Source organism: Sphingobacterium sp. UBA2480, assembly GCF_002341965.1.
Taxonomy (GTDB): Bacteria; Bacteroidota; Bacteroidia; order Sphingobacteriales; family Sphingobacteriaceae; genus Sphingobacterium; species Sphingobacterium multivorum.
The window spans coordinates 92023-149693 of sequence record NZ_DDPA01000002.1 but is presented as its reverse complement, the minus strand read 5'-3'; the positions used below and the strand labels follow the sequence as shown (position 1 = coordinate 149693).

At 41.9% G+C, this 57671-nt stretch carries 37 protein-coding genes (2 of these 37 only partly in view); 13 read left to right on the top strand and 24 right to left on the bottom strand.

Annotated features, from left to right (window positions below; all coding sequences use genetic code 11):
* The 8 genes from B3600_RS04945 to B3600_RS04910 all read right to left on the bottom strand — a co-directional run.
* Positions 1 to 1579, bottom strand: partial view of a glycoside hydrolase family 3 N-terminal domain-containing protein gene (locus B3600_RS04945; protein ID WP_286752297.1) — the 5' portion only. The gene continues 785 nt to the left of window position 1, outside the view; the window shows 1579 of its 2364 coding nt (coding positions 1–1579); it begins with the start codon at positions 1577 to 1579; the stop codon falls past the left edge of the window.
* Between the two features lie 407 nt (positions 1580 to 1986).
* Positions 1987 to 2481 carry a hypothetical protein gene (locus B3600_RS04940; RefSeq protein ID WP_286752296.1) on the bottom strand — a complete coding sequence of 165 codons (495 nt, stop codon included), beginning with the start codon at positions 2479 to 2481 and terminating at the stop codon, positions 1987 to 1989.
* 92 nt (positions 2482 to 2573) lie between these two features.
* Positions 2574 to 3422 carry a glycerophosphodiester phosphodiesterase family protein gene (locus B3600_RS04935; RefSeq protein WP_286752295.1) on the bottom strand — a complete coding sequence of 283 codons (849 nt, stop codon included), beginning with the start codon at positions 3420 to 3422 and terminating at the stop codon, positions 2574 to 2576.
* A 159-nt stretch (positions 3423 to 3581) separates the two neighbouring features.
* Positions 3582 to 4775 (bottom strand): purple acid phosphatase family protein, encoded by a 1194-nt coding sequence (locus tag B3600_RS04930; protein ID WP_286752294.1) that lies wholly within the window; start codon positions 4773 to 4775, stop codon positions 3582 to 3584.
* 65 nt (positions 4776 to 4840) lie between these two features.
* Positions 4841 to 6493 carry a SusD/RagB family nutrient-binding outer membrane lipoprotein gene (locus B3600_RS04925; RefSeq protein ID WP_286752293.1) on the bottom strand — a complete coding sequence of 551 codons (1653 nt, stop codon included), beginning with the start codon at positions 6491 to 6493 and terminating at the stop codon, positions 4841 to 4843.
* Positions 6494 to 6506: 13 nt separating this feature from the next.
* Entirely contained in the window at positions 6507 to 10160 is a 3654-nt protein-coding gene (locus B3600_RS04920; protein WP_286752292.1) for a SusC/RagA family TonB-linked outer membrane protein, read from the bottom strand.
* A gap of 116 nt (positions 10161 to 10276) precedes the next feature.
* On the bottom strand, positions 10277 to 11266 hold the full coding sequence (locus B3600_RS04915; protein ID WP_286752291.1) for a FecR family protein: 990 nt from the start codon (positions 11264 to 11266) through the stop codon (positions 10277 to 10279).
* A gap of 63 nt (positions 11267 to 11329) precedes the next feature.
* Positions 11330 to 11950, bottom strand: coding sequence for an RNA polymerase sigma factor (locus B3600_RS04910; protein WP_286752290.1), 621 nt, complete (start codon positions 11948 to 11950; stop codon positions 11330 to 11332).
* 451 nt (positions 11951 to 12401) lie between these two features.
* Here B3600_RS04910 and B3600_RS04905 point away from each other — a divergent pair, with 451 nt between their 5' ends.
* Positions 12402 to 14792 carry a TonB-dependent receptor gene (locus B3600_RS04905; protein ID WP_286752289.1) on the top strand — a complete coding sequence of 797 codons (2391 nt, stop codon included), beginning with the start codon at positions 12402 to 12404 and terminating at the stop codon, positions 14790 to 14792.
* A gap of 144 nt (positions 14793 to 14936) precedes the next feature.
* Here B3600_RS04905 and B3600_RS04900 read toward each other — a convergent pair whose 3' ends face one another.
* Positions 14937 to 15629 carry an outer membrane beta-barrel protein gene (locus B3600_RS04900; RefSeq protein ID WP_286752288.1) on the bottom strand — a complete coding sequence of 231 codons (693 nt, stop codon included), beginning with the start codon at positions 15627 to 15629 and terminating at the stop codon, positions 14937 to 14939.
* A gap of 256 nt (positions 15630 to 15885) precedes the next feature.
* Between B3600_RS04900 and B3600_RS04895 the strand changes: the two genes are divergently transcribed.
* From B3600_RS04895 to B3600_RS04880, 4 genes are all read left to right on the top strand, one after another.
* Entirely contained in the window at positions 15886 to 19086 is a 3201-nt protein-coding gene (locus B3600_RS04895) for a SusC/RagA family TonB-linked outer membrane protein (protein ID WP_286752287.1), read from the top strand.
* 92 nt (positions 19087 to 19178) lie between these two features.
* A complete protein-coding gene (locus tag B3600_RS04890; protein WP_286752286.1) occupies positions 19179 to 20882 on the top strand; it encodes a RagB/SusD family nutrient uptake outer membrane protein in 1704 nt (567 codons plus the stop codon).
* Between the two features lie 2 nt (positions 20883 to 20884).
* Positions 20885 to 22813: a heparinase II/III domain-containing protein gene (locus B3600_RS04885; RefSeq protein ID WP_286752285.1), complete on the top strand. Its 1929-nt coding sequence runs from the start codon at positions 20885 to 20887 to the stop codon at positions 22811 to 22813.
* Positions 22814 to 22858: 45 nt separating this feature from the next.
* Entirely contained in the window at positions 22859 to 24115 is a 1257-nt protein-coding gene (locus B3600_RS04880) for a glycoside hydrolase family 88 protein (protein WP_286752284.1), read from the top strand.
* 68 nt (positions 24116 to 24183) lie between these two features.
* On the opposite strand, the gene B3600_RS04875 is transcribed toward B3600_RS04880, so the two are convergent.
* Entirely contained in the window at positions 24184 to 26286 is a 2103-nt protein-coding gene (locus B3600_RS04875) for a polysaccharide lyase 8 family protein (RefSeq protein WP_286752283.1), read from the bottom strand.
* 20 nt (positions 26287 to 26306) lie between these two features.
* On the bottom strand, positions 26307 to 27677 hold the full coding sequence (locus B3600_RS04870; RefSeq protein ID WP_286752282.1) for a sulfatase-like hydrolase/transferase: 1371 nt from the start codon (positions 27675 to 27677) through the stop codon (positions 26307 to 26309).
* Between the two features lie 149 nt (positions 27678 to 27826).
* On the opposite strand from B3600_RS04870, the gene B3600_RS04865 reads away from it, so the two are divergent.
* Both B3600_RS04865 and B3600_RS04860 read left to right on the top strand, forming a co-directional pair.
* Positions 27827 to 28474: a hypothetical protein gene (locus B3600_RS04865; RefSeq protein ID WP_286752281.1), complete on the top strand. Its 648-nt coding sequence runs from the start codon at positions 27827 to 27829 to the stop codon at positions 28472 to 28474.
* 16 nt (positions 28475 to 28490) lie between these two features.
* Positions 28491 to 29573 (top strand): Gfo/Idh/MocA family protein, encoded by a 1083-nt coding sequence (locus B3600_RS04860; RefSeq protein ID WP_286752280.1) that lies wholly within the window; start codon positions 28491 to 28493, stop codon positions 29571 to 29573.
* A gap of 110 nt (positions 29574 to 29683) precedes the next feature.
* Here B3600_RS04860 and B3600_RS04855 read toward each other — a convergent pair whose 3' ends face one another.
* The 8 genes from B3600_RS04855 to B3600_RS04820 form a co-directional block, all read right to left on the bottom strand.
* Entirely contained in the window at positions 29684 to 30934 is a 1251-nt protein-coding gene (locus B3600_RS04855) for a YdcF family protein (protein WP_286752279.1), read from the bottom strand.
* An 11-nt stretch (positions 30935 to 30945) separates the two neighbouring features.
* Complete coding sequence (locus tag B3600_RS04850; RefSeq protein ID WP_286752278.1) at positions 30946 to 32466, bottom strand: RagB/SusD family nutrient uptake outer membrane protein; 1521 nt, start codon at positions 32464 to 32466, stop codon at positions 30946 to 30948.
* 135 nt (positions 32467 to 32601) lie between these two features.
* On the bottom strand, positions 32602 to 35853 hold the full coding sequence (locus B3600_RS04845) for a SusC/RagA family TonB-linked outer membrane protein (protein ID WP_286752277.1): 3252 nt from the start codon (positions 35851 to 35853) through the stop codon (positions 32602 to 32604).
* A gap of 205 nt (positions 35854 to 36058) precedes the next feature.
* Positions 36059 to 37024 carry a DUF1735 domain-containing protein gene (locus B3600_RS04840; RefSeq protein WP_286752276.1) on the bottom strand — a complete coding sequence of 322 codons (966 nt, stop codon included), beginning with the start codon at positions 37022 to 37024 and terminating at the stop codon, positions 36059 to 36061.
* 30 nt (positions 37025 to 37054) lie between these two features.
* The gene (locus B3600_RS04835; RefSeq protein ID WP_286752275.1) at positions 37055 to 38629 is read right to left on the bottom strand and encodes a SusD/RagB family nutrient-binding outer membrane lipoprotein; all 1575 of its coding nucleotides are present in this window, start codon (positions 38627 to 38629) and stop codon (positions 37055 to 37057) included.
* Positions 38630 to 38657: 28 nt separating this feature from the next.
* The gene (locus tag B3600_RS04830) at positions 38658 to 41738 is read right to left on the bottom strand and encodes a SusC/RagA family TonB-linked outer membrane protein (RefSeq protein ID WP_286752274.1); all 3081 of its coding nucleotides are present in this window, start codon (positions 41736 to 41738) and stop codon (positions 38658 to 38660) included.
* Between the two features lie 156 nt (positions 41739 to 41894).
* Positions 41895 to 42053, bottom strand: coding sequence for a hypothetical protein (locus tag B3600_RS04825; RefSeq protein WP_286752273.1), 159 nt, complete (start codon positions 42051 to 42053; stop codon positions 41895 to 41897).
* Between the two features lie 20 nt (positions 42054 to 42073).
* The gene (locus B3600_RS04820) at positions 42074 to 43204 is read right to left on the bottom strand and encodes a TlpA disulfide reductase family protein (RefSeq protein ID WP_286752272.1); all 1131 of its coding nucleotides are present in this window, start codon (positions 43202 to 43204) and stop codon (positions 42074 to 42076) included.
* 276 nt (positions 43205 to 43480) lie between these two features.
* On the opposite strand from B3600_RS04820, the gene B3600_RS04815 reads away from it, so the two are divergent.
* Positions 43481 to 43831: a helix-turn-helix domain-containing protein gene (locus B3600_RS04815; protein ID WP_286752271.1), complete on the top strand. Its 351-nt coding sequence runs from the start codon at positions 43481 to 43483 to the stop codon at positions 43829 to 43831.
* Between the two features lie 60 nt (positions 43832 to 43891).
* Here B3600_RS04815 and B3600_RS04810 read toward each other — a convergent pair whose 3' ends face one another.
* The 4 genes from B3600_RS04810 to B3600_RS04795 all read right to left on the bottom strand — a co-directional run bounded on the left by B3600_RS04810 (position 43892) and on the right by B3600_RS04795 (position 50309).
* Positions 43892 to 44203 carry a hypothetical protein gene (locus tag B3600_RS04810; protein ID WP_286752270.1) on the bottom strand — a complete coding sequence of 104 codons (312 nt, stop codon included), beginning with the start codon at positions 44201 to 44203 and terminating at the stop codon, positions 43892 to 43894.
* Between the two features lie 159 nt (positions 44204 to 44362).
* Positions 44363 to 45055, bottom strand: coding sequence for a hypothetical protein (locus tag B3600_RS04805; protein WP_046674172.1), 693 nt, complete (start codon positions 45053 to 45055; stop codon positions 44363 to 44365).
* Positions 45056 to 45073: 18 nt separating this feature from the next.
* Complete coding sequence (locus B3600_RS04800) at positions 45074 to 48571, bottom strand: DEAD/DEAH box helicase (RefSeq protein WP_286752269.1); 3498 nt, start codon at positions 48569 to 48571, stop codon at positions 45074 to 45076.
* Between the two features lie 10 nt (positions 48572 to 48581).
* The gene (locus B3600_RS04795) at positions 48582 to 50309 is read right to left on the bottom strand and encodes a hypothetical protein (protein WP_286752268.1); all 1728 of its coding nucleotides are present in this window, start codon (positions 50307 to 50309) and stop codon (positions 48582 to 48584) included.
* Between the two features lie 545 nt (positions 50310 to 50854).
* On the opposite strand from B3600_RS04795, the gene B3600_RS04790 reads away from it, so the two are divergent.
* Positions 50855 to 51946 carry a DKNYY domain-containing protein gene (locus B3600_RS04790; RefSeq protein ID WP_286752267.1) on the top strand — a complete coding sequence of 364 codons (1092 nt, stop codon included), beginning with the start codon at positions 50855 to 50857 and terminating at the stop codon, positions 51944 to 51946.
* A 29-nt stretch (positions 51947 to 51975) separates the two neighbouring features.
* Here B3600_RS04790 and B3600_RS04785 read toward each other — a convergent pair whose 3' ends face one another.
* Positions 51976 to 53076 carry a Fic family protein gene (locus B3600_RS04785; protein ID WP_286752266.1) on the bottom strand — a complete coding sequence of 367 codons (1101 nt, stop codon included), beginning with the start codon at positions 53074 to 53076 and terminating at the stop codon, positions 51976 to 51978.
* Positions 53077 to 53410: 334 nt separating this feature from the next.
* On the opposite strand from B3600_RS04785, the gene B3600_RS04780 reads away from it, so the two are divergent.
* The 4 genes from B3600_RS04780 to B3600_RS04765 form a co-directional block, all read left to right on the top strand.
* Positions 53411 to 54874, top strand: coding sequence for a hypothetical protein (locus B3600_RS04780; protein ID WP_286752265.1), 1464 nt, complete (start codon positions 53411 to 53413; stop codon positions 54872 to 54874).
* A 127-nt stretch (positions 54875 to 55001) separates the two neighbouring features.
* Entirely contained in the window at positions 55002 to 55529 is a 528-nt protein-coding gene (locus B3600_RS04775) for an RNA polymerase sigma-70 factor (protein ID WP_156167646.1), read from the top strand.
* Between the two features lie 97 nt (positions 55530 to 55626).
* Positions 55627 to 56574: a FecR family protein gene (locus B3600_RS04770; protein WP_286752264.1), complete on the top strand. Its 948-nt coding sequence runs from the start codon at positions 55627 to 55629 to the stop codon at positions 56572 to 56574.
* 67 nt (positions 56575 to 56641) lie between these two features.
* On the top strand, positions 56642 to 57671 hold the 5' end (the start) of the coding sequence (locus B3600_RS04765; protein WP_286752263.1) for a SusC/RagA family TonB-linked outer membrane protein. It continues 2315 nt past the right edge of the window; the window shows 1030 of its 3345 coding nt (coding positions 1–1030); its start codon is at positions 56642 to 56644; the stop codon falls past the right edge of the window.

Here is a 57671-nt window from a genome sequence, read left to right as displayed (position 1 = left end):
ACGACGTTTTAAAATCACGTGCACTCGAACCACCCAGGACTAAAACCACCGCATCGGCCTGCTTTGCAGCTGCGACGGCGGCAGCAATATCGGAATTGCTTGTATCACGGATTGCACAACCTTTCACATAATCAACCTTCGTACTGTTACCAACTGCCGCCCTTATTCCTGTCAAGAGGGTCTGAACTTTCCCTTCAGCCTGTGGAGCAGTATAATCGCCCAGCTGATTATAGGCATTGTCGGCATTCGGTCCTATAACGGCTATTCGTTTCAACGATTTACTTAAGGGTAAAATATGCTGATCGTTTTTAAGCAAAACAATCGACTCGCGTGCCACTTGTCTTGCCACCGTTTTATTTTGCGTCGTAGCGACTTTTTGCGCTACCATTTTTTCATCCACATAAGGATGATCAAAAAGACCAAGATTGAATTTCATACGAAGTACCCGGGCCACTGCTGTATCGAGAACGGCAGGTTCAACCAGCCCCTGTTGAACAGCCTTAAGCAGATTTGAACCATAACCAGTCCCGCTTAGATCGACATCCAATCCGGCATGTATACTTTGCGAAGCCGCTTCCTCGGCAGTCGCTGCTGTTGCATGTCCGCCATTGAGCCCCGATATACTCAATAGATCCGATACGACAAATCCCTTAAATCCCCAGTCTTTCCGTAGGATGTCATTCAACAGCCAGGAATTGGCAGAACAAGGAATACCATCAATACTATTATAAGCGGTCATCACTGAACCAGCTCCAGATTTTACAGCACGCTCAAAAGGCGGGAGAAAATACTGTTTCAGGCTTCGCTCGCCAAACGACACGGACTCACCGTTGTGACCGCCATCCGGAGCCGCATAGGCAACAAAATGCTTTAGAGTACCTATTATTTTATCCCGCTCACCGATCTTTTCCCCTTGAAAACCACGGATCATTGCGCTTCCCATTTGTCCAATAAGATAGGGATCCTCCCCATAGGTCTCTTCAGTACGCGACCAACGTGGATCTCGTGCTAAATCTAATACAGGACCGTAACCGTTTTTACCACCCACGGCATAAGTCTCCATGGCGATTGTTGAAGCCATGTCCTGAATCAACTGCGGGTTCCATGTACTCGCCTGCCCAATTGCGGTAGGAAATACCGTTGCACCAATAGCCATATGTCCATGTGGCGCCTCTTCAGACAATAACAATGGAATTCCAAGGCGCGTGCTATCCACCATATAACGTTGGATCGCATTGGTAGCGCGCGCAGCTTCTACAGGGCTCAAACCATTCAGCAAGGTTTTTTGTGTCCAGGGATCGGCACGTAAGGTTGCCCATAATAATCCGATATGCTGTTCTTTTACCGCCTTTCGCAATTTATTGCTGATTGTAACCTGCTTTCCGTTCTTGCTATACATGTCCCAACCCAGCAATTTGCTCAATTGCCCGACTTTCTCTTCCACAGTCATTCTTCCCAATAGATCACTTACCCGTTTTTCAATTGGTAATGTACTATTCTTATAGGGCAATTGCTGGGCTTGAAGTTGTGGGCAGAGCAATGTCGTCATTGCCGCCATCAGTAATATACGGACTTTCATAAGTGGATTATTATTTATCTAGTTTTCTTCATTAATTGGATCCGGTTTTATTAGTTCACGCCATCTATGCAACCGGTTTCCAAACCACTAAATTAACGATTTAGCCTAAATAATCAAGTTAAATTTTGATTCCTAATTCTTTTAACCATCTATATTTCGCAGCATCGGTTTAAATTACATGTACGTAAAACAGTAAGATCAACGGTCTGATTTAGATTAACTACTCAACTGAAGGAAAACAAATTGCAAAAAACACAAGGTTCGCTCTAGCACATTGCGAGATCGGCATGACATCAGGGAGCAGGGAAAATTGATCCAATCAGTAGAATGGGATTTTATCCATATATAACTAAAAAAAGAAAGACAGCAAGCCGTCTTTCTTTTGAGTGTTAAAGGAAATATACTACTTATTTTTTTGCAGCCACCTGCTTACCTTGAAAATAGTATTCAATTGGAGCTGCGTATGCTAGCGGATTATCATTGCGCGAAATTAATATGAGCTGATCAGCATCAATCTGTACCTCATAACTTTGGTAAGGGCTACTGTCGGCAAACTTGATACTTTTCTTCTCTTTATCATAGCTAAATGCGCGATGCTGTTGTTCAGCAAAAATCAAACTTTCAAATGTTAGCTTATCATCCCCGCATAGTTCCTTACCACGATTGACAGTGAATTTATTCGCTGATTCAGCAAATGTGAACGTATACACATTATCCTTTTCACAATCTTTCAGTTTATACTTATGCTGCTCATTTGTCGTACCTTTCGCAGACACGATAGGGCTCCATTCAAAACTTTCCAGCTGTTTTTGAACATCCATAGGTACAGTCACTTCATTTTCCTTACTGCAGCTCGTCAGTAAAAAGAGGATAGCAAAACTTCCCGTAAATAATTTATTCATTGCGGTTTCCATTAGTTATAGCTGTATGACGATCATCCTACCAATATCGCTACAATAAATTAATTATTTTTAACTAAACAGATAAAAATAGACTAAGAGCCGGAAAGCACCTCGCGCCACAAGCTCGGATGATCTGTTTGAATAAGACGTACAAAAGGATATTTCTCCAAAAAAGATCGATAAGCTTCCTTTCCTTCCTGTTCTGCTTTGTCGTCATATTCCCCCAAACTATTCATCCAAAAATAAATACCCTGTTTGCGCAATGCATTAAGTTTTTCGGTATCAGTAAATGATTCATCAAGATGGACAATTGAGGTTAATTTCATCTTTAGTATGGCCTCTAGATCCTTCATACTACGTGCCCTCGGAAAAAGTGTTATCGTTGGATTGAATTTGTAAATCTTGGGCATGTCTTTGTAATCGTAAAGAAAAAACAGCACTTGGTCTTCCATTCCCTCCTGTTCAACAAGTTCATAGGTTTTCTTAATAAACTCTTTGCGATCTTCTTTAAAATCGAGGTCAACAATAATTTTTCCCTTTGCAACGCGCAAAGCTTCCGATAGGGTTGGTATAACATGATCCGAGGCTTCACCATTTGCCTTTTTGCGTAAGTGGAGCTGTTGAAGCTCGGCATAAGTCTGTTTGGCGAGCTCTCCTTGCCCGGTTGTCGTGCGATTGACTGTTTTATCGTGCATCAGCACAAGTACACCATCTTTGGTTGCCCTTACATCCACCTCTACCACGGAAGCCCCCTGCCGAATAGCCTCTTCGATAGCGGCAATCGAGTTTTCCGGTTGCTCCAGATGAGCTCCCCGGTGGGCAGCTATGTGTAAACTCTGTTGATCTAACTTGGTTATTAAATCTTTCGACTGAGCATATAAATGGCTTGTAGAACTTACTATCATACTCAACAAGATAGTAGAAAATATAATATTTTTCATTGTTGTATAGCTATTATTTTAAGCAATCTCTTTTTGTTATGCGTTAGAAACCGGCGATCTCGCAGCAGTTACATCTTAATCGCGTCATGGATTGAATCCTGCACCTATATTGACGGAAAGTAATCCGGTTTGAATGGATCACCTTCCGTCTATGTCGTTCTACTTTTTCGACAACTCGAATGAATCAAACAACTGCCCATTCAACTTGTAGCTTGAAAAATACAGTTTATCAGCGGTCAGTTTGATCACCTGATACAATTGCGTCTGTGAGGTTGCAACTTCCATCCAGCGCTCAGAATCTGATTCATACATCTTAGGCCCCGCTACAGACAGAAGATAGACAGGTCGCTTTTTACCCAGCCCGCCACGAGCGTAGGTATGATCGTGGCCCTGAAGGACCAAATCGACACCATATTTCTCGAAAATAGGTTTGAAACGTTCTCTCAAGATGGTATTGTCACGATTTTTTGCCGTAGAGTATACGGGATGGTGCATGACAACAATATTCCATTTTTTTGGTGATGAAGACAACACTTTCTCCAACCACTTTTCCTGTATCGTTGCTGCAGTAGAGTCGAGCATAATCAATTGAGAATTTAGGGAGATCATACGTAGATCCTGGTAATCGAGGTAGTAAACAGCATCTTGTATACCCTCAGGGCCATTCCTTGGCAAGTTGAATTGTGCTTTCCAATGCGGGTCAAGTACAAGCTTCCCAAGCGAGTCGCGACGGTACTCGTGATTCCCGGGTGTTGGAACAGCAGGGATCATCTGATGAATAAATCCTGCGGCCTCATGCCATTCTGCCCATTCCTCATCCGCATTTGAACGATTGATCAGATCGCCCGCGTGAACAATAAAACGAGCATTTGCTTCCTGCTGGAAAGCACGACGAATGGCACGTGCCCAACGTGAACGTAGGTCGTTCTGCGCATCACCCAAATAGATAAATGAAAACGCGCCTGAACGCTCCGCAGTTCTGAATTGGTTCCAGGCACTCCAATTGCTGCCATCTCCAACGCGATAGGCATAAACTGTACCGGGTTTCAGGTCACGGAAGGTTACCTGTCCATAAGCATCCTCTTGCTGTCCTCGCTCGAGAGATAGCGCTGTTCCATTTATTGTAGTTGCATTTTTCTCAAGTTCCGGATTGCTCTGTTCTTCGGCAATCTGACCAATGATTTTAGTCCTATCCGCATTGATCCGCCAAGAAACAGACTGTGTATTGCTGGGATTATCGGACCAGGTCAACGTAATCCGATCAGGTTGTTTGGCGTTATTATCCGTCTGGCTTTTCCCTTCCAATAAAGTGCAGCATAGTACTACAGCTAGAAGAATATGTTTGATTTTCATGGTGATATTGTTTTATGAATCGATTTGATTGTTATGTTTAATAACTTTTAATTGATGATTACGAATTACCAGGGCTTGTTTGTCCCTTGCAATAACCAAGGTTTTGACCAAGCACTATTTTCATTATCCGCTTGTGAATAAGCGGTCTTTTCAATACGTTTCAAGGCCTCTTCAGCATTTTTCTGATTCACACTCATTTCGGTTTGCATATAAGGTACGCGAACAGGAAGCTGTGTTCGAATGGCTGCGGGGCCGGCCTTTAAAGCGGGGTACCCTGTGCGACGGTAATCAAACCAGGACTGTGCGGCAGTTGTCCAACTGGCGATCCATTTTTGTTCGATAATCTGCACTTGGGTATTTTCAAACGTCACACCTTTCTGACGGATATAATTGGAATAGTCTGCAGCCTTTCCCCAGCTTGCCAGCGACTCCTGTATAGCACGCTCATAATAGGTCTTCGCTGACTCAGGCATCCCCCATCCTTTCCAAGCCGCTTCAGCCAAAATAAAATTAACTTCGGCAGCAGAAAGCAATCGTGCTTTTAATAAACTTCCCTTCGCCGAACGATAGCTATCATTCAGGTAAGAAACATGCGGGTTGATTGAGGTCTGCCCTGGTGTTGGGTTGAGATTGTAGGCTGAAGGATTTTTAGAAACACTTGGCGGCAGTCCAACATACTCCTTATCGGTATCCACCGGAATACCTTTGACAACATCCGGTGATACAATCCGGACACCATTGACGATCTTATCTGTACCTGCAGGTTCAGTATTACGGATTTCAATAGGGATCTCTATCTTTTTCGCCCAAACCGCTAGACGAGGGTCGCCCAGTTCTTGCAGCCGTTCAACTAATGTTGCACACATTTTCATGCGTCTAAAATTACTTCCACTGGCATCATAAACGGTATTTGACGGCCAGGAGTCATTTGCATTATTACCAACAAAATCCATCAACACATCATCGTTTGCACTTGTAATAAGTGGAAATTTATCGGGGTTGGCAACAATACTTTCAATCCCCTGTTTGGCAAAGTCTGCAGACTTTGCTGAAATTCGCATATAATACCGTAATGCCAACGAATTAGCAAAACGGCGCCATTTTGAAGCTTTTCCGCCAAAATAAACATCCGCATTAGCCAGTACCTCATAGGAACCATCGGGACGGGATAGAAGGTCGTTAGCTTGTTTCAACTCGTCGATAATTCCCTTATAGATTATTTCCTGGCTATCGTATTTCGGAAAATTATATACAGCATCTCCCAGTTCCGCTTTTAAGGCATCTGTATAAGGTGCGTCCCCCCAGAGATCAGTCACCAAACCAAATAAGTAAGCGCGCATCACCAGCGAAACTCCTTTATGGAAATCTAGCCCCAATTTCTCCGCGCGTTTACGCATAAGTTCATTGTCACGTAAAAAGCCATAATAAGCATCCCAGCTCAAAATTCCTCCAGTCCACTCGTAATCATTATGTGAATTGAACCAAGCATCAAACTGCGTGTGCTGCATGACTCCGCCAAGATCTGAGAAACTCAACTCATTGTATTTTTTTGCTGCTCCTGTCAATATTGTCGGTAACAACAGATTGGGATTGGCATCTTCCTCACTTACACCGTTTGGATTGATATTAAGTTCAGTCAGATCTTTACAAGCTGAAATATTCCATACTATACCAAGACCTACTACAGCCATGGTGAATCTCTTCAACTGATTTTTCATTTATGTTGTATATTTAAAATGTCACATTTACTTTAAATCCAATAGGCATTGACCAAGGGGTAACGTTATAGCGCTCAATCCCCTGTTTAAATCCAACACCAGTTTCTGGCTGGAAGGCCATTTCCGGATCTATACCTACTTTTGCTTTGGTCCATAAGATCAGGTTACGGGTATAAACACCCACGCTACCATTTTCTATCCCAAGACGCTTCAGCCATTTTCCTGTTAAATCATAGCTAAAGGAAAGTTCCCGAAGCTTGATAAAAGATGCATCAAATGTCGCTGCATTCATAAAATCCCAGGGGTAATTGTCTGAATAAGCGATATATTTTGTTCCTTCACCACCCAGATTCTCCGTATAACCTGTGATATTACCTTTATCATCATATTGTGCGATAACACCAGGATTAAACACGCCAAAATTGCCAACAAGACCACCCACACTGATCGGATAACCACCATACTCTTCGCCTGGTCCTCCAACAATGGGATAACGATTGCCCTGTACACGAACAAGATTGTTATCGACCAAATAATTGCGCAGCGTTTCACCTGTCATCCCATTGGGATTGATCATTTGGTCAAGAAAACGTTGCGTGGTTAGGTTCGATTCGAAATAGCGATAAGTCTGCGACATAAATTTCCCGCCAAAACGCATATCTGCGGCAATATTCATCGTCCATTTTTTATAGCGAAGGCTTGACTGTAGGCCCATCGTGAAATCGGGATTAAAATTTCCGATTTTGTTGCGACTATTATTGATCCGTACAGCCTGCCAAGAACCATTTTTATTGAGAATGGGAAAACCATAATACGGCGACGACTGATCCTCCACGGTCACTAACTTGGAATCGTACAGATCCCCGATCTCTTCCCCGACATAGGTACGTGCCCCACCCCGACCGTCGGTCCAAAAGGTATAGAATTCTACACCATCAGAAAGCTCATCGATACGTGTACGATTGCGATGCCAATTGACACCAACGTCCCAGGACCAATTTTCCCTGGCAATAGGTCGCCCGGAAATAGCAAGTTCAATACCTCGGCTGCTTAGCAGTCCGGCATTGATATTTTTCGAATTGAAACCGCTTGATCCCGGTAAGGTTGTTGAAATAATTTGATTTTTGTTCTCCAGCTTATAGTATGTTCCTTCAAACTTCAATCGATTATTCCACATACCCAGATCCAAGCCAAATTCGTAAGATGTGGCAATTTCGGGCTTCAGGTTAGGAACCAAGAGTGATCCTGAACGTGTTAGCCGCAATACATCACCCCAGCTACCTGGATTACTCAGTACATTGGAAAGATTATAAGGATAAGTATCATTTCCCACGCGCGCAATACCCGCTCTCAGCTTAGCCAAATTGATCGTTTTAGGCAAAGAAAATACCTGGTTGGCCAACACACTTAGAGATGCCGAAGGATAAAAATAGGATCGATTGTTTACAGGTAAGGTGCTGGACCAGTCATTACGACCAGTCACATCCAAATAAACCATATCCCGGTAACTTAGATTGATCAGTCCGTAAACACTGTTTATCGCTCTTTCAGAAATTGTGCTGTAGAAATCCAGGTTCAGTGGACTGATATTGGCCAATGTATAGAGCCCCGGTGTGATGAGTCCAGCGCCATTCTTTGTGGTATTTTGCACGGTTTTACCACGATTATACCGCAAATTCCCACCCAATGATCCTGTGATCTGAAAGTCGGTGATCTTCTTTGTATATGCCGTCAGAAAGTCGATATTCTGTTCCATGTTCATCAGATTAACAATTCCATAAGCACCTCTAGGTTCGTTCGTATAACTATAAGGGATTTTTGTTTCCCTGTTTTCCCAATAGATATCCGTTGCGTACCGAATCATGGCCGTCCAATCTTTTTTGATGGTCCAATCTAACCGTAGATTTCCAAAGACACGGTCTCTTGTAAAAGCATTGTTCACCCCATAGGCAAGGAAGTACGGGTTATTGTGGTTGCCAATAGACTGTGAACGCTGTTGAATCTGCTCCTGCCCCGGCAGCCAATAATCCTGCAAATCCAGAATATTGATGTGAGGCGCAACTTCATAGGCCGCTTGCATCGGATTGGTTCCGCGATTTCCAGCAGGTCTATTGTTGGAGTTATTTCTACTGGCATCTAATGAGAGGCCCAATGTCAGGCTATTGCGCAGGCGCATGGTCGAATTGATATTCAAGGTGTTTCTAAACAGATCCGAATTGGGGATAATACCTTTATTGGCCATATTGGAATAAGAGAAACGATAGTCCAGTTTTTCGCTTCTGTTGCTCAGGGAAATCCCATTGGTGCTTGTCACTCCAGTCTGAACAAAGTTTTTGATATTATTGGGGTACGCTTTTAGTTCCGTAGGAATGGGTTTACCGTTCTCGTCAAGTGGACTATTCCATTGGACAGCTTTATAGCCCTTATCTAGCGCAGGGCCTACCATAACACTCGACTCTTCCTCAATAACTAAATTGCCGGGTAGGTCGCCTGGCCGCCATGGCAAGGTGCCACTGGCAAATTTGTTATGCAACTCAATAAATTTATAAGGAATATCAAATACTGTATTACTAGTCACAGCAATAGTCATCTTCTCCGCATTCTTACCACTTTTGGTTGTGATCAGCACCACACCATTACCAGCACGTGAGCCGTAAAGCGCCGCTGCACTTGGTCCCTTCAAGATGGAAATATTGTCAATATCTTCGGGGTTGATATTGGCAATTGCATTACCATAATCCACTTTGTTGTCGTCACCGATCTGACCAACATTATTTAAACTATTCATCAAGGGCACTCCATCCACGACAAATAGCGGCTGGTTGTCTGTACTTAACGATGATGCCCCACGAATCACCATATTCACGCTGGAACCAGTGGGTCCAGTAGAACTAATCGAAACCCCGGGTACTCTTCCGGCCATACCAACCAGAAAATTATCATTGTTGACCCGATTGATATCCTCACCCTTAATTTTACCGACAGCATAACCCAGTGAACGGTCTTGGCGTTTGATACCCAATGCGGTTACCACCACTTCATCCAATTCGTTCGCATCTTCATTTAAAATCACCTGACGTATACCTGTCGTGTTGGCATCGAGCTTGAGATCCTTCAACTCTTTTTTTTCATAGCCAACATGGCTTATCAGTACATCGTATACGCCGGCAGCTAATCGAATAGTCACTTCACCTTTGGCATTCGACAAGGCACTCTGTCCAGTCAATGGAATATGCACAGAAGCTCCCCCAATAGGTTGTTTTGTGTGATCGACAAGCTGCAATTTCAAATCATAAGATTCTTGTCTACCCGTATTTTTCACAAGAACAATACCGCCTGAGACTCTTTTTGACTTGATGTTGGTTCCGTTCAGAATATAGGCAAGGACTTCCTCGAAGCTCGCATTCTGGAATTTTTTTTCGGCAATTAACACCCGATCTAATTGGAGCATACTCCGATCGTAGCCGATGGCTTGACCTGTTTGTTTTGACAACTGCAGTACCGCCTGCGCGGCGTTGCCACCAGACAAATGAATATTGATATTATCCCAATAAGCGCGATTGATCTTTTCCAATCCTCCAGCATGGCTATTGGTTACAGCACAAGAGACCATGGAGCAGAGCGCAAGCTTTGTCGCAAGGCCGGTAAGCTTAATTATTTTATACATATATTTGTATGAATGTTTTAAACATGAATATTCGGGTGCTCACTGGTCGATTTAGCGGTTTGCCAGATGAGCACTTTTCTTGAGTAGATAAATTATGCTGTTCTACCCCTACAGCTTTATTTGTATAAGATTATTCCATTTTTCTCCCTCCTAAATTTGATTTGATGAATATTGCAAACGATATTCAGCACCTGATCCAATGATTGTACATGCGGTATCATCAGCGAATAATTAAATGTATCAGTATTCAGATTGTCGGTATGCAGCATAACGCCGAAGCGGTTATAGATTACTTCTTTTAGTTCCTTGAAGCCGATGTTATTCAATTGCAAACCGCCTTGTGTCCAAAGATTGATATAAGCTGGATCCCTATCGAAAGTTTCAAAGTCATTATGAGCTACGCTATACCGTACGGCCTTACCTGCTGTAAGCATATGGTTCGCTCCATTTTTTGCATTTGCAACACGCACACGCCCCGTTTTAACTTCGACCGTCACCTGTTTAGTAGACATCGAATTGTTAACGTTGAAGGATGTTCCTAGGACTGCGACAGAAACGCTGCCTGTTTCTATCTTAAATGGATGTAAGGTATCCCGTTTGACCCGAAAGAATGCCTCCCCTCGATCTAAAAAGAATCTTCTATTTGACGCAAAATTTTTGCGATCGTAGCGAATACGCGTATTTCCATTTAAAAAAATGGATGTCCCATCAGGCAACTGAATTTCTTTCAGTTCGCCCGCATCCGTGACCGTTTCTGTCAATAATGCGATCGTTTCTGTCTGCTTTTGGGAAAGCGACATCGGGTTATGCTGAAAAAATAGCAGACTGATACCTCCTATAACCAGAATAGCCGCTGCTGCAACTAGCCAGGAGAATTTTCTGACCGCTATGGCTTGCATCTTCTTTTCCTTGACAGGTGCTTCAGCTATTCCTACACGAATAAATAATTCTTGTTTGATTTTTTCCCGATGATTTGCATCGATAAAGGGATTAATATCATCGTTTGAAATCGACTCGTACCAATTGTCAACATGACCTCTTTCCTCCTCGGTCGATTTTCCTCCGAGATAATCTGTTATGATAAGTTTAAAACGTTCTAAATTCACCTGCATTAATTTTTATACTAATACAGGTCAAAGCGGGCAAAGTACTTTAATTAAATATGTTCTTTATATTAAATAATCATAAAGGAGAGCGCTGCCCGCAAGCAATAGAAATATAGAATCATGGTCGGCAAATCGTCTTGTCAATTCGTACCGCATGATCTTTTTGGCCTCTGACAGGTAGTTTTTAACGGTCTGTTCCGCCAGATTGAGTTCCTTGGCAATTTGTGTGATCGAATAATTGTCGGAACGCATGAGGTAGACTGCTTTCATCAATTTAGGTAATTTGTCGATCGAATCATCTACAATAGTCTCCAGCGCCTTATACTTAGCAAAAGCCTGACTATCCAAATTGGAAAAAGCCTCCATGCGTTCCATTGAATTCTCCAAGACCTGTTTTCGTACCCGCTCTGAGGCGTAGTAATTCAGTATTTTGTTTTTGAGGGCTTTGTGGAAATAGAATTTTATATCGGAGTATTCAGTACTCACGAGCGATCGTTTTTCCCAGATATGGATAAATACTTCCTGCACAAGATCCTTTGCCTGATCCTCTTCCCGAAGATGACGAAAAGCGACGATGTATAGATCCTCCCAATACCGCTCAAAGAAATAGGCAAAAGCGGTGGGGTCACCTTCTTTAAAACGCAACACATGGTGGTTATCTACATTGGCTTCGGTAGTTTTCACCTCACAAAGATAGGTTCGTCAGATTATCAAAATGTTAATTTTTCGGGAAGCTTTTATTTGAATGTACTCTACTATATGAATAAACTGCGCCATTTGAATGCACTCCGCTTCCTGTTTGTAAAAAACCATCCCAGGAATTGTTAATAAACATGTTAACTTTCTAGTATAGAGCAGATATTTTGTTAAAAACATAGCGGATTTCCTATTTTTTCACGATTAAGCATTTAGGCCAAAACAGCCCAGCCAAAATGTTAATAACAATGTTAATAAACTTATAATCAACACACTTTATGTTAATAACTACACCTGATAAAAATACCTAAAATTTCCTGCAATGACAGGTAAATTGAAATTGAATCATGCACATAAGTAGCGTGAAAAACAAAAAAATCAGGGAAAAGCTAAGGGTAAATTGAAAGCCAGCTGTCATAAAGATAAAAACTAATCTTTTATGAAACTATCGCCAATCTTACTCATTGGATTATTGCTTCAAGAAGGGATTACATCAGCCCAGCAACCAGCATCGCCTAAGCAAAAAAATCAGGTTGTGACCGAAACCGTCAAAGGAACCGTGATAGATAAAAATACCAGATTACCGCTTACAGGTGCCACAATTGTTATTTCATCCAGCGATGGGACAAAGTCTGTAAGTACTGATACACAGGGCATATTTCGACTGCAGCAAGTTCCGGTTGGGCGTCAACAGCTTCAAGTCCGCATGGCCGGATATAAACCAGAAGAATTTACGGAATTACTGATCACCAGTGGCAGGGAGAATATGGTTAATGTGGAAATGGAGACACAAACTAATGCATTAGCTGAGGCTATCGTCTACGCCAATGCAGGGAAACAACCGCTCAATCAGATGGCAATGACGAGTGGACGTTCCTTTTCTCCTGAGGAAACAAATCGTTATGCAGGAGCTTTTTTTGATCCCGCCCGTATGGCACAGAGTTTTCCAGGTGTCGCTGCCGGCGGCGATGACAATGAAATTATTGTTCGCGGAAATTCGCCCAAAAGCTTACAATGGCGACTTGAAGGTATCGAAATTGTAAATCCCAATCATTTTGGGGCCGAAGGCGCTGCGGGCGGCGGAATCAGTATGCTCAATACCATGGTATTGGGAAAGTCTGATTTCTATACCGGTGGACTTGCCGCGGAATACAGCAATGCAACGGCTGGTGTTTTTGATCTTAAGTTTCGTAAAGGAAATACCGACAAACGCGAATACACGTTTAACGTTGGAGTTCTGGGCGTAGGAGCAACGTTAGAAGGGCCTTTCAAAAAAGGAGGTGATGCCTCCTATTTGATTAGTTACCGCTATTCTTCCTTGAGTCTCCTTGAAAAAGTAGGTGTAAAAGTTTCAGACACAGGCGTCCCAAAATATCAGGATCTTTCTTTTAATTTTGTATTTCCCACAAAAAAGGTCGGAACTTTTTCCTTATTCGGCATAGGCGGCTTAGGAAAACTCCAACAAACTGCTGAACGTAATTACGAAAAATGGGAGGAACGGACAGATGCCCAGGATCTGGATGTAAAATTTAATGCCGGAAGTGCCGGACTAAAACATCAGTACATTGCGAACGACAGATTATATTTTACAAACATTGTTTCCATGTCCCTTAGCCGTAATTCCAATAGCACCGATACATTAACACGGGACTATACTTCCAGCCTATATCACAAGGACAAATTTACGAATACGGCTCTTCGTTATGCAGGTACATTAAACTATCGTGCCAACAATAAAAACACAATTAGAGCGGGCTTAAATGCAAGTTTATTACATTATGACCTCTATGCGCTGTCCTACGACACCGAGCTAGCGGCATTGACAGAGCGGATTAATGAGACTGGAAATACAAGTACTTATGATGCTTTTGCACAGTTAAAAACAGTATTAAACGAAAAATTGACGCTCAACACCGGCGTACATACAAATTACTTTGCGCTGAGCAAGAGCTGGTCTATCGAGCCAAGATTTGGCCTTACCTGGCATGTTGCCACAGACCAAACGATTTCCTTTGGAGCCGGCTTATATAACCGACTGGAGCCCTTGGCTTATTATTTTGCCAAGAGTAGCGATCAAACAAGCCTTGAACCAAACAAGGCTCTCTCGCCAACCAAATCTGCCCAGGCTGTTATTGGCTATGAAAAGAACCTCAGCAGAACACTCCGATTTAAGACAGAAATATATTATCAACATCTTTATGATGTCCCAGTATCGACCGATTCCGACATCAACTTCTCCTTACTCAATGTATCGGATATTGCAGCCATTGGTACATCAAGCTACCGTCAGCTTATCAATAAAGGTACCGGTAAAAACTACGGCATTGAGCTCACGCTTGAGAAGTCTTTGAGCAAGGGCTATTACTTCATGGCAACAACCTCCCTTTTTGATTCGAAGTTCAAGGCGCTTAATGGTAAAGAGTACAATACCACATTCAACACACGTTATGTAGGAAATTTGCTGATGGGGAAAGAATGGACCGTGGGAAAGAATAAAAATAATCTGTTCGGTCTGAATGCCAAATTTATTTATGCCGGCGGAAGAAAATATTCCCCTGTTCTAGAAGAAGAATCGCTTCGTTTAGACGAAGAAGTTATTGACCAAGATCGCATCAATACCCTGACTGCCGATCCCTACGTACGTGTTGATTTCTCATCGAGCTATCGGGTTAATCGCAAAAAAGTAAGCCATCTGTTTATTTTGGATATTCAGAATCTACTTAATAGAGAGAACACGGTAGGCATGCACTATAATTTCAGCAAACGCATCATTGAACCCCAAAAATGGACTGGTATTATTCCAACCATTAACTACCGGATTGAATTCTAATTCGCAAGAGTAGCAAGTACAACGGAAAGATTTATTTCCAGTCGTTTGTCTTCAGACAGCAGGCGCTGAAGGCAAACGACTGGATTGATGAGACAAACTCATACTTCCAACAACGTCAACTAATTATTCGCCGTTTTCAAGTCACTAAAACCGATAGCCAACCGAAATACCCAAGGAGCGATTACGTATAGCATCTCCAGATTTATAATCCCCCCATTTGGATTCCAAATTGGCAATTCCTTTCTGAAATTCTATGCCGACAAGATAATGTTCCCTAAAAAGATAATTCACTTTTGCACGAGCGCCGTAATCAAAAGGTCTCCCAAGATTATAGCTTCCATATTCACCTTCACTTGCATCGTTCGTAAATTTAATATCGCCCTCCTCACCAATGGCAATATCACCTAAGTGGACAGGGCCTGAGGTTTTCCATTTCCCACCTAATCCATAACCGATATAAGGGCCTATACCGACCTCCAGTTTACCTGCACCAATCGTAGCATTAAAAACAACATCGATAGGCATTTCGATATAAGACGTATGTGCTTTAAAATCCTTACCCCAGCCTATAACATTTCCCTCATTTCGTTCAAATCCCCGTTTGGCGAATACAAGGGCCGGTTCTAAAAAGAAATACTCACTGAGGCGTAATGTCGGGCCGAGTCCCAAATACAGGCCTGCAACCGCGGCCGTGCTGGCCTTATCGCCCGCTTTATTTTTAGCATCCACATTTGAAAAGGCAACTCCAGCTTTTACATTCCATTTTGTCTGCGCATAGCCTGTATATGCTCCAAGTGACAGACACAACAATAACGCGGTTTTTTTGATATTCATCATACGAAAGAAATAGGTTTACATAATTTCCTTATTTAACGATAATTACTTTTAAACGCTACACCGACTTTTGAACTAATGATCCAAAATACTCCCGGCAGTCATACATTTTTAAACAAATATTAACCAAAAATCTTTCGGTTTTTCGGCGCGCTGTTACGAAAACGATTGCGAGAAAACGTGCTTATTGTTTTCTGCCAATACTGTAAATTCACTTCATAGAAAATTTATTTTTCAGACCAATTAAATCTAAAAGCCTATGATCAAGATCAAAAACGCATCCGTTTCGAAGAATCGTTGGATGTATCCGGCAATACCATTATCCTGCTTGTTGGTCGTATCTAGCCTGACAACACAAGCGACTCCATTTGCACCTGTTAAAACAAACAGCAAGCTTTCACTGGCCATGCAGCAGACAACCATTCGGGGTAAGGTTGTAGACAAAGACGGCAAAGGCATTGCCAATGTCACCGTTCAGATTAAAGGAACGAATCTAGCAACATCGACCAATGCAAGTGGTTCATTCGAACTCAAAAGTCAACAGAACGATGCAATATTAATTTTCACCAGCGTCGGTTATAAAAGTATCGAGACTAAGGCGCAAGCCGGCAGCCCCCTTACAATCACCTTGGAAAATGAATCCAAGGGACTTGACGAGGTTGTTGTTGTCGGTTTTGGTACACAGAAAAAAGAGAATGTAACCGGTTCGGTCTCTTCCATCCAGATGTCTGAGGTGGTAGAAAGCAGACCTGTAACCTCCTTGTCAGCTGGCCTAGCTGGGCAGGCGCCGGGATTATATGTTAATCAGGGCTCAGGTAGACCGGGAAGTGATGGAGGAACACTGCGTGTTCGTGGACAGGGAACACTCAATAATGCCAACCCACTTGTCGTGATCGACGGCGTTATTGGCGACATGAACCTAATCAACCCACAAGATGTAGAAAGCATATCGGTGTTGAAAGATGCTGCCTCAGCGTCAATTTATGGTTCAAGAGCCGCAAATGGCGTTATCCTCATTACTACGAAAAAAGGTAAATCAGAGCAATTTAAAGTTATTTACAACAATTATTTCTCAAGCCAAAAACCATCCAACACCATTGGAATGGTTTCCAACTATGCTAACTATATGGAGCTGATCAATGAAGGCTATCGCAATGGCGATCCAAATGCTAAGCCCATATTTTCGCAGGAAAAAATTGACCTCTGGCGCCAGAACGCTGGACAGGATCCGTTGAAATATCCCAACACGGACTGGGTTTCGGAGCTTTTCCAGAACAAAATCAGCCAAAACCATAACCTTTCCTTTACAGGTGGTAGTGACAAAATCAAGTTCTTTGGCTCCTATGGTCTTCTCGATAACCCTGGAATCATTGAACAGGCAACGTACAAACGTCATACCGGCCGTATCAATCTAGAAGCGGATGTGAAACCCTGGTTAACCTTGGGAGCCAACATCAATGGGGTCGTTTCCAAAACCGATATCGGCACCAATATCATCAATGATGTATTTACCTTTGCTGCAGCAAGCACTCCGGGCATGGTACTGCGTGCGCCAGATGGCAGATTTGGTTCACCAAATAATCCGGAAGACGACCCACAGTCCAACAACGTACTCCACCGTTTGTATGCGCAGAAAGGTAACATCAACAAAAACCGCTTTGTATCACGATTCTACGGAAAACTGAAACCGATAGAAGGCCTTTCCATTGAGGGTTCTTACACGTATACCTATGATGATGATTTCGTCTATTCGCAACCCGTGTTTAATGACCGCTGGAACTTTCTAACCAATACAGTTGCAACAGCGGGTACAGGACGTTCTTCGGTAACCAACGAATCGATCAAATCGTACCGCTATTACATGGACGGAATTGCTAAATATAAGAACAAACTGTTTGAGAAACTGAACTATGAAGTCATGGTCGGTGCCAGCCAGGAGTATTTTAAGGACGGTTGGTTTGCAGCATCCAAACTCGATCTTGTAGATCCATCCCTGACTGTTCTCAACGCGGCGACAATGGATGCCTCAGCTTCTGGCAATATGACCGACTGGGCTATGCGGTCGTTTTTTGGCCGGATCAACCTGTCCTGGGATGACAAATATCTCTTGGAAGCCAATCTGCGTACAGACGGTTCATCGCGTTTCATGAGCGGAAAAAGCAGATGGGGAACGTTCCCTTCGGCTTCCTTTGGCTGGAAGGTTTCCTCAGAAGACTTCTATGACATCAAATGGATGCCCAACCTGAAATTCCGCGCATCGTATGGTGCCTTGGGTAATAATGGAACCACTGATGACTCTTTCCGCAGAAACGCCGACATTAACAATTATGAATATTTGGCGCTTTATAATCCCACAAACTATGTATTAAATAACCAGCTCTATGTGGGCTTTGCGCAAACAGTGCTGAGTAATCCTTTCTTGACCTGGGAAAATACCTATATCCTGAATGCTGGTTTGGATTTTGACCTCTTCAATTACAAACTGGGCGGCTCGATCGATGTCTTTAACAAAGTAACGGACAATATCTTAATCAATCTTCCCGCTCCGTTGGTTGTCGGAAATGCAACAATACCACGCACCAATGCGGCCAAAGTACGTAATAATGGTGTCGAGCTGAATTTAACTTACCGCGATAAAATTGGCGATAACTTTAAATTCAATATTGGCGGCAACTTTACCTTTATTGACAATAAAGTAGTCAAGTTTAAAGGCAATGACAAGTCTATCAGTGGTTCCAATTTGCTTCAAGAAGGTTATGCCATCAATACCCAATATATCCTGTTAACCGATCGCATATTACAGACGGATGCTGATATGCAGCTCGTACAGCAGATGATCGATAATGCGCCAATCGATCCGAATACCAATCAAAAAGTCAATCCATTCGCATCCTATGGTACACCTAAAAAAGGAGATCTTTTATATAAAGACACCAATGGTGATGGCGTCATCAACGACAATGACAGGGTTCCGGTAGGCCATGGTACAGCGCCTCGCATGACCTATGGTTTTAACATGGGATTCGATTATAAAGGATTTGATTTCTCGGTCTTCTTGCAAGGTAACGCGGGCAACAAAGTGGTCTGGACGGATGGCTATTACACACCTACTGTTCGCTGGGGCTACCAGATCAATCAGGAAATTGTTGATGGCCGATGGACTGAAGGTGCTACAGATGCTAAATTCCCACGATTGCTGCCTTATACAGATACAAGAAATACCAAAAACAGCGATTTCTGGTTACAGAATAAGGCATTCGTCCGTGTAAAAAATATCCAGCTGGGCTATACAGTTCCAAACGATATTACGAAGCGGATACAGGTGCAAAATCTACGTGTTTTTGCATCGCTTGAAAATTTCTGGACCATAACCAAATATAAGGGTTTCGATCCGGAGGTTAGCGGCACCAACTATCCAACCATGAAACAGGCTGTTTTTGGTGTGAGTTTATCCTTTTAAGGAGAAAGGTGTGCGACAGAGGATATGTTCCCGACCTGTAACAGATAAATTATGAACAAAAGTTGAAAAGAGCTTTTAATTAATTAAACCTCATGAAAAAGATTTCACTACTCATAGCCGGATGCATTGCTTTATCATCTTGTTATAAGCTTGACACGACACCATATAGTCAGGTAAGTGCTAGCACATTCTGGCAAAATGAAGACCAGGCCTTAGCTGGCGTACTGGGCTGTTATAATGACTTAAAAAAAGAAGCCACCTTCGGCTTACAATTTTCTTACGATGGACTTACCGATATTGGCCTGGGCTATGATCCTCCGGGCTTGGGCGAGGTGATCAGCGGAACGTTCACCGACCGTTCATCTATTATTGTGGATAGATGGCAAGCAGGCTACGATCTGATCCAACGCTGTAATCATGCAATCGCGCATATCCAGCCCATAACCATAGACAAGGCCAAACAGGAGGGCTTTATTGCGGAAGCAAAGTTCTTACGTGCGCTGATGTACTTCCAGCTCACCAATCTCTATGGCGCCTTACCAATATACGATGAAACTGTCGATTTGAACAAAGATTTCGCTGATCTTAAAAATAGTCGCTCTTCTGTAGAAGATGTCAATAAGTTTATCCTCAATGACCTGAACTATGCGATTGAAAAACTGCCGGTAAGCTACGATGCCAAGTATTATGGGCGGATCACCAAAGGAGCTGCGTATGCTTTGAGAGGGAAAGTAGCCCTTTACAATAAAGATTGGGCTGGAGCAATCCGGGATTTTGAAGAGATTGTTTACAACAAGACCAACACCTATGGTTACAGTTTAAATACAAGCTATTCCGCGTTATTCACCATGGATGGCGATCAATCGCCGGAGATGATTTTTGCCATTCAGAATATGGGTGGTACGGGTTTCCCTTATGGTATGCCCATGGCCTTCTATATGGGAACGCGTTCAACCTTTGGTAGTGACTGGAACAACTGTATGCCGAGCACACGCCTTGCAGACCGTTACGAAAACCGCGATGGAAGCCCCTTTAACTGGAATGATTATTTCCCCAACTATACAACGGATAATGCGGTTAAAAAACAGGCGATGGAGTCGACACAATCAGGTGGAACGCTAACCAAAGTACCTGATACAGCAAAACTGCGTCAGATCTATGCCAATCGCGATCCTCGGATGAATCAAACCTTGATCGTACCTTATTCACATTACTTAGGATGGAATGCAAACAAAGAAAGAGATATGCAGCTGATATTGGCAACCGGTGTAAACGAAAACTTTGGTCAGATCCGCAACAATCGGGGTTGGTACACCTACTTATGGCGGAAATTTGTTCCTGAAGGGAACCTAAAAGGCGCCATTACCGATCGTGCACATACACCGATCAATTTCCCTATCATACGCTTGGGCGATGTACTTTTGATGCTTTCCGAAGCGTACAACGAGTCCAATCAATTGGATAAAGCGATTACTGAGCTTAACAAAGTACGTACACGCGCTAAAATGCCAGCACTAAATAGTGGCAGCTCATTTTTGGTTGTCGGTAGTAAAGCAGATATGAGTAAACGTATCCAGCACGAACGGGCCGTAGAACTAGCAGGTGAAGGATGGCGTTATTTTGATCTTAAGCGCTGGAACCTCTTAGAAAGCGTTTCCAAAGACTACATCGAAAAAAGTATTACCGGAGACAATCTCGTCACCCGGGGTTACCAAAGCCGTCATAAGCTTTGGCCAATACCAGGACAAGAGATTGAAATGAACCCGGCATTACTACCACAAAATCAAGATTGGTAATCATGAGAATGTATGTAATTCTATTTCTTTTCCTGAGCAGTTTTTCTTTCCAAAGACTGCTAGGAAAAGATCTGAACCTCCTGACGGGCGCCTTTAAGCAGGATAACCTGAAAGCGAGTCTAGGAAATGACAAATCGTGGGTCCCCTATCCGGCTTATTCGGATCGGGCGGCCTGGGATAAGCTGATGGCTCCTTTTAAAGACCGTATAATCAAAAAGGGAAATGAGGCCCTTAGCTACCAATGGCAAGTCGTTAAAGCAACAGATTATCTCGAATATGAGCGTTCAGGCAACCGCAGCATCATGGAAAAACCCATGAATGAAAATTGTACTGCACTGACCAACCTACTGTTGGCGGAGCTTGCAGAAGGACAGGGGCGATTTATTGACCAAATCCTAAACGGTAGTTGGCAATTGACAGAAATGGCAACATGGTCACTCTCGGCTCACCTTGGAGCCTTTCAGTCGAGTAAGCGATCGTTGCCGCAAGAACGCACACAGGTAGTCGATCTGATGGCCGGTGATGTAGGCTCCCTCCTCTCCTGGGTTCATTATTTCTTTCGCGATACATTCAATACAATAAACCCCGAAATCAGTATCCGTCTTAAACAACAGATTCAACAACGCATTATACAGCCCTACCTAGACCGCAACGATATGTGGTGGCAGGCATTTGAACTCAAGGAAACACAGCTGGTCAACAACTGGAATCCATGGTGTAACTTTAATGTCCTTACGGCCTTGCTTTTGATTGAAGACAATCCCGATATTCAACTGGCGGGGATTTATAAGACGATGTCTTCTGTGGATCGCTTTATCAACTATGTCAAAACAGACGGTGCCTGCGAAGAGGGCCCCTCCTATTGGGGACATGCTGCGGGTAAGCTGTACGATTATCTGAAAATACTTTCGCTGGCCACCAAGGGTAAGATCAATATTTTTGATAAACCTGTAATTCGCGATATGGGCGAGTACATCGCACAATCCTATATTGGCGGCGATAAATGGGTCGTTAATTTTGCTGATGCTTCGGCCAAAGGGGGTGGCGATCCGCTATTGATCTACCGTTATGGACAGGATGTCAATAGTAGTGAGATGATGCAATTTGCCCGATATATGGAAAATACCGGCGACAAAACTGCAAATTTCAAACCTTCAAGGGATATTTTCCGTGCCTTCGAGGACCTGAGATGCTATCCGGAATTAGAGAACGTTACCGCTGCGCTCCCTCAAAATAATGCGAAGTGGTATCCGGAAACACAATTTATATATCTAAAAAAGGGTCCGTTTTTCTTTGCCGCCAAAGGTGGTTTCAATAATGAAAGTCACAACCATAACGATGTCGGGAGTTTTATCTTATACCAGGACCAACAACCACTGTTTATTGATGCCGGTGTTGGCACCTATACAAAGAAAACATTTAGCGATGACAGATACAGTATCTGGACGATGCAGAGTGCTTACCATAATGTTCCGATGATCAATGGAGCCGACCAATCTTTTGGAAAGGAATATAAAGCTGAACATGTGGCATTTCTGCCTGCACAAAATAGATTCCAGCTTGATATTGGAAAAGCATATCCGAAGTCGGCCAATGTTGAGCACTGGAATAGAAGTTATACCCTCGTACAAAATGGGCTGGACATTCAGGATGAGTTTAAAATCACAGGTCCTAAGCAGGCCAATATCATTCATTTTCTGGTTGCTCAGGAACCAAAAATTGGCAAAGGGGAAATCCTCCTCAATAATGGGCACGCCACCTTGCACTTTGATGCGGGTCAGTTCACAGCGAGCTACGATGTCATTCCTCAGGATGACCCGCGTTTGAGTCAAGTCTGGGGTAAGGAACTTTATCGCATCAAGCTCACAGCTAAAAGCATCAAATCTACTGGAAAATATACCTTTACGATTCGCCAAGAGGCTATAAAATAAAAGGAATCGAAATTATTATGTAACTTACTAAGAATATAAGCCGTTATGAAAAAAAGAAAACCTGGTCTAAAAGCGCTTTTTGTTATCGCTTCTAGTCTGATCGCATTGAGCTTTACGGATCAAAAACCAAGCTTTATTGACACAAGTTTTAAAGCAGCAGAAAAGCAATATCAGTTCTTGGAACAAGCAGCAGAAAAGCAGTACAAGTTCCCGCGTACATTGAGCCCTTCGGGACAATTGGTAGGCACAGACGAATGGGATTGGACCGGCGGTTTCTTCCCAGGATCACTGTGGTATATCTACAACCACACCCATAACAAAGACACCGAAGCTGCTGCGATCAAATGGACGGAGGCGCTTGAAAAAGCCAAAGACCTTGATCAACATCATGATATTGGTTTTGTGATGTATTGTTCCTATGGCAATGCCATCAAATACCTCAACGATCCCAAAAAGGTTGCCGCTTACAAGGATATCCTCATCCATTCAGCTAATACTGCGCTCAAGCGTTATAATCCGCAGGTGGGCGTCATCAAATCATGGAACGAAAAAAAATCTTGGGACGGCAAGACCCTATGGAAATATCCAGTCATTATCGACAACATGATGAACCTGGAAATGCTGTGTTATGTGTCCGACTTGACGGGAGATGCCAAGTACAAGGATGCGGCCATCAGTCATGCCACCCAAACCATGAAAAACCATTTTCGTAAAGACTACAGTACTTACCATGTTGTCGATTACGATGGCAATGGCCATGCTATCCATCAACAGACCAACCAAGGCTATGCCGACAATTCAACTTGGGCACGCGGTCAAGCTTGGGCTATTTATGGATTTACCATGATGTACCGGGAGACCAAAAAACCAGAATTTCTTAAAACGGCAAAAGCGGCGGCAAAGTTTTACATGACCCATCCGAATCTGCCAAAAGATAAAATTCCGTATTGGGACTTTAATGCGGGAAAGCCAGGCTATAAATCGGATGCCGATTTTTCCTCCTTGAAATTGAATTTTGTGCCGCGTGACGCCTCAGCTGCAGCCATTGTTGCGTCTGCACTGATTGAACTCTCAACATTGACCACGGGTACCGAAAGCAAATCCTATTTGACATTTGCTCAGGAAAGCCTTCAAACATTATCAGGAAGCACCTATTTTGCCAAATATACGACCAATGGTGGTTTCTTACTGCAACATAGCGTCGGAAGCTTACCCCATCATTCGGAAATCGATGTTCCGCTGACCTATGCAGATTATTATTATCTGGAAGGTTTGACACGGTTGGAACAACTCAAAAAATAAAAAATACCAAGGGGAGATATTTAACATCTTCCCTTGGTATTTTTATAAGCTTTCCAATTGTATTCGGATTATTTCTTCCCGATAGTGATTCGGTTGCTTACAGTACTTCCAGCGTACTCGCCCTGTGGAAGCGAAAGCTCCAACGATTGATTTACTCGAAGCTGTTTATTGACAAGCTGAACCTTCACTATTTTGGCTTTTTGCAGTGGGTCTGCTATATCAAGCTGAATCTTTTTAGGTTCCAGCAGGTTCAGTTGCATGATAGCAGGTTGATCGAGCTTAATAGACCAATCGCCAACTTGGTACGTTCCCGCTTGATAACAAACCAGCTGTAGAATCCCGCTCCCTTTATGCTCCACGGCCTGTATATCCGGAGTATTCTGCCAAATTTTTATGCGCTGCATTACTTTTTTATCAACAGTTTTGGTGCCAGGCAAAACAATATAGGCATAGCTCGCATTGTTCGGAGCAACAGCATGATCAAACCAGAGCTTGAAGACCTTTCCATGTACAGCATCTTTGGAACGGGAACGGTTGATACGATACCAGGAGCCGACCTGATCCTTTGTTGTCAATCCAACGTTCATCGCTGTTGGAAAATAATACAGGACATTATTATGGGTTATAAATTCGCCTTTTTTGACAATTCGCTGTACTGAATCGAGCATCGACGTTTCCTTTCCATTCCAGACAACGGGTCCATTAAGCCAGGTTTGGTTTAAGGTTGTTACCACAGCTTCTGGCGCTGCACAATGAATCCCAGCCCCCAAACAAACAATTTCCCGATCGAAAAAGAACCAGGCTTTTTGAGCCTTGACCCCGTCGTAATCGACCGACATAGCTGAAGCCCCTGTCTTATCGTTGCTTACGCCGCCTGCAAAGTTATTTGCAGCAAGTGCTCCCCATTGTTCTTTCAGCTCCAGGTCGCCCGGATAATCGCGCGTTGTCGTTCCAGGAATTTTATCCCATTCCCATACAGGCATAATGTTATAATATTCCGGTCCAAACACCTGAATATTGGTCGCACCATCTGACATATTACGACCAAGCATATTTTCTCCATTTCCAGACTCCGATTTATTGGTACGGCTACTGGCCAATCGAACATTAAAATGAAATTGCTTACGTAAATGAGTGGTGTAGTCACCTTTCCAGTAATGACGGTGGGCCTCGATATTTTCGGCGTCAAAAGGCTGCACACTATCCAATTTTGCCAGCGCTTTATTCCAAACAGCATTTTTAGCTGGATCGATCAGCTTCATTTGTTGTAATATGGCAGTCTCCTGTGTCTTTTCCAAGATATTGGGGCGTGAGATCCCACGGCCATGTACATTAAAATCGATATAACGCGAACGTATAATTGGTAAATATGTTTCTGTGAGAAAACGTTCAAAAAGATCCAGTCTTTTTTGGTCAACAGCATAGGGTGTCTCGCGCACATAAGCCATAACTTTTGAGATCCCCTTCAGAAATTCCTCCCCATAGCCTGCAATGTATAATTGAGGGCCATGTTGTAAGTAAGAGAAATCATATTGCAGTCCTTCCTTGCCATTCACGAGCTGTATCGGAAAAAGCAGCTGCTCCATAGCAGCAGCTAAAAGATTTTCATCTTCCAAGATCAATGCACGATAAAAATAGTGCATGGCAATATCACTTTTATTCGCTCCTGTTTTTGTGTAGGGATCACCACGCTTCATCAGCTCAACAAGTGGAGTCTCTAGTGTAGTAGGAATTTTTTCCTTTCCAAATTTCATCAGGATCAGACAAACACCGATGGCCTTTGGAGAAGCGATTTCGTTATGCCACCAATTCGAAGATTCAAAACGATTATTCGCCCAATATTGTGCCGCAAGCAGGATTTTATCGTAAAGTGATTTTTGTTGATAAGCTCCGCTTTGTGGAGACACATAGGCAACAATAAGTGTCCTTAACCGATCCAAGTGTTCTCCCGGAGGCCAAAGCGATATTGACTTACTGCTGTAATCGATATCTGCCCAGGTACCGTCCGCACGCAGTTGATTACATAGGCTTCGTGTTTTATCTGCACCGGGCAATGGGCCACTTAATTCATCATCGTATATATGCTTTTTAATACGCACAAACGTATCGCTGTTCTGCGCCTTTGCCATAACTAAGGCAAAGGACAATAAAAATAGGATTAGTCCTTTCATCTGTTTTTAGTATTCTTTACTTAAGGATATTGTCGTTCTTCGGCTCGTCCGACGACATCCATCCGGTGTTTCATCAGTTGATTTTGATCATTGTCCAATACAGAGCTTAGCCATTTTGGATTCTCCAGTCCCTTTTCCCATTCCGTCAGTTTATGCAGCATCTCCTTTACACGCTCAGGATACTTCGTGGCCAGATTGTGCTGTTCCCGAAGATCATCCTTAAGATTGAATAACAAAATCGGATCATCTTTAACCACAATCAGTTTCCACTCTTTATGTCGCACAGCACGTGCAATCCCCCGGCGCCAGAATAAATAATCATGCCCTTTTTTTTCTGCCGTATACGAAGTGAGCAAACTGATGCCATCGATTTGCTGCCCAGGGATTTTCTTACCTTTTATTGCGTCGATACTGGTGGGTAAAATATCCATACCCGATACCATGGCATCGGATGTTATCCCTTTCGGTAGCTTAGCTGGCCACTGCATGATAAGCGGAACCCGAATTCCACCTTCCCATTTTGACCCTTTTAAACCACGCAATTGTCCATTGTCTGCGCCATTATTTGTTGCCGCACCATTATCATTCATAAAAATGATTAAGGTGTTTTCATAAAGTCCTTCTTGCTTTAAATGGCTGACCAAACGCCCAATATTTTCATCCATATTGTCCAGCATCGCCAGATAAGCCCTTCGCAATGGATCGGTTACATTTTTATACTTTTCAATGGTCTTCAGTGGTGCTTCGACGGGTGTATGCACAGCATTGAATGCTAAATACATAAAAAAAGGCTGGCTTCTATACTGCTGAACATACGCAATTGCTTTATCAGTCAATGTTTCTGTCAAATAATGAATCGTATCTTCAGGGACTACACGTCGATCATCATAAAGAAGCTGCGTTGGCTTCACAGCACCATGGATTGGGAAGTAAGGACGGTCGCCACCAATAAAACCATAGAAGTGATCAAATCCACGTTTAAGCGGATTAAATTGTGGACCATCCCCCTGATGCCATTTGCCGATCGCCACTGTTTTATAGCCATTGTACTTCATGAAATCAGCAATGGTGGCTACCCGTGTATCCATTCCGATATCTTCCAGTGCAACACCTGCAGTTGGACGTTTTGAAATATTATGTTCAAAACCAAAGCGCTGCTGATAGCGACCAGAAAGTAAGCCCGCGCGAGAAGGAGCGCATACCGAAGCCGACGCATAAGCCGACTGAAAACGCACACCATTTTGTGCAAGTGCATCAATATTTGGGGTGTAGACCTCCTTACCGCCGTAACAACCAAAATCATCATAACCACCATCGTCGCTCAAAATGACAATAACGTTAGGATGTTGCTGCCCGAATACAGGAATCCCAAACCGAAAGAGTATATTCACAAGAGTTAATATACTATAGCAAATAAATCGGTAGATCATAACATTAGATTTATCCTTAAATGTATCGTTAAAAGTATAGGATTTTTTGTTAAAAAATCGCAAACGATTTCGTTAGGCTATTTTTAGAAGATTAAAAATAAAGGTCAGAGATGAAAACAGATGAAAAAAAATTGGTCGGTATGTTTGCTCATTTTTTGGTAAACGATGCTGATCGCATTGAATTTACAACATTTTTGCGTTCACTGAAAGCCTTTCCAAGTACAATTCGAACAGCGCTAAATCAGTTTGCAAGCAAATGGCAGGATAAAGAGGATGGCTTAATATTTCCTGCTGCGGACCTTTGGACAGATTTTAAGCTACTTGCGGGGAGCAATCCCGATCTCGGCGTGGCTGTGATTGATGGCTGTAACATCAACGATATTGCAAGTTTTTACGAAGAAATTAATGCCGTCTACATGTGCAACGAAAGCTGGAAGATAGGAAGCCTAGACGGCTTTGACGATTTGCTCTACGGTGGATTTGGAACCTTTAAAGACGCTAATTCACATTGCATTGTTTGGAAGGATATTGCACAAAGCAGGGCATCATTGGGCATCGAAACAACTTTGGCCTATTATCAGGGAAAGCTTGGCGCGCAATCACCATTCAATCAAACGCATTTTCAAAAGAAACTAGAGGAGCTAAAAGCTGGTCGTGGAGAAACCTATTTTGACATTGTTGCCGATATCATCCGATCGCACCGCAAAGTAACCTGGATTTACAAGGGGTATCCTCAGAACAAATCGGTATATTTATAATGACTAAACTTAACATATGAAGCATCTTATCCGCATCGTTTTCCTACTCCTATTCGTCCAGCAAATTGCACAGGCCAGTGAACGACTTAAAGTGGCTGTTGCGGGGCTCAACCATGACCACGTATTCTTGCTTTTAAATTTATATAAGGATAAAAAAGTCGATATTATCGGTATTGCTGAACCGAATGAAGCTTTATCAAATAAAATACGAACGCAGTATAATTTACCAGACGCAATCTTCTATCATGACTTGCCCAGTTTATTGAAACATGTCAAACCGGATGCGGTTCTTGCCTACAATCCAACCGATGAGCATATCCGCGTCGCAGAAACCTGTCTCCCGCTTAAGATCCCTGTCATGGTAGAGAAACCTCTTGCGACGACTCTTTCTGACGCAAAACGTATTGCATTTTTGTCCAAACAGTTCGAAACTCCATTTTTGGTCAATTACGAAACGACCTGGTATAAAAGCAATCAACAACTGAAACAACTGGTCGACAAGGATGAAATTGGAAAAATCACACGCATACTTGTAAAAGACGGGCATGAAGGACCAAAAGAAATCGGCTGTAGCAATTATTTCCTGGATTGGCTTACCGATCCGAAAAAAAACGGTGGTGGTGCAATCATGGACTTTGGCTGTTATGGCGCCAATTTAATGACCTGGCTCAAAAATGGTGAAAGACCAATTTCGGTAACGGCCTTTACACAACAGCTCAAGCCAGAGGTTTATCCCAAGGTAGACGACAACGCCACCATCATACTGAGCTACCGTGACGGCAGCACAGGCATTATTCAAGCTTCTTGGGCTTGGCCATACAGTGTTAAAGATCTGCAGGTATTTGGCACAAAAGCTCAGCTCTATGCCAAAAATGATAAAGAGCTTTTAAAATATAAACAACAGAATGATCCACCTACAAATGTACCAACTACGGTCCCCTATTTTGAGAACCATATTGCCTATCTGGAACAGGTCCTGAAAGATGCCATGGTGCCGGAAAATGATCTTGGATCGATCCACAATAATGTCACGGTAGTCGAAATCCTGGAAGCGGCAAAACGCTCGGCTAAAGAAGGGAAGTCCATTTTATTAAAATAAAAAAGATCCGTAGCTTGCACTGCTACGGACCTTTTTCATGCACTGCCATTAGGCAATAGACAAAGCCGATCTGTTCAGTTAATAGACCAACAGCTGGCCCAGTTAGTCGGCTAGGGGTCTAAGGGTTCATCTGGATCGATCGTATAAGCCTCTTCTTTTGCCTTGAACTCGATGATCACATCTGAAATTCGTTTACCCAATGTATAGGGAATATACCCCAATTCACGCATGCAACGATCGCCCATCTTTTCCACCGCATCAATGTGCACTTTACTACTGTTAACGATGGCGTATTTATCTTTCGGAAAACCATAATTTAACAGGATACGTGCTGTATTACGCAAATTTGTGGTCGTATGTCTTGCATGTGGATCAATCAATATTGCCGCTTCAGGTACTCCCATTACCTCAATCAGATACTTTTTCATTTCTATTGCCTCAATAAAGTGCGTCTTATAGGGATGTACTTTACCGCCAGACAACACAATAAAAGGGGCCAATTTTTCAAAGTAGCTTCGGGCTGCCATCCGCGCACGTAACATTCCACCAGGACTAATAGGCTGTCCATACAGCTCGGGGCCTGCACCTAAGGTCAGTAACAGACTATAGGGATAGCTTGAGAAATCGGTATTTTTGACCGCTTCATAAGCTTTCTTGTTTTCGAGTTCAATCAGCGGCTCAAGTTGTGCCGCGTCCCACCGCTCATTAATTTCCAACAAGCGTACAGCAGTCATCATGGTCATAAAAAATGCCGTTTTATGCGTTGGAATATCTTTTCGGATGTCTTGGCGAACATCGTCCAAAAGGTGAAGGTAGGCCGTACGTTTTACATCGAAAGAGATCGAATCTATTTTGGGGTAATTGGGACTTTTACCTCCTCCATAGACGTCCACGACATAATTCATTGCCTTTAAATCCTGTTTCAAGGCTTTCGTAAAATAGGCCTTTGCCGTTTCATGATGCAACACACCATAGGTCATTGATGGAATAAGACTCGCCTGAACAAGCTGGTCCAACTTCTTGTTATGACCAATTTGCTCCGCCAGCTGCTCTGCCAACAGGTCGATTTCGTTATCCTGCCATTTGAAGGCATTCAAATAGCACATGAGATCGGCGCAACTAGCGCTGTTGTTAAAACGTTCGAACCGTTTTTCCAATACCTGTGCTATCGGCTTGGAGCTGACGAGCTCCTGTATAAGGGCAGAATCTTTTAAAAGCAAATAGGATGCATAATAATTCTTCTTGATCAGCCAATCCTGTGGACCAATAGGCATATTGTTTACCTGACCTTTGGAAATATGCATACAGCATATTCCCAAGACAAGTAACAAGATTTTTCTGATATTCTTTATCATATCCATTCGATAACAGATTAATAACCTGGATTTTGATACATACGTGTCGGATCCAGCTTATATTCATCAAAAGGAATTGGATAGTATCGATCTTTTGTCGAAATATTGGAGATTTTAGCATTTCCATAATCAGCCTGGCTTTTCGTTTTGAAATAAGTCACCAGTTCCTGTGCATTGTAATTACGGATGAGATCAAACCAACGTTGGTTTTCAAATGCCAGTTCCACACGGCGTTCATGCAATATAGCCTCCTTTAAAGTTGGATATTTACTGCGGTAAGCCGTATTCAACATAGAAGCAGCATAGGAAGGCAATCCGGCACGTTCACGTACTTGATCTAACAGCGCGATAGCTTCCGCATCCTTACCCAGATGATACTTGGCCTCGGCCAACAACAGCATCACATCCGCGTAACGGATCAAGATCCAGTCGTTTCCGCCCCAACCATTGGTACCGGCAGCGTCACTGTTATCCCTAAATTTGGTTACAAACCAATCGTTAACCTGGGTATTTGTTGCAAACTTCACAGAGAAATCTTTTCGGATATCGCTTTGCTCGTAATCTTTAACCAAATCTAGTTTTGCCACTTCACCCGCACCGGTCGAGTTATAGCGTGAATTGATGGTTTCTCCTCGCGCCTGGTAATTACGGGCAATACTTGAGCTATAGTTTTGGTCTCCCTGTTTATACTGAATCTGAAAAACGAGTTCTTTACAGCTATTTTTCTTGGTCACATCGAAAACATCCGCATAAGGGATTTCGTTCAGTTTACCAAAAGTTCGCATTTGGTAGGCCGCATTGAGGTACTGTTCTGCTTTCGCAAAATTTTCTGCACTTCCCGATGTCTGCGTTGCACCCAAAGTTAAGTATACTTGCCCCAAAATTGCATTGATGGCCGATTTAGATGCTCTGCCGATAACGTAATCTTTTTGTGTATTGGGAAGATTGCTGGACAACGCCTCCGTTAAATCCTTAATGATCTGTTCGTACACAATCGACTCTTTTTGCCGAAAAGCTAATTCATTTGCTTGCTCTTTACTGGTCACCTGTACGGTAGATAATGGAATATCTCCGAATTTACGTACCAGATGGAAATATAATAATGCACGAACGAATTTCGCTTCCGCAATATACCGTCCTTTTAATTCAGCACTTGTAAAAGTCACATCGTCGACATGTGACAGAACCACATTACAGCGGCTGATTGCCGCATACATAGCAGACCAATGTGTCTTGAGATAGGTATTACTCGGCAGCAACGAAAAGTCATTGAATTGAAAAGGCTCCCCAGCATTGGATTGGTTATCATTACGTCCTGAATTATCCGAACGTTCTTCGTTATATAATGTACTCGATTCCCCGATCGTGCTTCCCGAACGAAGTGATTGATAGAGGCCGTTGACAGCCAAAAGCACATCATTTTCCGACTTGAAGTAATCATCGATCGTGACGGCATTGGGATTTTTCTGATTTAAGAAATCTTTGGTACATGAAGACAATGCCAACAAAACAAAGGGTAATATATATCTTTTTTTCATCCTGTTATTTTTTTATTTTTCATCAGCCTACGTAACTGCAAATCGCAGTCCGTAGGATTAGTTTTACAATACTAGAGCTATCAAAACGAAGGTTTCCTTGATATTCCCACGCATAATAGCTCCTTGATCCTGCAATTAGAACGTTACTTTCACACCAAGGTTATACGATCGCACCAATGGATAAAGTCCATAATCCACACCGGGAGTTAAGTTGCCGCGTTGGTTATAATCCGGTTCCGGATTGTAGCCTTTATATTTAGAAATCGTAAATGGATTGTCCACTGTAGCGTAGACCCTTACACCAGAAAGTGTTAGTTTTTCTGCTAGGCTCTTGGGAAGATTGTAACCCAAAGCAATATTTGTCATCCGCAGGAATGAACCGTCCTGCAGGTAAAAATCGGAAAGACGTGTACTGTTACTTTGCGTACCGCCACGCGATGCACGGTATACTTTACCATTTCCCGGATTTTGAGCCGAACGGTAGCGATGTGCGACATCCGCATATTGATTGCCGGAACCTTCCATATTGTAGAGGTAATAATCATAGCCATCCAGCACTTTATTCCCTTGGGAGCCATTAAATGATGCGCGTAGATCAAATGCCTTATAGCGTGCGTTGACGGCAAAGCCATAGGTGAAATTAGGATGCGGATTGCCGATCACACGTTTATCGGCATCATTGACGATACCATTGCCGTCAACATCTTCAAAATAAAGATCTCCAGGTTGTAGCGGAGTTGTTGAAGCTGCGGAAGGTGCGACAGTTTTATAGTTTTCCTCCGTGGCAACACCCAAAACTTTAAAGCCGTAGAACATACCAATTGGACTTCCTTCTTGTGTAATATGCGTTAAGTAGGAGCGTTCAGCACCATTCGTCAAGATGGTAGAAGCTCCACCAAGATCGAGCACTTTATTTCTGTTGACATTGATATTCCCACTGAATCCTAATTCAAATTCATTTTTGCGAATCAGTGTGGCATCAATCTGCACATCAAAACCTTTGTTCTGCACCTTCGAATTTGGCAGATTGGTCAAGATTGTTGTTGATCCGGATACAGCGGATAGTGGCTGATTGAATAATAAATTGAAGGAACGGCTCAGGTAGAAGTTGGTCATAATGTTGAGTCGTCCTTTTAACAAACCGACATCCACGCCAGCGTTGTATTGCGAGGTTGATTCCCAACCCAATTTTGGATCGAACAGATCACCTGCTGTATAGGAAGTCTCCACTTTATCACCAAGAATAACTCCTGCTGGCGAGTTGATAACGGATAACGCGCGATAATCACCAATATTATTATTTCCACTACGTCCCCAGCTCGCTCTTAGTTTGACCGTTGACTGTTGTCCTAACCAATCCGTATAAAACTCCTCCTTGGAGAGGGTCCAACCACCTGAAACCGATGGGAAGGTTCCCCATTTGTTATTTGGCCCGAAACGTGATGATCCATCGGTACGAATGGAAGCTGAAAGGAAATATTTGGAATCAAAGCTATAGCTTACACGGCTAAAATATGACTGGAGCGTTGTAATGCGTTTGAACGTATCGTCTTTTAGCAATTGGAAATTAGAAGGATCGGCTCCTTTATCTGTAATTTCTCCAATTGCATTATTATTAAAACCATTGGCTCTCACACCTTGATAATCGTAATCTGTTCGTTGAGCCGAATAGCCCAATAAAGCGGATACCTGATGTTTACCACCAAAGGTCTTGTTATAGTTTAGCGTTGTTTCCAGCAATTTGTCCAATTCATTTTTTGTCTTGGCATCTGCATAGGCTGCAGATACCGCTTGCGGTGAAAACGGTTTGTTATTCCCATCGGATATACTTGTCGGACGGAAATAATCATACTTTTCGTCATAAGTAGACAGTCCACCGTTTACTTTTAGATTTAGGCCATCCATAATGGAAAAATCTGCAAAGGCATTGTATACCCCCCTTTTTCCACGACGGTTGTTTTTAATCTCTGTAACATAAGCCAGTGGATTTTCTGGATTCTGGATACCGTAATTGTTCGCCGAAAGATCAGCCATCAGGTATTTAGCATAGGTTCCATCATCATTATAAACTGGCAATGTCGGCAGATAGATTAATGCTGCCATAGACGGACTTCTATCGTAGCGCCCAGTAGTCACCTCATTATTGTCGTTATACGTGAAGGAAACATTAGCACCAACGGTCAATCTCTTGCTGACTTTGCTATCGATATTGGCGCGGAAATTAAAGACCTTTTGATCCGTCCCGAGCATGATCCCTTGTTGATTCTGATAAGATCCACTGAGGAAATAGCGATTTTTTTCGTTACCGCCATAGGTAGATAGATTATGACGTTGGAAAGGTGCATTACGGTACAAGGCGTCCTGCCAATCCGTATCATATTTCGCTTTTTTTGCTGTACCAGATGCGAAGTCATAGTAGTCTTCGGGAATACTCACCGAGCCGGCATTTCCGACATTGGCGATACGTGTTTTATTATCATCAAAGCGTCTACTATCGCTCCAGGCAATCCCTTTCGTAGCCAAAAGGTCTTTATACGAATTGTTACGACCATCAATCAGGAGATCAATAAACTGTTCCGAATTTAAAACATCGATTTTCTTGGAAAGCTGACCGAAACCACCCAATACTTCGTAGTCCACATTACTCTTACCTTCCTTGCCCCGCTTGGTTGTAATCAATACAACACCGCCAGCACCACGAGATCCATAGATCGCTGCAGAAGCGGCATCCTTTAACACATCGATAGACTCAATATCATTGGGGTTGATATTTAAATTGTTTCCTGCTGGATATCCATCAATAACGTACAATGGATCCGAACCAGCATTGATCGATCCCATTCCGCGGACGCGCATTTTGGTCCCATCGTATGGAGCGCCACTTGTCTGCATCACCTGTACACCTGCTACTTTACCAACCAATGCCTGGGATAATTTTGGTGCGCTCAGATTGAGTTCTTCCGCCTTAACGCTAGCGATTGCGCCAGTGACATCCGACTTTCTGATCCGCTGATAACCGATAGAGATGGTCACTTCTTCCAGCGTGTTTTCATCGGTCTTTAGAGAAAAGATCTGCCCATTGGATTGGCTGACAGCTTGCACGAGTCTGCTATATCCAATAAAGGAAATACTCAGGTTATCGCCCATTTCAGCTTCGATCTGGAAATTTCCTCTTTCGTCAGACTGAACAGATTTTTTACTTTTCAAATTTTGAACGGTTGCTCCTGCGATTGCGTTTCCTTGGGCGTCTAGGACACGGCCTTTGACGATCCCCTGTGCATACGTAAATTGCGAGGTGGTTAGTGTGAACGGTTTGGCTTGAACAGCGGGTGAGCTCGCTGCAATGGTACATAACAACCAAAAGACATTGTTGGCTTTAAATTTCATAAGTAGCGCATTTGATTTATGGGTACAAGATTACAAATGCTATATGAAGGCAGGGTCAACAAAACATTAACAGTTTTTAACTAAACCGGGTTAGCAAACTGATGAGACTTAACAAAAAGGTAATACTAAAAAGGCGGCTGTGTACTCAGCCGCCGCGCAAAATTGCTATAAATATATTGAAAAAGTGCTTTGGTAATCGTACGGACTAACGCGTTTTCTTGAACGTATAGATCTCTGTAAATTTTCCCCGACGTCCCGAAGGCTGGACAAGATAATACGTCACATGTATGGTTTTCGTTGCTGGGTCATAATAGTTATTTGCCGTATTGTCGATCTCGCCATACCGTCCACTACTATTGGAACCCTGTCCATAATAGTTTGTCACTGCTGTGACCTTATTTGTTGCATTGTCGAACGTGAATATCGGGCTCCAATTGCCGAAATAAGAATTTGATCCCCCCGCGTTAAAATAATAGGAATGCGGAGAACTACCGTTATTGAAGGTTGTATAATAAATTTCAGTGGTATTACCTGTGAGTGTAACCAGATTTGCGGTCTGTGGATAAATTCCTTTAAAGGCAGCATTGACATAGTCCTGGTAGGTTCCTGTGATCTCATAAACACCATCGTATTTATTCTTTATCGATACAGCATAAATCCCTTCGGCATAATTTCCGCTGATCTTTCCACCTGTCGCGGTCTGTATCTGGATGCCAAGCGCATAGGACTTGGTAAAATCGGTAGCTGTAAAACGTGGAGGATAAATTTTAACATTTAAAACAGCTTCTTTTGCCCCTTTGGGTATAGTAACATCATAGGTGTCGACGGCATATAAACGCGTAGGTAATGCTTCGTATTTAGATTGCCAGGCCAGGTTGTATTTATCAACAGAGCTGTCATTTATTTTCAAGGTTAGCTTCAGGTCTTCTGGGGCACCCTGTGCACCTGTCAACTGAACTTTTACAGGAAGGGTCACCACGTCAAGGGCTTCAAAAACAGTTGTTACAGCACGGGCAATTGCCGTACTGCTTGTCCGTGCAGGAAGTACAAGCTGCACAATGCCTGAGCTTCCACCATCTTCAAAGACACCTTTTTCTTTTACACAGCCCCAGAGCGCCATACTCAAGGTGACCGCTGTCAGGCCTAATACTGATTTTTTATTTATTTTCATTGATTTTCAAGCTTTAGTTGATGATGTTGATCAATTGATATCCCAAAAGATTGGATCCGAAAATCCATTCGTCAATTTGGGAACGTTCACATTTAAATTTATTTCAGTCTGTGGATAAAGATTTCGTATTGGAAGTTTATCCGCGCGGGGCGAACCCGATTGGACCGATGCAAATGTTTCCGTGGCAACTTGCGAACCATTGACAATTTTTGGATATCCTGTGCGGCGAAATTCGTTCCAGGCCTCATGACCATGGAAAAAATTCAAGGCAATATATTTCTGCGTGATGATAGCCTCCAACCGTTGTGCGGTCGAGGTCGCTAACGCATAATTGACTAGATAATTTGTGCTATTATCTGTTTTATAATTCGCGGCATCAGTTGCAGGCACCTGTCCTGTTGCCAATGCGTTGGTCGCATTCTTTTCCAGATAAGTAAATGAAGCTAAAATACCTTTTTCGAAGTTGTTTGATGCCGAGCTACTAAGCTCGTGCCCATATAAGGCCGCCTCGGCCAATAAGAAATATGTTTCCGAAGCAAGAAATATCGGTAAACCTGCAGTACGTCCTTTCAATACACCTAGGGCATCTGCACTTCCTGTTCCAACATACCACACATAGTCATCAGAATTGGGGTTATTGACTTCGTCGCCAAGCTGACCGATGGATGTATTGGGGAAATTTCGGAACGTAAGTTTGCCACGTTTCTCATCGGTTATCTTACGGCCGTCATAAAATGTAAACAAATATTTAGAGGGCACATAATAATTGGCGGCCGTTGAAATTGAACCAGCAGTTGAGCTATGAAAACTTGCAAACAAAGGGTTCTGTGTTGCCGTGGCCTGATATCCGGGATCGACGAGTACATCATCGATCAGAAATCCATCCGTCGAGAACTTACTAAAAGCCGATTGGACAAAGCTGTCAATAGAAGTACCCCTTGCTCGCACCAAAAGACGCAGCTTAAGGTTGTTGGCAAACTTAATCCAGTTGTCCAAGTTACCAGCAAACACCGGATCGGTCTTTTTCGTTAGACTTCGGTAACTTAGATCACCCTTATACTGCTTAATATCCGCAATAACCGCATCGAGTTCGGTAACCAATGCCTGATAAACCACTGCATCATCGTCAAACTTGGGCGCCAAGTTATTATCCCCCTGCAGCGCTTCTGTGTAAGGTACATCCCCGTAGGCATCGACGAGCAGCTGATAATTGAACACTTTAAAAATGCGCGCTATATCGCCAAAGAATTTATACTCGGGGCTTTTTTGTGTGTAGTTGATAATAAATTGGTAATCGCGAAGATTGTTGAACACATTATTCCACAATCCCACATTGGTATTGGATGTGATGTTATACGTGTACGTATCTCCATACCCGCCAATCCCGCCACCGGGAAGCTGATATCCCACCAAAAAGGCTCCATATGAATGATAACTAACGATATTGGATGCCGTGGCAGCAATCGCCTGGGTCAATACCAGGTCGGGTGTTATTGTTGCTTCGGTTGCCGCATTGGGATTTTCATTGATATCCAATTGTGAGCAAGAAGATAGTGCAATGATGATCCCCAGGGACAATATATTTTTCAAATGTAATTTTTTCATTGAGAATAAGTATATGATTGTTCACTAGTTAAAAAGTAAGTGATAGTGTAGCCCCAAAATAGCGTGTCGGTGGAGTCTGTCCTGTTGTCGAGACTCCTATTGCATTGTTATCATTGGCACTGTAATCAGGGTCGGTATATTCGTTGGACTTAGGGGCAAATAACAATAGGTTGCGCCCTTGGATGCTGACTGAAGCAGCTTTCACCCCTTTTAAGCGGGAAATGATATGCTGCGGTAAGCGGTAGGAAAGCGAGGCCTCGCGCCACTTCCAATAATTTCCAGAAATCACATAATTGCTGTACACACCTCTGTTATATGTACCCGAAGTCCAAAATCCAGCTCCGCCATCTGAAACTGTAATATGATCATTGGCCACATATTGACCACTTGTGGCATCTAAATAAGAAGAGTTTGGAAAGACAAACTGCTCCCGGTTGTAGTAGGCACTTCGAGCCGATGAACCGCCAAAATCAAGCGTACTACCGAGGTCTATAGCGGCAAATTTGTATCCACCACGATATTCAAAAAGGGTGCTGAAAGAGAAATCCTTCCAACGTAAAGACAGATCAAGACCCAAGCGGTGACGTGGTGTGGTATTGCCAAGTATTTTGCTTTCAGAAGCCACGGAAGGGTAACCCGTATTTAAGTCGACAATGACACGGCCCTGCTCATCACGGGAATAATCTGAAACAATAATCTGATTCAGCTCGTAGCCCTTCTGTGCATATATCACACTACTTCCATTAATGGAAATACGATCTAGTCCAGGGTAAAGATCCTGTAAAATATTTTTATTGTGCGTATAGTTTCCCCCAACCGTTAGCTGAAAGTCTCTGCTACGAAAAGGCGTGATATGCAGAGCAGTTTCAATCCCCTCGTTTGTGACTTTACCCGTATTGACATAAAATTGAGAATAGCCGGAAGAAATTGCTATCCCGGCAGGAATCGCCTGTCCTGTTGTTCCGGTATGATAGTACGTGATATTTGCATCAATGCGGTTATCCCACAACCTAAAATCGGTACCAAACTCTACCCCTGTTGTAATCTCCGGTTTTAAATTAGATGAAATAATCCGGCTTCCCTGAGAAAAGAAAGTTCCGCTACTATATCCTGTAACTGAGGAGAAGGTAGGTACCAGCGAGTAAGGATCCACGTTGACATAGCCAGTGCGCGACAGACCACCTCTCAACTTCCAGTAATTGACAATCGAGTTGTCTTTTAATTGCTTGAAGGCATCTGTTGGAATAAAAGACAGGTCTACAGAAGGGTAGAAATAAGACCTATTTGCTTTGCTGAGTACGGATGTCCAATCGTTACGGCCTGTAGCATGTAAGAAAAGATAATCCTTGTATCCAACCAGGAGATCACCCCATACCGCAAATGTACGCGCCAGTGTATTCGACTCGCTGGCGCCAGCTTCCCCGATTCGGTTGGACACGTTGTAAAGCCCCGGAATTTCAAGACCTGATGCCGAAACAGCCACCGATTTATACCGTCGACTAATGGCAGTACCGGTCAGATTAAAATTGAAAGAGAAATCATTGACATCCTTTTTTATGCCTATCTGAAGATCATGGTTGATACGGGCACTGTTATATTCAGTATCCGAAACACCTCCCGCTAAATTGGTACGTCCAATGGTATTGACAGAATAGCTCGAGTATGTCTGTTTGGGTGAAACAGATTTTGAATCATACCATCGGTTGGAAATTGAGGGTCTATAGGTAAACTCCAACCAAGTTGTCGGACGATACTTCAGTTCAATTTTGGCCGTCAAATAGCTATTTTTTGTTTTCGATCGGTAATTATCCGCTGTCCAATACGGATTTAAGTACCAGGGATTGTACCAGCCATCAGGTGTTGCAAAAGGATTATTGACATAGTCTTTGTAACTCAATAATGGAATGTTGGCTGGAGTCTGTGTTAACTGTGTATAAATGGAGCTTGTGGCTGAGGTAATATCATAAAAGTTCTCGACATAACTCGCTGAATAATCCAGGGTCAGATTGGGATAAAAAGCTCTTGTACCGTTCAAACGAAAAGAGATCCGATTGTATTTATCGCCAGGGGTTGTTCCTCTACCGGTAAGATATTGCCCGGCAATGTATTGAGAAGATTTATCATTTCCGGAGGAGATTGAAAGATCGGTTTGGTTATTGCGGCCGACATTCCAAAAATCAAAACGATCTTTGCGCGGAGAATATATGCCGTATTGCTGTTCACCATTTTCCAGCGGGTTACCAATCGCAACCGTAGACCCGTCGAAGGCTGGACCATACTGTTGGTTCTCTTCGGGGTTGTAGATCTGTGCACCCGAAGTGGACCCTGCGCCAAACTTATCCTGTAACTTCGGGAAGAAACTGATTTCTTCCAACGTAAAAGTATTACTCAAGTTGATCGCGGTACGTCCCGCCTGCCCCTTCTTTGTTGTAATGATAAGCACTCCATTGGATCCTTCGGCCCCATATGCTGCTGCACCGGCAGCGCCGTTTAAGACCTGTACATTCTCTACATCGGCGGGATTAATATTGTTGAGCAAATCGCTACTTACAACCCCATTGTCCAATACGATCAAAGCCGTATTGTCTCCTAATAAAGATCTGTTTCCTCTAAGCACCAACCTGTAGTTGGGATTTACGCCACTGCTGATCTGATTGATCTGTAATCCTGGGACCTTGCCCTGAAGTCCTCCGGCAATAGTCGGTGATTTTCCCTGGGTGAGGTTTTCGCCGGTAACCTGTGTGGTTGCATAGCCCTGCTCGCGTGGAGTTCGGAGAATTCCTCCTGCCGATACCACAACTTCATCCAAGACAGACTCCTCTTTCAGTAACACAATATCCAACGTTGATCGTCCTTTTAAATCAATGTGACGGACCTGATAGCCTATGAAGCTAAATATCAGTTTTTCAGAAGCTGCGACATGGATGCTATATTGACCATCTCTACCTGTTTGTGTGGCTTCTTTTGTGTTCTCTACCCGGATAGAAACTCCAGCCAAAGGCGTGCCATCCGCAGCAGATACAATTCCGCTGACTTTACGAGCAGACTGTGCCTGGACATGGGTGACAAAGAGGATTCCCAACAAAAAATAGATTAATTTTTGTTTCATTGTAATTTTCGATTAATAAAAGTGTAGCATGTCACACAGGGACAAAGCAATACCCTAGGGGCATTTGCTCGGCATCCCTTATTGCGACAAAAAAGTAGAACAACATGAGGTAAACCCCATATCGTCAATGAATAAAATAGCGGGAGTAGTTTAGACCTACATATATGGAATAGGCATGCACATTCGTGCTTGGGAAATATAGGCTGAGGTTAGCTGTTGTAGCATAAAAATCACTTTCCATTTTTCGTCAACAACAATGACCGTCGTTGAGGAAATGTTTTTTTTACGGGATAAAATCGATAACTGTCTTTTCATAAATTCTGCATGTTTACCGTTTAATCAACGATATATTTAGAAAGTTGGAGTTCCAAATCTTCACCACGAAGGTTTTTGGCAATAATTTTTCCATTGGGATCGATCAGAAAATTTTGAGGAATCGATCGGATATTATAAAGCTTAGCGACCTGGTTATCCCAAAAATTAAGGTCCGAAACCTGATCCCATTCTAATTTATCATCTGCAATAGCTTTTAGCCAGCTGTTCTTTTTGCCAGGTTGATCTAAAGATACGCCGAGCACGGTAAATTTTTTATTTTTTAGGGCATGATAAGCTTTTACGACATTGGGATTTTCCTGACGGCAGGGGCCACACCAACTTGCCCAGAAATCCAATAACACATATTTACCCCGATAATCGGCAAGGGAGATATTTTTCCCATCCGGGTTAGCCTGGGTAAAAGCCGGAGCAATCTGTCCGATTGATGTCGCCTTGGTTTGATCAATCTGTAGTGCAAAAGCTTTTCCTTTTTCCGAATGACGTATTTCTGGACTGAGCTGTTTGAAATATCGGTCTAGTTCGTCAGCCTCAGGAGCATAGCCAACAACTTCTGCAATCCGGTCTAAGCTAACGAAAGAATTAGGATTCTCTGAGATAAAGGCTTCCAGAATTTTCTTATTCTCAAGCTGATAATGCTCACTGAGCTGTTCAATTTCTTTTTTGAATTCTGGGGAATTTCGTTGCTCTGGGCTCGCCGAAAAATATTTTGTATTCAACGCATCACGCAAAGGAGCAATTTGTTCCAGCCGTTTCTTCAATTGGCTAAGCTCCTTATTTGTATTCCCTCCCTGGATCAATGGATTTTTTAATGAATCGGTGGATTGAACCTTGATCGCTGTGTTTTCAAGATAAAGTGTTAGATTTTTTGAACGTTGAGCCAGGGCAAGTGTCTTACCTACCGCTAGGCTGGCTACTGTCGGATCAGCAATCGTATAACTGAATTGAAATGTTCCATTTGAACCAATGTTGACGGAATCTACGACACGTTGTGTACCATTCCGATAGCTCAGAAAAGCTTTGTCCTGCGCGGTATAGCCAGTCACTTGACCGTTTAACAGAACAGTTTTATGCTGCGCCATAATCGCTGTAGAGAAAGTGAGCGATGCAATCAATGTAAATACTTTAGTCATATGTTTATTATTTTATAAAAACTACCAAATAAGTAGACTATTCAAAAATAAGTGGTTTGACTATTCATTTCCAACAGTTAGGTAGAAAATGTTCCTATATTAAATGGTGCTATGAAGATTTAATACGCCTTTACGAAGAAGGCTTTACGAGGAGGATAGCAGTGGTTTTTAAATAAATAAAAATAAAGACTACCACATAAGTAGATTATATTTTCAAAATACTTATCTTTGTTTATACCAAACCCTGTATTCACATTAATTTGCATTCTATTAACCATGAGCAATGTTACATCACAAGAAATTATCAAAGCCGTTAAAGAGCGTAGGAAATATCTCAAGATTTCCCAACGGGCAATGGCTGAACAATTATATATATCATTAAAAGCCTATCAGAATCTTGAGATCGGAACAACGAAGATAGACATTGAGCGTTTACAGCAAATTGCGGATATATTAAACACGGATATGAATAGTCTGATCAATTCTCCGACAGCTCAGTTAAAGCAAGAAAAATTACCCTTAGCAAACGAAAAGCAGCTTTTACGCGACAAAGAGAGTTATATTTCTTATTTAGAGGAGAGTTTACAGTATTACAGAAACCTTATTAAGGAGAATAATTTATTGTAGTCAAGGAGCCTGAAACTAGCGAATGTATTCTTGGCATTCTTTATGAAATTTATAAAATTTCTAGCGCTTTCCTATGGTGGCGCGATATATCCAGAAGATCATCAGAGCCAGTGTTGCAGAAAAAAGAATATTGCCGATCAATTTTAGAGGTTCAAATTCGTGGTATCCGACCTGCTCATTAAGATCCAGGCTATAGCCACTCCCTTTCCGAAAGAATATCCAGGGAAATCCTACGGTTAAATTACCGTCGACGTCCAGATCATTATGATAGAAACAAACTGTCAAAATAGCAAAAACACCAATAGTACCAACAAGGACGTTGTATAATGTCGGCACTATTGATGTTTTACGTTGTTCGGGTTTTGCGTGCATGCTTAAATATAGCGATTCATTTTGATTGCATGTTATAATCACTATAGGTACCTTGCCAGTGACTAGCTAGGTCTACACATTTTGATCGTCGTATTTTACAAAGTTGATCAAACTTAACATAGCGTTATGCTGTGTACGTTGTTTTATCTCTCACCACCACTAATTAAATATTGCATGCTCTCCCTTTCTATCAACTGGATAAAAAGAATACCTTCCTTCCACATTTATGATGACCAATTTATTTTGCTGAATGAGTCCATACAGTACATTTTTCAAATGTCTTGGATAAATCCGGAGGTGAGCCAATCCCGTATCCTTAACTTTCCGAAACAACTGATAGGGAGAAGCCCCCGATCTGAAGAAATCCACATCCAAAAGGAGGTTAATTTTCTGTCGTACATGCAACATTGCATCCGATTCTATCTGAAGGTCCTTTTCAGCCTTCCATTCTTCAAATTGTAATTTTGGAGCAGCGGGTTTATTATCTCCAGCTACAAACTGCCAAGGTAATTCGAGCGTATAACTCCATTTTACCTCATCCTCTTCGATATGTAGGCGCACGAGACGCTCTTCGGAAACTTCATATTTTTCACGGTGGAATTCCATCGCTTCTATGCAGGAACTTGCATAGATGCGGTCGAGCAGGATGGACTCTTGTATTAAAAATTTTCGAACTTGATACATTTTCTCAAAATCCAAATAAGCGTGATCGGCTTTCCCCAGTAAAAACGACAGTTCCTCCGGCCTCCACTCTTGTTGAATACGCCGCTTAAGATAGGTGTACCAAAGCTGAAAATCGTGTGAATACATCATTCCCGAATAGGAAGTTTTTAGAATAGATTCTGTTTTCATAATTTATTTTGTAATTGGTTATTCAAATAATTTAAGCAGCTCTTCTTTACTGATCGATTTCATCAGATTCGTTTCATCTAAAATAAGTCCTTCGGATATTCGTTTTTTACTTTCTTGGAGTGCTAAGATGTACTCCTCAACGGAATCCCGACAAACAATCTTGTAAGCCATGACATGCTTGTCCTGACCAATGCGGTAGCACCGATCTATTGCCTGTGCTTCGGCAGCGGGATTCCACCAGGGATCCAAAATATAAACATAATCAGCTGCGGTCAGATTCAAGCCTGTTCCTCCGGCTTTGAGGCTGATTAAAAACACACGGCATCCGTTCTCGTTCTGAAATCTTTCGACCGCATTTTGCCGCTGATCCTGATTCATTTTACCATCAAGATAGGCATACGCTATACCCTTATTTTCGATTCGTTGTGCCACGAGCTTTAGCATGGACGTATACGCCGAAAAGAGAAGAATCTTATGATTCGGAGCTACTTCATCCATGATCTCATCAATAAAATCCAATTTGATCGAATCATGACCGAAGCCACCATCTTTCATCAGCATGGGCGAATTGCACAGCTGTCGTAGTTTTTGCAGCGCCTCTATCGCCAAAAATTTGGATTTTGTGGAATCGGCACTATTCAGATTACTTTCAATCTCCCCCTTGAATATCTTTCTGACCTTATCATATATCTTTCTTTGCTCCGGAAGCATATCCATATACAGAATTGTCTCGGTCTTTTCAGGAAGATCCAAGGCAACCTGTTTTTTTGTACGCCGAAGAATAAAAGGTTGGATCATCTTTTGAAGCCCAAGGATAGTTGTTTGCGCTGTATTTTCATCTTTGATCCCTCGATAAGTGTTATTGAAACTGCCATAAGTTCCAAAAAAACCAGGGTTGACCATACTCATTTGTGCGTAGATATCTTCCACCCCATTTTCAATAGGTGTTCCAGTCATCGCTATTCGATAGCAGGACTTTAGCTCAGTTAGCGATTTAAATCTTTTTGAATGACGATTTTTTATCGCCTGCGACTCATCTAAAATCATGTAACTAAAGGACTGGGATTTAAGAAAGTCAAGCTCCATCATAACTGTTCCATAGGTTGTAATCAAGATGGATTCGTTCTCTATTTCCGTGACTTCCCTCCTTTTTTGTCCATGATAAATAGATGTTCGACGATTTGGAGAAAATTTCTTGAATTCAGCCAGCCAATTGAATAGTAGGGAATTGGGTACAATAATAATTGAGGGGGCTGCCTTTGGATTATTTTGATAGAAATATTCCAAAAGCGTTATTGCCTGTAATGTTTTCCCTAATCCCATATCATCAGCCAAGATACCGCCCCATTGAAAATCGCTTAAGAATACCATCCAGCTAAACCCTGCCTGTTGGTAAGGACGCAACTCTGCCTGGATCGCTTTTGGAACATCCAACAGGGCTATTTCATCCGTATCCAACAGTTTCTTTCGACGTTCAGCTAGGCTATTTTGAATAATACGGGGATCAATTCGATCCAGCCGTGTTTGGAAAGATAGCAATTGGGCTGAAGTGAGTTTAAGACAGTCGGTTTCAACCAGCGCATAATTAAACAGCACATCAAATAATGCTTTATCTGAGGCTTTAATATATCCGAAAGATTTATCTGCCAATTGGATGCTACTGTAGTCGTTTATGATCTTTTCTTCAAACTCTCCCGGTAAATAGGCCGTTGTTCCAAATTTGAAAATCATGTAAATGGAAAATACATTATTGTCCTGACGAATATCCAATACTTCCCATTTCAGTTGGTGTGGCAGCAAATAAGCTCCCTTTGAAATATTGTTCAGAATAGTTTTGTACCCCTTGCTCTTACATTTTTTTATAAATTCATACAGTCTATTTCTGTTGCTATGCGCCTGCCATTCCAAGCGCTTAACCATTCTATTGGTGCAGCTTTTCAAATTTGGCAACTGTGCTTCAATAAAGGTATTAAACTCATGCTCGCCAACAAGATCTCTCTCCGTATACAGGCAGATTCCATTTTCCGGTTTTAAAATCAAGTTTCCTCCATATGGAATTACATATTCTTCCTTTTCACTCAGCGTAGCTTTCAATTCGAAATTTAAATGATCATCGTCGTCTTTCTCCACCACAACCTTAAATTGAGGCACATGATGAGCGGTATTAGAAATAAAAACTGTATCCTTGTTTAAAGGTTCAAGGTCTATGTGAAACGATGTTGACAGTGGTATCAATAAATGTGTAAAGAAATCCTCATAGTCCTTCTTTAACACCGTGATTTTAGTAGAAATACTGTAAAAGAAACGTAATAGAAACTCCTTTTGAAGATTATCAACAAAAAGACACTCATCTTCGTTCAAATTGATAAAGAAGAAATTGGACCGACATTCGGATGTATAGTCTTTCAACTCCTCTCCACTGTAGACAAGAATTAACGATAGAAGCAGGTGATCGCTGCTTTCTTTCAAATGAAATTTCACACTAAGATCATCGCCCGCCAAAATCACATTCCGATAAGTTGTACGATATTTGGATGGATATTTGAAGTTTTCAATTGTAGTTTTTAAATTATTTCTATCGACAAAGGCAACACGTAATCTTTGATCCGATTTTCCTTCCAAAAGTTTACGCCAAGCACTGATGATAAAATCCTTCTCCAAACGATTAAAGTCATTTCGCACGTCTTCTTTTTCCCTATCCCCTAATTGTCTTTGTGGACTTTTGGAAAAGGCTAGAATCTTACGACATAAATCGATTTTTAAAACATCGCTATCAGCAAAATTCGCCAACTCATTACCAAATTCTCCTAAATAATTTATCTTACTGTCTATTTCAAAAGGTATTAAAAAGGGCAGTCCGTCCAACTGACGCTCTCTAGGAACAACATACATAAAGTCCGGAAAAGGCGCCCCAAGCTTTCCTAGCCATTGGTTTTCAGATGCTACATCTAGTAATTCCGATTCAAGTTCCTGGTGGTCGAAGTAATTATATACCTGACCAAATTGATTATGATTTTCAATACAAACCTTATCATTGCGGTAATATAGCCTTGAAATACCCAATTGAAAGAACTTATGCTGACTTTCGGGTAGGAGGGCAATATCTTTTGCATATAAATCATTTAAGAATTTATTACTGAGTAAAAACTTACGATAAAGTCCAATAATTACATAATCACACAGACTATCATGACGCTTTTTACAATCGCACTTAACCTTCAATCCGATTTCTTTGATCTCGAGATCAATTTTGAGATATTTGCTTTTATAATTTCCATCTCTTCTTAGAGAAAATGACCATTTAAACTTGTTGACTTTGATTATCCTAACGCTGTAACTATAAAGGTGGAAATCTTCCAGTGGTATTTCTCCTTTATAGAGCTTAAGAAAGTAGTTTGATGAAATATAAAGATCCTCTTGATTTTCCCAAGGAATAATAAAGCTATTCCTCTCTTTGTCAGGTATAATCGGAGCAACATCTGTTGATAGCCCCAGATTTTCAACACTATTTCCCATAAATCCTTTTTTATTGCTTATTGAAATTAACCTCCGATTTCAGCTCCATATACCGTATGCTCTGATCGCAGAGATCGACAAAGAAATCCGTAATTTCCTTCGCTTTTGACCTAAAATAGTCCATATCAAGCTGAGCCAATGGTGAAGGAAGCTCATAGACTCGCCCTTTCATTTGTTTTAACAGCTCTGCATTCAATATTTCCTCCACCTCATTTCTTGCTGTAAAAAATTCTTTCACCTTTTTATCACAGATACATGTCCAATCCACCAGATCTGCAATGGTGACATTCATTGGCGCATAACCGATTCGGAGATATAGATAACTATATAGTCCAATAGAAGTCAACTGATTTAAAAATAATACAGCCAATTGAGCACTAGAAAGGCCTTCAGAAGAAAAAACAGCCAAAAGATTCTGCATGAGTTTTGAATTCCGCACCCATGAAATTGAGGTCTTAAATAAGGTACTATGCCAATCAACAGGTACAACCGAGTAAGTCGGTTTATAACGCGGATGGCGATAGAGAACAACAGATTCATTCCAGATGGTATGAGAGAAACGGCTACCCAGATCCAATTTTGTTGCCAGAAAATCTGTGCTAATAAAAGCTACAACTGCAGTAACTTGACCGTAAGCGACTTTTCGAAAGTGACAGTGACCCAATTTCTTTTTTATCACAACAAGGTAGATTTCTGTTTTTCCATTTTCCTGACGAGGAAAATCAAACAGCCCTTTTCCATGGGCATCGCTGACATAATAATTGAGCAACATCATTTGTTCGGGGTTATTTTCCTGGTGGATCTGATGCAACAACTCCTGTACATCGCTCTGATATTGCGCTGGCCAAGGGAAACTATGAAAGTCTGCACCAGCTTCAACTTGCTCTTGTTCCTTCATTTTAGCCAACTTGCTCTTTTCTAGCGCCGCTTGAGCAGCGCCCTCTGCGGCCACAAGCGCATCGTATACGGCCTGCAAGGCTTCCGTAAAGTAGCGGAACAACTTTTCTATTGCAGCCTGCAATACGAGACAACGATCATATAGTTGCGAAGCATCTACGGCTGAAATATCCAGGTCTCTATTTTGATTAACGGCATTAAAAGAATTATCCAGTAATGCAAAACGCATCTTATCTTCGTCTGCCTCTCCCATAAAGACCGATTTGAACATCGGAAAATGCGTATGCAGGCTCCGAATTCGACTGTCAAAACTATGTACATTATTTCCCTTACCTTCTACCATTACTTGAAGCAGTTTCAGATGACTTTCCAAACTTTGGTGAACCATAAATAAGGCACGCGGATAATTGGCTATTTCTGCAAATGTTTGTGCTCCCTGTAAAAACTCCGCGGATACAGCAGTCGCCTTCTCATAATACTTTTCCGAGAGATCCAATATGCCACGTATTTCCTTACCTTTAATGATGAGAGAACTACTTCGTGTACTACTAAAAATCTCATGCTGAGGCAAGATCGCATAACAATAAAATAAGCTCCCAAGCTTTATTTTATTCTTCAATTCTGGCGCAAAAATCAATTCAAATGAAATGTTCTCCTGATCCATCAAGCACAATTCCACAATAGGTTTTAGCACTTTGTGTGAAAGTCCACTCACGGGTTTAAGCGCTAAAACTAAATGATGCGATTCCTGATCGAGAAATTGATATTTAACGACATAGGCACGATCGAGATCCATACGCTGGGAAAGCCGATCAATAATTAATTGGCTATTAATTTCCATACTAAATGATTTAAGGTTAAAAAATCGGCGCAATAAAACAGACCAACAGATCAAACTGTTAAAGACCATTATTGCAAATAATCAATACTTAATTTGTAAAAAAGATAGTATAATATCCAAGGAGACTACATAGGGTCAACACGTTTTATTAGATAGACGTTCGCCCCTTGGCTTTTTAGGAAATACCAGCACCACAATTAAAAATGTATCGAAACTTTCATTTCGTGAAAAAGTGATGAGCTACCGCTGGTAATTTGATAACTAAAACACTTTGTAATTCAATTACAAGAAAAACAATAACAATACAATTATATAGTTAATATATACAAATATATAAATTAACAATTTAAAAACAAATTATTTTTTTAGATTTCACTTGTGTATGTTTAAAAATAGCCAATAAGTAAATCCAATAGAGCTTTAAATACACGAATTATAAATAGCGAGAAGCGAATTGTAAACAATCGACAGATTACTTATATATTTCCGTTATCTTTAGCGGAATAGATCTTTAATAATTGCTATAGAACATAGCATTTACAGTTATGAACAGTAGTTTAAAAATGGGAATCCTAAGTGCTTTGATAAGTCTACTCCTTTCCTGCAAGGAGCAGGTCAGTCCTTTATCTGAAGACTACTATAAAAAGAACGGCGCGATTTATTTTATACCGGGCGGCAATGGTTTTGAAAGAGGGTCGAGAAAGACCGTTGCCGATGTAGCTAGTTTTTCAGTGATTAAAGATGTCTATGCCCGCGATAAAGATCACCTCTATTTCATGGGCTGCCCCCAACAACTCGTCGACGTAAAGACCTTTCAACTGAAAAACAGGATTCCTGTCGATCAACAACACGTATTCAAGTTTGAAGGTTTTGCTTCGGCTACTTCCGATTGCAGCCAAAACCAGCTCACCATTATTGATGGAGCCGATCCGGCAACTTTTACGACGTTATATGATCAACTGCCGGCACTAGCTAAAGACAAAGCACATTACTTTTATAAGTATCAACCCCTTCACGTCGACTATGCGACTTTCAGCGTTGTCAACAACAACTTTGTAAAAGATAAAAATCAGCTTTCGGTAGTCACCAACAAAGGTATTCTTTCGCTCCACTATAAAACAGCTCACGTTAAGGCTCTCAATGCGGCATATGTACTACTGGATAACCATACACTGCTTTACTACGAGCCTTATCAAGGCATCGGTATACTGGAAATCGAACTCCCTTCGTCAAACAACATAAAATTCCTCAATGAGAAAATGGTAATCATTGACCAATTGGTGATTATCTCGGGTAAGAAATTTGGATACTCAGAGGTTGATGCAGATAGCTTCGAGCTATTGGAAGGAGCAAACGGAAAAGCCCGCTGGTCACGCGACAAAAATCATGTCTATTATGAGCAACAGATATTTTCAGAAGCAGATCCAAAGACTTTTGAGGTCCTCAAGTTTGCCGTCGCCAAGGATGCCAAACATATTTTCATTGGCAATAAAATATTCAACGGACCAGATGTAAAAAGTTTCAAAAAGGTTGATAAATCCCGGGTGAACTATGATTTCGAAGATGACCTTGGCAACAGATATTGGTATCAAACCAATAAAGGACAGGTCCTATTGGTTCCGGTTACTAAAAAGTAATAGAAGCACCGAGGACTTTATGCCCGGGGTTAAGAAAGTATGAGTTCGTACCGTACAGATCTCCCATGTCCCAACTGTTCAACTATCCCCAGTTCCTGCAACCTTTGCAGATCCCTAGTCGCAGTAGCTTTTGAGGTCCGTGTAATAGAAATATATTTTTTTGCAGTCATCCCGCCAATAAAACCTTCAATTCCCTGCTCGAGCATCCGATTGATAACCTTCATTTGCCTATCATTCAATAGATCACGGTTTCTATCAAAAAATTTTGCTTTTCTTACAGTAAACTCAATGAGCTCTCTGGTTTCCTTTTGTGCCTCAAAAATTACTTTGGTAAAGTAGCTAATCCACCCTGTAATATCTAAACTAGCCTGCGCAATTTTTAAATTATCGTAATAAACTTGTTTGTTTTTCTCAATAGTTTTTGATATCGACAACAGGACTGGAGACTTTAATGTGTGCGACAGCGTATATTCGGCCAATGCTCTGCCTATTCGCCCATTGCCATCCTCAAAAGGATGAATTGACTCAAAGTAAAGATGAATGATAGCCGTCTTGACCAATGCAGCAATTATATATTCTGACTCCTTAACTTCGTATGAGTTAAACCAGTTAATCATTTGCTCCATCTCTTTTGGAACGTTAGCAGACGGGGGAGCTTCATAGTGAACGGTTTCTTTGCCATATGAACCTGAAATTATCTGCATAGGCTCCTCCCCCACACGCCACTTTCCAGCGTTAACTTGAGGAAACCCCGCCATTAATATAGCATGCCATCTCAGTATAACATCGAGAGTCAGTTCAATATTGGCACTATCTCTTATTGTTGTCATTAATTTTGCAATCCCTGCAACTCTGCGATCACGAACAACAACATCGCCCTGAATACCGAGATTTCTCTTAATTGAAGACATTAAATCTTCTCGACTCATATATTCTCCCTCAATTTCCGAGGTTTTCATAGCTTCAGATATAAGTACCTCTACAAATGCTTCCTGTTTTAGTTCTTCATTCAGTCCTGTTAATAAACCATGTATTGCCCCCATTTCTTGCGCAAATGCAACCGCTATGGGTTGAATCTCTTCAAGCCTATAAATGAAATTAGGCCACTCTTTATATTGCCAGTTATACATAATTTGAGCCGATTTAAACTTATAATCGGCTCAAATATAAACAAAATTTGAGCCGATTAGCCAAATTAATCGGCTCAAAGAAAAAAGCATACGCAATATTGACATCCTTGGATGATATAACTATGAGTCCAGCAAAAGAAAAATTACATTCCTTTTGAATCATCAAGATAATCACTGAAATCGGCTATTTTTCCAAAGCCTGTTTTCCACTACTTTAGTTTCTAAACCAAGGGGGTTCAGAGCGTGTACGATTTGCAATTCGGACTCAATCAACACGAGCAACTGCAACAACATGAGAGCTGCAAACAACCAGGTTCAATTAATTGAAAAAAGGATGATCAAATCATTATTGCTAAGTATAACAACTATGCTATGTATCACAGCATGTGCACAGGAATCCGCCATAATCACAAAAAATGACCGGGTTAAATGGATTCCCTATCAAACCAAAAACAAGCAGTTTGTCTATGTCGACAGCGCATTCCAGAAGAAGCTATCCCAAGAGTTCCATTGGGCTCAGCCTTTCACGTCCACAGGATATGCACTGGTAGCCAATGAAAAGGATCAAACGGGGATCATTAACAGCGAAGGTGAATTTATCGAACATTATTCCGACACAGATTTACAGCTCTTAGACCTCAAGCAGCTGACTCTTCTGATGAAACGCCAGGAATATGAAAAGAAATTGCCCTTCTGGAAATGGGACTGGAATATCCTAAGCAGTTATATCAAGAAAACAGCTACTTATGTCAAGCTTGAAATACGGGTATTGGAAAGTAATCAGATTCTGCTGAAAAAAGATATTCCTTACGATGAGAACGAATATAACCTTGCAACTTACCCCTTAAACGACAAGCATCTGATCCTCAATGGGAACCTGTATCTGCTAAAAGATCAAAAACTTAAGAAAATAGAAGAACACATTGAAATGCCCTTGGAAAACGGACGTTATATTCCAGCATCAGCAAACAGTTTTACCATCCTTGATATCCGAAGCAAAAAACCGGTTTTATCCGCTTTGACAGGCATAGACAAAATAGACCTTCTTTGGAAAAATGAGGCCATACAGCTCGATTCTATCAATCAGGAGCGCTACAGCCCAGCAATCCCCAAACTACTAAAGGACAATAATACAGGCAGCATATATGCCTTTCCACAATACGACAAAGCTTTTCCAAAACAAATTAGACAAGCCAATGCGACACAGATTGCCTTTCTAAAAGAAATATCCTTAGTTTATTCGGTGACTAATTCGCCCTATTTTATTCTAGGCAGATTTAACTACGATCATGCCATCTGGGCTTATGATTGGTTATATATGGATAAAGATGGCAACTTATTGGACACCATCAAAGCCCCGAACTTCTATATCCTGGATCAGGTGGGTAATTTGGTCTGGCCAGACAAACACATGTTACTCACCTCGAATGCCCTGGAAAAGAATTGGAAGACCGGAAAAATAAAGTACATCGATTCATCAGAAGATCTTTATTTAATTGATGTAAAACGAGGTGATCTAGAACCTACAAAAGGCCTATGGAATTCAAGTACAAAGACTTGGGATATAAACCCCGATTTCGAACATATTGAAACCTTAGATGGTAAACGACAAATCTTTGCATTACAGGAGCATAAAGATGGTCGCTATACTTTATACAACAACAAGACAAAACAACGAATCGGCAACAAAAGCTACATGACCATCAATCCCAACGGGTGGGTACAATATAAAAATGAGTGCAATCGGGACGACGGCTATTTTATTGACATTGCTACGGGCAAGGAATATAAAGAATAAAAATATACCGCTCAATCTCAGCAATAATTCCCAAGATTAATTTATAACAGACAAAATATACTCTTTAAGATTTATTAACTTTAAAGGAATACTGAGTTATTAGCTTTGTCCAATTAAAACTGATCTTGTGAGCGAATTATTGATAGCATCATTAAAGCGAGGTGACCACTTTGCCATGGAACAGATTTTTAATCTGTACTGGGAAGCCATATTTGATGCAGCTTTTAAGAAAATAGGCGACGAAAATGTGGCTCAGGACATTACCCAGGAAATCTTCATTTCGCTGTGGGAACACCGTGAGCAGGTCATCATATCTGGTGGTCTTGCAGCCTATCTACATGGAGCTGTCAAATTCAAAGTAATCAACCATTTTCGGAATACGACAGTTAAAGATGGACATAAAGCCGAACTAGCGACTTTAATGAACCAACGATATGCGGATTCAGCGGACGACCTACTGATCCTAAAAGACGCGCAGCAAAAAGTTGAAGAAGCTTTGATGCTGCTTCCCGAACGTATGCGACTGGTCGTCACCATGAGCCGAAAACAAGAAAAGTCTATCAAGGAAATTGCGAGCGAGTTGAATGTCTCCGTACAAACTGTCAAGAATCAAATTACCTCGGCCATGAAACTGCTCAAAAAAAGCCTCTCTTAGGCAGTTCCTCCATTTTTTTTGAGTGTTAACAATAATTTAATATACTCCTAATATTTTCGACTAGTACCATTTCCCATTTGAAGTGACATGTATTCAAATGAGGGAAGAAAAAGCAAAGCAGTTACTGCAAAAATATTTAAATGGAGAGGCTACCGCCGCCGAGATTAAGCAAGTCGAAGATTGGTACGCCCAACTGGATAAGGCTGCAAAAAAAGTTCCGCAGGAACGAAAAGCTGCACTGCGCGAACAATTATTGGCCAATATTCAGTCCAGTATTTCAGAAAAGGGAAGTAAACGACCTTCCCTGCTGTATTCACCTGTATTCAAAATAGCAGCCGCTATTTTAATGATTGCTTCCATAGGACTTCTTTATTGGAAAGTAAATAATCAACCTATCACAGCATCTGCGCAGATCGTCACAACAACCCTTGCAGGGGAACATAAAAAGATTGTCTTGGCAGATGGTTCGGAAATTATCCTCGAACCATCTTCAAAAATCAGCTATCCAAGTAAATTCAAGGGCAATATCCGTGAAATAGCACTTACTGAGGGGGAAGCCTTCTTTGACATTGCCCACGACGAGAAGCATCCATTTCAGGTACAGCTTGCATCGAAGCTAGCAGTTAAAGTATTAGGAACCTCTTTTCGGATAAAAGCCTATCAGGCTTCCGATCAAGTCGAAGTCACCGTCGCTACGGGTAAGGTTGCTGTGGAGCAAAATGATAAGATCCTCGGCATATTAACCAAAAACCAAAGTCTACGCTATGATAAAGAGACCAAACAATCATCGCGCAACCTAGTAGAAAAAAATACAGCCGTAGCCATTGCGTTTGATGGAACACCACTTAAGGAGGTGGTAAAAAGACTGGAATATGTCTACAACATCGAAATTATCTTAAAAGACACTTCACTTTCGCCTTTAAAAACAACAGCCACATTCAATAGCACACAAAATCCGGCAGAAATACTGGATATCATCTGCAGCCTACATCACCTCAAGTACAGTACGATTGAAAAGGATAAAATATTTAAAGTCCACAAATAATGTCTAAAAATTTACCTAAAACATCTTAGTCACCATGCGTAATTCATTACCTAATCATTACAAAAAAATGAAAACACCTGCATTCAAAAGAGAATTCTCTTTTTATCGGATCATGAAGTATCCCTGCATCGCATTTTCGATTACTTCGGTATTCTGCAGTTCATTGATGGCCTCCCCAAGCATGGCCCAACGTCTGGACAAAAGCAGTGTAAACATCAAAATAAGCAAGGGCGAGAAACTCGATGTGATTCTACACAAAATCGAGAGTCTTTCAGGCCTTCATTTTGTTTACAATCCTGATCTATTGCAAGAACGTAACACGGTCTTAAGCGGCAGTTTTAAAACTGAACCAGTTCGCTCTCTTTTGAATAAGCTTGGAATCAATGCGGTGGAAAAAGAGGACTATGTGATCTTGAACACACAAGCAAACATGAAGGCAGATCGTATCGTGACAGGTTTTGTACGGGACACATTGGGAACTGCAATCGCAGGTGTTTCTGTAAAAGTAGTTGGTACGCAGGTTGGAACGACAACAGATACAAAAGGAGCCTTCCGAATCGAGGCAGGACCGCAAGCTGTACTTTCTTTTTCGATGGTCGGATTCCATTCCAAGGAAGTCGCAGTTGGCGAAAATGAAGTTATTAATGTAACGCTAAGCGAAGAACGTTCGACCCTATCCGAAGTTGTTGTTGTTGGTTATGGAACGCAGAAAAAAGAGACATTAACGGGCGCTGTAAGCTTGGTTTCACTTGACAAATTATCGTCTAGGTCTGTCAACAGCGTTGGCGAAGTATTGGCCGGAAAATCGCCAGGTGTTATTGTCACAAACGAAGGTGGTGACCCAACTGCTTCACCCCGTATCAATATCCGCGGTGCTGGTGGTATAAATGGTGAAAGTGTACTCTATGTTATTGATGGTTCCATTTTCCTAGGTACGCCACAATTAAATCCCAACGACATTGAGTCTATTTCTGTATTAAAGGATGCTTCTGCAGCAATCTATGGTGCCAGAGCTTCTGGTGGTGTGGTGTTGATCACCACTAAAAAAGGAAAAAAAGGGCAGATGCAAATTAGCGTTGATGCCAAGTTAGGCCAAC

Bases quoted from the DNA above. Each gene is read 5' to 3' on its own strand.
- B3600_RS04940 (WP_286752296.1), bottom strand. From the start codon at position 2,481: ATGAATAAATTATTTACGGGAAGTTTTGCTATCCTCTTTTTACTGACG.
- B3600_RS04935 (WP_286752295.1), bottom strand. From the start codon at position 3,422: ATGAAAAATATTATATTTTCTACTATCTTGTTGAGTATGATAGTAAGT.
- B3600_RS04930 (WP_286752294.1), bottom strand. From the start codon at position 4,775: ATGAAAATCAAACATATTCTTCTAGCTGTAGTACTATGCTGCACTTTA.
- B3600_RS04925 (WP_286752293.1), bottom strand. From the start codon at position 6,493: ATGAAAAATCAGTTGAAGAGATTCACCATGGCTGTAGTAGGTCTTGGT.
- B3600_RS04920 (WP_286752292.1), bottom strand. From the start codon at position 10,160: ATGTATAAAATAATTAAGCTTACCGGCCTTGCGACAAAGCTTGCGCTC.
- B3600_RS04905 (WP_286752289.1), top strand. From the start codon at position 12,402: ATGAAACTATCGCCAATCTTACTCATTGGATTATTGCTTCAAGAAGGG.
- B3600_RS04900 (WP_286752288.1), bottom strand. From the start codon at position 15,629: ATGATGAATATCAAAAAAACCGCGTTATTGTTGTGTCTGTCACTTGGA.
- B3600_RS04895 (WP_286752287.1), top strand. From the start codon at position 15,886: ATGATCAAGATCAAAAACGCATCCGTTTCGAAGAATCGTTGGATGTAT.
- B3600_RS04890 (WP_286752286.1), top strand. From the start codon at position 19,179: ATGAAAAAGATTTCACTACTCATAGCCGGATGCATTGCTTTATCATCT.
- B3600_RS04885 (WP_286752285.1), top strand. From the start codon at position 20,885: ATGAGAATGTATGTAATTCTATTTCTTTTCCTGAGCAGTTTTTCTTTC.
- B3600_RS04880 (WP_286752284.1), top strand. From the start codon at position 22,859: ATGAAAAAAAGAAAACCTGGTCTAAAAGCGCTTTTTGTTATCGCTTCT.
- B3600_RS04875 (WP_286752283.1), bottom strand. From the start codon at position 26,286: ATGAAAGGACTAATCCTATTTTTATTGTCCTTTGCCTTAGTTATGGCA.
- B3600_RS04865 (WP_286752281.1), top strand. From the start codon at position 27,827: ATGAAAACAGATGAAAAAAAATTGGTCGGTATGTTTGCTCATTTTTTG.
- B3600_RS04860 (WP_286752280.1), top strand. From the start codon at position 28,491: ATGAAGCATCTTATCCGCATCGTTTTCCTACTCCTATTCGTCCAGCAA.
- B3600_RS04855 (WP_286752279.1), bottom strand. From the start codon at position 30,934: ATGGATATGATAAAGAATATCAGAAAAATCTTGTTACTTGTCTTGGGA.
- B3600_RS04850 (WP_286752278.1), bottom strand. From the start codon at position 32,466: ATGAAAAAAAGATATATATTACCCTTTGTTTTGTTGGCATTGTCTTCA.
- B3600_RS04845 (WP_286752277.1), bottom strand. From the start codon at position 35,853: ATGAAATTTAAAGCCAACAATGTCTTTTGGTTGTTATGTACCATTGCA.
- B3600_RS04840 (WP_286752276.1), bottom strand. From the start codon at position 37,024: ATGAAAATAAATAAAAAATCAGTATTAGGCCTGACAGCGGTCACCTTG.
- B3600_RS04835 (WP_286752275.1), bottom strand. From the start codon at position 38,629: ATGAAAAAATTACATTTGAAAAATATATTGTCCCTGGGGATCATCATT.
- B3600_RS04830 (WP_286752274.1), bottom strand. From the start codon at position 41,738: ATGAAACAAAAATTAATCTATTTTTTGTTGGGAATCCTCTTTGTCACC.
- B3600_RS04825 (WP_286752273.1), bottom strand. From the start codon at position 42,053: ATGAAAAGACAGTTATCGATTTTATCCCGTAAAAAAAACATTTCCTCA.
- B3600_RS04820 (WP_286752272.1), bottom strand. From the start codon at position 43,204: ATGACTAAAGTATTTACATTGATTGCATCGCTCACTTTCTCTACAGCG.
- B3600_RS04815 (WP_286752271.1), top strand. From the start codon at position 43,481: ATGAGCAATGTTACATCACAAGAAATTATCAAAGCCGTTAAAGAGCGT.
- B3600_RS04810 (WP_286752270.1), bottom strand. From the start codon at position 44,203: ATGCACGCAAAACCCGAACAACGTAAAACATCAATAGTGCCGACATTA.
- B3600_RS04805 (WP_046674172.1), bottom strand. From the start codon at position 45,055: ATGAAAACAGAATCTATTCTAAAAACTTCCTATTCGGGAATGATGTAT.
- B3600_RS04800 (WP_286752269.1), bottom strand. From the start codon at position 48,571: ATGGGAAATAGTGTTGAAAATCTGGGGCTATCAACAGATGTTGCTCCG.
- B3600_RS04795 (WP_286752268.1), bottom strand. From the start codon at position 50,309: ATGGAAATTAATAGCCAATTAATTATTGATCGGCTTTCCCAGCGTATG.
- B3600_RS04790 (WP_286752267.1), top strand. From the start codon at position 50,855: ATGAACAGTAGTTTAAAAATGGGAATCCTAAGTGCTTTGATAAGTCTA.
- B3600_RS04785 (WP_286752266.1), bottom strand. From the start codon at position 53,076: ATGTATAACTGGCAATATAAAGAGTGGCCTAATTTCATTTATAGGCTT.
- B3600_RS04780 (WP_286752265.1), top strand. From the start codon at position 53,411: ATGATCAAATCATTATTGCTAAGTATAACAACTATGCTATGTATCACA.
- B3600_RS04770 (WP_286752264.1), top strand. From the start codon at position 55,627: ATGAGGGAAGAAAAAGCAAAGCAGTTACTGCAAAAATATTTAAATGGA.